52 protein-coding genes (2 of these 52 only partly in view) are annotated in these 56975 nt (G+C 64.5%); 31 read left to right on the top strand and 21 right to left on the bottom strand.

Features of this window, described 5'->3' with window-relative positions:
- On the bottom strand, positions 1-402 hold the 5' end (the start) of the coding sequence (locus BM190_RS01625) for an alpha-amylase family protein (protein WP_092251558.1). 1299 nt of this gene lie to the left of the window's left edge; the window shows 402 of its 1701 coding nt (coding positions 1-402); its start codon is at positions 400-402; the stop codon falls past the left edge of the window.
- A 173-nt stretch (positions 403-575) separates the two neighbouring features.
- Between BM190_RS01625 and BM190_RS01630 the strand changes: the two genes are divergently transcribed.
- Complete coding sequence (locus BM190_RS01630) at positions 576-1067, top strand: MmcB family DNA repair protein (RefSeq protein ID WP_092251559.1); 492 nt, start codon at positions 576-578, stop codon at positions 1065-1067.
- A gap of 221 nt (positions 1068-1288) precedes the next feature.
- Here BM190_RS01630 and BM190_RS01635 read toward each other — a convergent pair whose 3' ends face one another.
- Both BM190_RS01635 and BM190_RS01640 read right to left on the bottom strand, forming a co-directional pair.
- Positions 1289-1843 (bottom strand): ActR/PrrA/RegA family redox response regulator transcription factor, encoded by a 555-nt coding sequence (locus BM190_RS01635; RefSeq protein WP_008141807.1) that lies wholly within the window; start codon positions 1841-1843, stop codon positions 1289-1291.
- Between the two features lie 103 nt (positions 1844-1946).
- Entirely contained in the window at positions 1947-3269 is a 1323-nt protein-coding gene (locus BM190_RS01640) for an ActS/PrrB/RegB family redox-sensitive histidine kinase (protein ID WP_092251936.1), read from the bottom strand.
- A gap of 104 nt (positions 3270-3373) precedes the next feature.
- Between BM190_RS01640 and BM190_RS01645 the strand changes: the two genes are divergently transcribed.
- The 4 genes from BM190_RS01645 to BM190_RS01660 all read left to right on the top strand — a co-directional run bounded on the left by BM190_RS01645 (position 3374) and on the right by BM190_RS01660 (position 7616).
- On the top strand, positions 3374-4177 hold the full coding sequence (locus tag BM190_RS01645; protein WP_092251560.1) for an ABC transporter ATP-binding protein: 804 nt from the start codon (positions 3374-3376) through the stop codon (positions 4175-4177).
- A 112-nt stretch (positions 4178-4289) separates the two neighbouring features.
- Positions 4290-5108, top strand: coding sequence for an ABC transporter permease (locus BM190_RS01650; RefSeq protein WP_092251561.1), 819 nt, complete (start codon positions 4290-4292; stop codon positions 5106-5108).
- A gap of 121 nt (positions 5109-5229) precedes the next feature.
- Entirely contained in the window at positions 5230-6558 is a 1329-nt protein-coding gene (locus BM190_RS01655; protein WP_092251562.1) for a polyhydroxyalkanoate depolymerase, read from the top strand.
- Between the two features lie 218 nt (positions 6559-6776).
- Positions 6777-7616: a M48 family metallopeptidase gene (locus tag BM190_RS01660; protein ID WP_092251563.1), complete on the top strand. Its 840-nt coding sequence runs from the start codon at positions 6777-6779 to the stop codon at positions 7614-7616.
- A gap of 352 nt (positions 7617-7968) precedes the next feature.
- Here the strand turns inward: BM190_RS01660 and BM190_RS01665 are convergent, their stop codons facing one another.
- Positions 7969-10182: a transglycosylase domain-containing protein gene (locus BM190_RS01665; RefSeq protein ID WP_092251564.1), complete on the bottom strand. Its 2214-nt coding sequence runs from the start codon at positions 10180-10182 to the stop codon at positions 7969-7971.
- Positions 10183-10349: 167 nt separating this feature from the next.
- Here BM190_RS01665 and BM190_RS01670 point away from each other — a divergent pair, with 167 nt between their 5' ends.
- Positions 10350-10775 (top strand): DUF1330 domain-containing protein, encoded by a 426-nt coding sequence (locus BM190_RS01670; protein ID WP_092251565.1) that lies wholly within the window; start codon positions 10350-10352, stop codon positions 10773-10775.
- Positions 10776-10910: 135 nt separating this feature from the next.
- On the opposite strand, the gene BM190_RS01675 is transcribed toward BM190_RS01670, so the two are convergent.
- The 3 genes from BM190_RS01675 to BM190_RS01685 form a co-directional block, all read right to left on the bottom strand.
- Positions 10911-12137 (bottom strand): ABC transporter substrate-binding protein, encoded by a 1227-nt coding sequence (locus BM190_RS01675; RefSeq protein ID WP_092251566.1) that lies wholly within the window; start codon positions 12135-12137, stop codon positions 10911-10913.
- 187 nt (positions 12138-12324) lie between these two features.
- Positions 12325-13566 (bottom strand): ABC transporter substrate-binding protein, encoded by a 1242-nt coding sequence (locus tag BM190_RS01680; protein ID WP_038970676.1) that lies wholly within the window; start codon positions 13564-13566, stop codon positions 12325-12327.
- 155 nt (positions 13567-13721) lie between these two features.
- Positions 13722-14135 carry a DUF1304 domain-containing protein gene (locus tag BM190_RS01685; protein WP_018319526.1) on the bottom strand — a complete coding sequence of 138 codons (414 nt, stop codon included), beginning with the start codon at positions 14133-14135 and terminating at the stop codon, positions 13722-13724.
- Between the two features lie 39 nt (positions 14136-14174).
- On the opposite strand from BM190_RS01685, the gene BM190_RS01690 reads away from it, so the two are divergent.
- Positions 14175-14705 carry a methylated-DNA--[protein]-cysteine S-methyltransferase gene (locus BM190_RS01690; RefSeq protein WP_092251938.1) on the top strand — a complete coding sequence of 177 codons (531 nt, stop codon included), beginning with the start codon at positions 14175-14177 and terminating at the stop codon, positions 14703-14705.
- A 146-nt stretch (positions 14706-14851) separates the two neighbouring features.
- On the opposite strand, the gene BM190_RS01695 is transcribed toward BM190_RS01690, so the two are convergent.
- Positions 14852-17641, bottom strand: coding sequence for a [protein-PII] uridylyltransferase (locus BM190_RS01695; protein ID WP_018319530.1), 2790 nt, complete (start codon positions 17639-17641; stop codon positions 14852-14854).
- A 188-nt stretch (positions 17642-17829) separates the two neighbouring features.
- Between BM190_RS01695 and BM190_RS01700 the strand changes: the two genes are divergently transcribed.
- The 6 genes from BM190_RS01700 (at position 17830) to BM190_RS01725 (ending at position 24232) form a co-directional block, all read left to right on the top strand.
- On the top strand, positions 17830-18801 hold the full coding sequence (locus tag BM190_RS01700; RefSeq protein ID WP_177236850.1) for an aliphatic sulfonate ABC transporter substrate-binding protein: 972 nt from the start codon (positions 17830-17832) through the stop codon (positions 18799-18801).
- A gap of 208 nt (positions 18802-19009) precedes the next feature.
- Positions 19010-19855: an ABC transporter permease gene (locus tag BM190_RS01705; protein WP_092251940.1), complete on the top strand. Its 846-nt coding sequence runs from the start codon at positions 19010-19012 to the stop codon at positions 19853-19855.
- Positions 19856-19859: 4 nt separating this feature from the next.
- Positions 19860-20645 carry an ABC transporter ATP-binding protein gene (locus BM190_RS01710; protein ID WP_018319533.1) on the top strand — a complete coding sequence of 262 codons (786 nt, stop codon included), beginning with the start codon at positions 19860-19862 and terminating at the stop codon, positions 20643-20645.
- Positions 20646-20699: 54 nt separating this feature from the next.
- A complete protein-coding gene (locus BM190_RS01715) occupies positions 20700-21209 on the top strand; it encodes an OsmC family protein (protein WP_028139616.1) in 510 nt (169 codons plus the stop codon).
- Between the two features lie 157 nt (positions 21210-21366).
- On the top strand, positions 21367-22176 hold the full coding sequence (locus BM190_RS01720; protein ID WP_092251568.1) for a hypothetical protein: 810 nt from the start codon (positions 21367-21369) through the stop codon (positions 22174-22176).
- Between the two features lie 379 nt (positions 22177-22555).
- Entirely contained in the window at positions 22556-24232 is a 1677-nt protein-coding gene (locus BM190_RS01725) for a methyl-accepting chemotaxis protein (protein ID WP_092251569.1), read from the top strand.
- 157 nt (positions 24233-24389) lie between these two features.
- Here the strand turns inward: BM190_RS01725 and mutS are convergent, their stop codons facing one another.
- Positions 24390-27128, bottom strand: a complete 2739-nt coding sequence (gene mutS, locus BM190_RS01730; protein WP_092251570.1) for a DNA mismatch repair protein MutS — start codon at positions 27126-27128, stop codon at positions 24390-24392.
- Positions 27129-27344: 216 nt separating this feature from the next.
- Between mutS and pcaF the strand changes: the two genes are divergently transcribed.
- The 6 genes from pcaF to BM190_RS01760 all read left to right on the top strand — a co-directional run bounded on the left by pcaF (position 27345) and on the right by BM190_RS01760 (position 34138).
- Positions 27345-28553 (top strand): 3-oxoadipyl-CoA thiolase, encoded by a 1209-nt coding sequence (gene pcaF / locus BM190_RS01735; RefSeq protein ID WP_092251571.1) that lies wholly within the window; start codon positions 27345-27347, stop codon positions 28551-28553.
- Between the two features lie 207 nt (positions 28554-28760).
- Positions 28761-29654 carry a dioxygenase family protein gene (locus BM190_RS01740; protein ID WP_092251572.1) on the top strand — a complete coding sequence of 298 codons (894 nt, stop codon included), beginning with the start codon at positions 28761-28763 and terminating at the stop codon, positions 29652-29654.
- A 93-nt stretch (positions 29655-29747) separates the two neighbouring features.
- Positions 29748-30449, top strand: a complete 702-nt coding sequence (pcaH, locus tag BM190_RS01745; RefSeq protein ID WP_092251573.1) for a protocatechuate 3,4-dioxygenase subunit beta — start codon at positions 29748-29750, stop codon at positions 30447-30449.
- Entirely contained in the window at positions 30450-31052 is a 603-nt protein-coding gene (gene pcaG, locus BM190_RS01750) for a protocatechuate 3,4-dioxygenase subunit alpha (RefSeq protein WP_092251574.1), read from the top strand.
- A 257-nt stretch (positions 31053-31309) separates the two neighbouring features.
- Positions 31310-32998, top strand: coding sequence for a methyl-accepting chemotaxis protein (locus BM190_RS01755; RefSeq protein WP_092251575.1), 1689 nt, complete (start codon positions 31310-31312; stop codon positions 32996-32998).
- 48 nt (positions 32999-33046) lie between these two features.
- The gene (locus tag BM190_RS01760) at positions 33047-34138 is read left to right on the top strand and encodes a phosphotransferase (RefSeq protein WP_092251576.1); all 1092 of its coding nucleotides are present in this window, start codon (positions 33047-33049) and stop codon (positions 34136-34138) included.
- Positions 34139-34352: 214 nt separating this feature from the next.
- Here the strand turns inward: BM190_RS01760 and BM190_RS01765 are convergent, their stop codons facing one another.
- The 3 genes from BM190_RS01765 to BM190_RS01775 are packed head-to-tail and all read right to left on the bottom strand — an operon-like array spanning position 34353 to position 37565.
- Complete coding sequence (locus BM190_RS01765) at positions 34353-35909, bottom strand: MDR family MFS transporter (RefSeq protein ID WP_092251577.1); 1557 nt, start codon at positions 35907-35909, stop codon at positions 34353-34355.
- Positions 35910-35926: 17 nt separating this feature from the next.
- Complete coding sequence (locus BM190_RS01770; protein WP_092251578.1) at positions 35927-37090, bottom strand: HlyD family secretion protein; 1164 nt, start codon at positions 37088-37090, stop codon at positions 35927-35929.
- On the bottom strand, positions 37083-37565 hold the full coding sequence (locus BM190_RS01775) for a MarR family winged helix-turn-helix transcriptional regulator (RefSeq protein WP_092251942.1): 483 nt from the start codon (positions 37563-37565) through the stop codon (positions 37083-37085). Before BM190_RS01775 ends, BM190_RS01770 begins: the two co-directional genes overlap by 8 nt.
- Before the next feature lie 155 nt (positions 37566-37720).
- Here BM190_RS01775 and BM190_RS01780 point away from each other — a divergent pair, with 155 nt between their 5' ends.
- Genes BM190_RS01780 through ispG form a run of 3 tightly spaced genes read left to right on the top strand, consistent with a single transcriptional unit; the run spans position 37721 to position 40500 of the window.
- The gene (locus tag BM190_RS01780) at positions 37721-38215 is read left to right on the top strand and encodes a Fur family transcriptional regulator (RefSeq protein WP_092251579.1); all 495 of its coding nucleotides are present in this window, start codon (positions 37721-37723) and stop codon (positions 38213-38215) included.
- 35 nt (positions 38216-38250) lie between these two features.
- The gene (locus BM190_RS01785; RefSeq protein ID WP_092251580.1) at positions 38251-39204 is read left to right on the top strand and encodes a DMT family transporter; all 954 of its coding nucleotides are present in this window, start codon (positions 38251-38253) and stop codon (positions 39202-39204) included.
- Positions 39205-39216: 12 nt separating this feature from the next.
- Positions 39217-40500: a flavodoxin-dependent (E)-4-hydroxy-3-methylbut-2-enyl-diphosphate synthase gene (ispG, locus tag BM190_RS01790; RefSeq protein WP_092251581.1), complete on the top strand. Its 1284-nt coding sequence runs from the start codon at positions 39217-39219 to the stop codon at positions 40498-40500.
- A gap of 9 nt (positions 40501-40509) precedes the next feature.
- On the opposite strand, the gene BM190_RS01795 is transcribed toward ispG, so the two are convergent.
- Both BM190_RS01795 and BM190_RS01800 read right to left on the bottom strand, forming a co-directional pair.
- The gene (locus tag BM190_RS01795) at positions 40510-40932 is read right to left on the bottom strand and encodes a type II toxin-antitoxin system VapC family toxin (RefSeq protein ID WP_018316742.1); all 423 of its coding nucleotides are present in this window, start codon (positions 40930-40932) and stop codon (positions 40510-40512) included.
- Positions 40925-41314 (bottom strand): DUF7662 domain-containing protein, encoded by a 390-nt coding sequence (locus tag BM190_RS01800; protein ID WP_092251582.1) that lies wholly within the window; start codon positions 41312-41314, stop codon positions 40925-40927. The genes BM190_RS01795 and BM190_RS01800 overlap by 8 nt, the downstream gene beginning before the upstream one ends.
- A gap of 134 nt (positions 41315-41448) precedes the next feature.
- On the opposite strand from BM190_RS01800, the gene BM190_RS01805 reads away from it, so the two are divergent.
- From BM190_RS01805 to BM190_RS01815, 3 genes are all read left to right on the top strand, one after another.
- Entirely contained in the window at positions 41449-42345 is an 897-nt protein-coding gene (locus tag BM190_RS01805) for a TauD/TfdA dioxygenase family protein (RefSeq protein WP_092251583.1), read from the top strand.
- Between the two features lie 172 nt (positions 42346-42517).
- Positions 42518-43855, top strand: coding sequence for a Rieske 2Fe-2S domain-containing protein (locus BM190_RS01810; protein ID WP_092251584.1), 1338 nt, complete (start codon positions 42518-42520; stop codon positions 43853-43855).
- A 3-nt stretch (positions 43856-43858) separates the two neighbouring features.
- The gene (locus tag BM190_RS01815; protein WP_177236851.1) at positions 43859-44674 is read left to right on the top strand and encodes an N-acetylmuramoyl-L-alanine amidase; all 816 of its coding nucleotides are present in this window, start codon (positions 43859-43861) and stop codon (positions 44672-44674) included.
- 138 nt (positions 44675-44812) lie between these two features.
- Here BM190_RS01815 and BM190_RS01820 read toward each other — a convergent pair whose 3' ends face one another.
- The 3 genes from BM190_RS01820 to BM190_RS01830 form a co-directional block, all read right to left on the bottom strand.
- Complete coding sequence (locus BM190_RS01820) at positions 44813-46420, bottom strand: Na+/H+ antiporter (RefSeq protein WP_018316747.1); 1608 nt, start codon at positions 46418-46420, stop codon at positions 44813-44815.
- A 48-nt stretch (positions 46421-46468) separates the two neighbouring features.
- The gene (bla, locus tag BM190_RS01825) at positions 46469-47326 is read right to left on the bottom strand and encodes a class A beta-lactamase (RefSeq protein WP_092251585.1); all 858 of its coding nucleotides are present in this window, start codon (positions 47324-47326) and stop codon (positions 46469-46471) included.
- A gap of 164 nt (positions 47327-47490) precedes the next feature.
- The gene (locus BM190_RS01830) at positions 47491-47865 is read right to left on the bottom strand and encodes a nuclear transport factor 2 family protein (protein WP_018316749.1); all 375 of its coding nucleotides are present in this window, start codon (positions 47863-47865) and stop codon (positions 47491-47493) included.
- Positions 47866-47960: 95 nt separating this feature from the next.
- Here BM190_RS01830 and BM190_RS01835 point away from each other — a divergent pair, with 95 nt between their 5' ends.
- Positions 47961-48389 carry a GFA family protein gene (locus BM190_RS01835; protein ID WP_092251586.1) on the top strand — a complete coding sequence of 143 codons (429 nt, stop codon included), beginning with the start codon at positions 47961-47963 and terminating at the stop codon, positions 48387-48389.
- Positions 48390-48572: 183 nt separating this feature from the next.
- Entirely contained in the window at positions 48573-50387 is a 1815-nt protein-coding gene (locus BM190_RS01840; RefSeq protein ID WP_092251587.1) for a caspase family protein, read from the top strand.
- Between the two features lie 44 nt (positions 50388-50431).
- Here BM190_RS01840 and BM190_RS01845 read toward each other — a convergent pair whose 3' ends face one another.
- Complete coding sequence (locus BM190_RS01845) at positions 50432-51124, bottom strand: DUF1345 domain-containing protein (protein WP_092251588.1); 693 nt, start codon at positions 51122-51124, stop codon at positions 50432-50434.
- A 9-nt stretch (positions 51125-51133) separates the two neighbouring features.
- Positions 51134-52057: a polyprenyl synthetase family protein gene (locus BM190_RS01850; protein ID WP_092251589.1), complete on the bottom strand. Its 924-nt coding sequence runs from the start codon at positions 52055-52057 to the stop codon at positions 51134-51136.
- Positions 52058-52217: 160 nt separating this feature from the next.
- On the opposite strand from BM190_RS01850, the gene mtgA reads away from it, so the two are divergent.
- The 3 genes from mtgA to BM190_RS01865 all read left to right on the top strand — a co-directional run bounded on the left by mtgA (position 52218) and on the right by BM190_RS01865 (position 54034).
- A complete protein-coding gene (mtgA, locus tag BM190_RS01855) occupies positions 52218-52892 on the top strand; it encodes a monofunctional biosynthetic peptidoglycan transglycosylase (RefSeq protein WP_092251590.1) in 675 nt (224 codons plus the stop codon).
- A 168-nt stretch (positions 52893-53060) separates the two neighbouring features.
- Positions 53061-53243: a 50S ribosomal protein L32 gene (rpmF, locus tag BM190_RS01860; RefSeq protein WP_007598106.1), complete on the top strand. Its 183-nt coding sequence runs from the start codon at positions 53061-53063 to the stop codon at positions 53241-53243.
- A 143-nt stretch (positions 53244-53386) separates the two neighbouring features.
- Positions 53387-54034 carry a hypothetical protein gene (locus BM190_RS01865; RefSeq protein ID WP_177236852.1) on the top strand — a complete coding sequence of 216 codons (648 nt, stop codon included), beginning with the start codon at positions 53387-53389 and terminating at the stop codon, positions 54032-54034.
- Between the two features lie 6 nt (positions 54035-54040).
- Here the strand turns inward: BM190_RS01865 and BM190_RS01870 are convergent, their stop codons facing one another.
- Positions 54041-54301 carry a hypothetical protein gene (locus BM190_RS01870; protein WP_018316756.1) on the bottom strand — a complete coding sequence of 87 codons (261 nt, stop codon included), beginning with the start codon at positions 54299-54301 and terminating at the stop codon, positions 54041-54043.
- A 223-nt stretch (positions 54302-54524) separates the two neighbouring features.
- On the opposite strand from BM190_RS01870, the gene BM190_RS01875 reads away from it, so the two are divergent.
- Positions 54525-56219: a bifunctional diguanylate cyclase/phosphodiesterase gene (locus tag BM190_RS01875; RefSeq protein WP_092251592.1), complete on the top strand. Its 1695-nt coding sequence runs from the start codon at positions 54525-54527 to the stop codon at positions 56217-56219.
- Positions 56220-56354: 135 nt separating this feature from the next.
- On the opposite strand, the gene BM190_RS01880 is transcribed toward BM190_RS01875, so the two are convergent.
- On the bottom strand, positions 56355-56975 hold the final stretch of the coding sequence (locus BM190_RS01880) for a tripartite tricarboxylate transporter permease (RefSeq protein WP_092251593.1). It continues 888 nt past the right edge of the window; 621 of the gene's 1509 nt are visible here — the last part of the coding sequence; the start codon falls outside the window, past its right edge; its stop codon occupies positions 56355-56357.

Raw genomic sequence — 56975 nt, forward strand, 5'->3', positions numbered from 1 at the left:
CGGCTTCTTGTCGGACCACACATACCAGTCGCGATACGGCGAGTTCTTGTCGCGCCGCGCCTCCTTGAACCAGTGATGCTGATCCGAGGTGTGGTTGACGACGAGATCGATGATGATGCGGATGCCGCGCTGCTTGCAGCCATGGGCGAACTCGACGAAATCGCCGAGCGTGCCGTAACGGGCATCGACGCTGTAATAGTCGGCGATGTCGTAGCCGTCGTCGCGGCCGGGCGAGGTCTGGAACGGCATCAGCCAGATCGTGGTGATGCCGAGGCCGTGCAGATAATCGAGCCGGCGGAGCAGGCCCTTGAAGTCGCCGACGCCGTCGCCGTTGGCGTCCATATAGGAGCCGACGGAAAGGCAGTAGATTACCCCGTTCTTGTACCAGAGATCGTCGATCATCCGCGCAGCCTCGGTGGTTCCGCCGAGGTGCGGCGGCTGCGTGATAAGTTCGTGGGGGAGGGGAGGTTCCGCGTCCCACACACTGTCGTCCCGGGGCCGCCACTTGGCGCGAGCCCGGGACCCGACGGGCGGAGAGAGTGTCCGCCCCAAACGGAATCGGCTATCCTCCCTCCATGGACAATCCCGCCCGTAACATCGCCCTGGTGCCGCCACCCGATCGCCGCCAGTCGGAAACGGCGCTCGCGGTCGCGCGCGGCACCGCGCGGCTCTTACGTTCGCTCGGCTTTACCTGCATCAGCGAATTGCCGCTGCCCTCGGGCCGGCGCGCCGACCTGGTGGCGCTGAACGAGCGCGGCGAGATCTGGATCGTCGAGATCAAATCGTCGGTGGAGGATCTGCGCGCCGATCAGAAATGGCATGAATACCGTGCCCATTGCGACCGGCTGTTCTTCGCCTTCACGCAGGACCTGCCGTGCGAGATCTTTCCGGAAGGCACCGGCCTGATCATCGCCGACGCCTATGGCGCGCACCTGCAATGCGAAGCGCCCGAGCACAAGCTGGCTGCCGCGACGAGGAAGCAGATGACGGTGCGGTTTGGAATGGCGGCAGCCTTACGCATCAACCGCCTGGTCGATCCGCAGGGGCATGCGGAGTTTTGGGAGTAGCGGCGCCGCAAACATCGGTGCCGTAGGGTGGGCAAAGCGAAGCGTGCCCACGATCTCTATCCAGCTCTTACAGATCGTGGGCACGGCGCTTCGCGCCTTTGCCCACCCTACGAGACCTGTCGTTCCGTCATCCCGCGATGTGGCCTGGCCGTTGCCCTTCGAGGGCCGTTGAAGGAGCGGCCACCTCAGGGTGACGGGGATAGGTTGCTGATTGCCGTAAATTACCGCGGCGCGCGTTTGGCCAAAATGCGCTGCAACGTCCTGCGGTGCATGTTGAGCCGCCGCGCCGTTTCCGAAACGTTGCGGTTGCACATCTCGTAGATGCGCTGGATGTGCTCCCAGCGCACGCGGTCGGCGGACATCGGGTTGGTCGGCAGCTCGGATTTCTCCGCGCTGGTCGACAGCAGCGCCGCGACGACGTCGTCGGCATCCGCTGGCTTGGAGAGATAATCGATCGCGCCCATCTTCACCGCGGTGACGGCGGTGGCGATGTTGCCGTAGCCGGTCAGCACGATCGCGCGCGCATCCGGGCGCTTCTTCTTCAGCGCCGAGACCACGTCGAGGCCGTTGCCGTCGCCGAGCCGCAAATCTACTACGGCGAATGCCGGCGCTGCCTTGCCGATCTGCGCAAGACCATCCGAGACGGTGTCGCATGACGTCACCGCAAAGCCGCGCGTTTCCATGGCGCGCGACAACCGCTCCAGGAACGGCTTGTCGTCCTCCACGATGAGCAGCGAGCGGTCGGTCTGTTCGTTCAGTTCGGCGATGGCGTTCAAGGTTTTGTCCTCTCTCCAACGCGACTACATATGGCCTCGCAATCGAGCGGTGCCAAGGCCGCCGATAGTCGATCGGCCCTGTTGTGCGACGCAAGGTCGCGGCCTATCCTATTGTTTCTTCGAGGCTCTCGATAGCCTCAAAACGCTGTCGCGGCCAAGTGATCTGCACCACCGCGCCGTGTTCCGGAAAGATCCGGTTGGTAAACAAGACCTTGGCGCCGGTGCGTTCCAGCAAGGTGCGCGCGATGAACACGCCCAATCCGAGACCGCGTCGCTCACCGCCGCCGTCATCCGTGGTTCGCCGCCGCGACAGATAGGGCTCGCCGATCCGGTTCAGGATATCGGGCGGAATGCCGGGGCCGTCGTCGGAGATCAGAAGCTCGATCGTGTCCTTGTTCCACCACGCGTTCACCTCGACGGTGGTATGGGCGAAATCGACCGCGTTCTCGACGATGTTGCCGACGCCGTACAGGATTGCCGGATTGCGCGAGCCGACCGGCTCGGACACGGCGGCGACCGCGATCCGCACCTTGATCTCGACGCCGAAATCGCGGTGCGGGGCCACCACCTCCTCGATCAGCTCCGACAGCTTCATGCGGTCGAACGGCGCGCCGGTGGAGGAGAGCTGGGTGATCTTGCTCAATATGTCGCGGCAACGCTGGGTCTGCTCGCGCAACGTCTTCAGGTCGGCGGCAAAGCTGGCGTCCTTCACCGTCTTCTCCAGCTCGCGCGAGATCAGGAAGATCGTCGCGAGCGGCGTGCCGAGCTCGTGCGCGGCCGCGGCTGCGAGCCCGTCGAGCTGGGTCAGGTGTTGCTCACGCGTCAGCACCAGCTCGGTCGCGGCCAGCGCGTCCGCAAGCTTGCGCGCCTCCTCGGTCACTTGGAAAGAGTAGAGGCTAGTGACGCCGATCGCGAGCACGATCGAGAGCCAGACGCCGACGAGATAGATCGGCGGCAGCACCAGGGGATCATCGGAATCCCAGGGCAGCGGCAAATGGAAGAAGAACAGCACCGAGGCGCAGGCCACCGCAAGCACGCCGAGGCCGAACGTGAAGCGCGCCGGCAGTGCCGTGGCCGAGATCAGCACCGGCGCCAAGAACAGGAACGAGAACGGGTTCTGCAGTCCGCCGGTGAAGTACAACAGACCGGCCAGTTCCACGATGTTCAGCGCGAGCAGTCCGGCCGCCTGCATCGGCTCCAGCCGCTGCATCGGATTGGCCGCGGTCTGGAGCGCCAGATTCAGTGCTGCCGACAAGGCGATGATGCTGACGCAGGGGACGATCTCGACGTTGAATTCCAACCCCTGCGCCACGATGAAGATCGCGGCGAGCTGGCCCAGCACCGCCAGCCAGCGCAGCCGTAGGATCGTGTCCAGGCGGATATGCCGCTGCGCGTGGCGAAAGTCGGAAGCAGCAATTTCAGTCAGATCGGCCAATGGGGGTGCCTTCCAGATCACAAACGCTGGGCTCGCGGAACCACCGGATTTACAAGCCTTGCGCTATCCGCTGCAATAGCAGAAGAACGACCAGCATGACCGAGAATGACAAGGCTTCAAGTCGGCCCACTGTCGCGGAGCGCAGCTCGTCCGCGGCGATCGCGGTCGAGCACCTCGTCAAGATCTACAAGCAGACCCGCGCGGTCGACGATATCTCCTTTTCGCTGACGCGCGGCAGCATCACCGGGCTTCTGGGCGGCAACGGCGCCGGCAAGACCACGACCATCGCGATGATCATGGGCCTGGTGCTGCCGACCTCCGGCCGCGTGCAGGTGCTCGGACATCGGATGCCGGAGGAGAGCGCTGCCGTGCTGGGGCGGATGAATTTCGAGAGCCCCTATGTCGATATGCCGATGCGGCTCACGGTGCGGCAGAATCTCACCGTGTTCGGCAAGCTCTATGCGGTGAAGAACCTCGCCGGCCGCATTGCCGAGCTCGCGGACGATCTCGATCTCACCGATTTCATCGACCGCGCCAACGGCAAGCTGTCCGCCGGGCAGAAGACCCGCGTCGCGCTCGCCAAGGCGCTGATCAACCGGCCCGAGCTGCTGCTGCTGGACGAGCCGACCGCCTCGCTCGATCCGGATACCGCCGACTGGGTGCGGGCGCATCTGGAGCGTTATCGCAAGGACAACAACGCCACCATCCTTCTGGCCTCGCACAACATGCTCGAGGTCGAGCGGCTGTGCGATCGCGTCATCATCATGAAGCGCGGTCGCATCGAGGACGACGACACGCCGGAGGCGATCATGGCGCGCTACAACCGCACCACGCTGGAGGAGGTGTTTCTGGACGTTGCGCGCGGCCGGGTGAACGGCGCGAAGGAGGCAGCAAGGTGAGCGGGAGCCGTCTTCGTAGCCCGGATAAAGCGAAGCGTAATCCGGGACCCCTGTCGCATGTGGCACGATTCCCGGATTGCGCTGCGCTCCATCCGGGCTACGGGAGCGTGCCATGACCGGCCTCGCCGTCCACCGCGGCATCTCCGTCCATCGCATCGGCGCGATGATCCTGCGCTACTGGTACCTCCTGCTGTCGTCCTGGCCGCGGCTGCTCGAATTGCTGTACTGGCCGGCGCTGCAGGTCATCACCTGGGGCTTCATCCAGTATTACATCGCCGAGAATTCCAATTTCTTCGCGCGCGCCGGCGGCACGCTGATCGGCGCCGTCATCCTCTGGGACATCCTGTTTCGCGGGCAGCTCGGCTTCTCCATCTCGTTCCTGGAGGAGATGTGGGCGCGCAACATCGGCAACCTCATGATGAGCCCCTTGCGGCCGATCGAGTTTCTGCTGTCGCTGATGGTCATGAGCCTGATCCGGCTTGCGATCGGGATCATTCCGATGACCTTGCTCGCGCTGTTCATGTTTCAATTCAATGTCTATGCCCTGGGCCTGCCGCTGATCGCATTCTTCTGCAATCTGATCTTCACGAGCTGGTCGGTCGGCATCTTCGTGTCGGGTCTCGTGCTGCGAAACGGCCTCGGCGCCGAGAGCATCGTCTGGACCCTGATGTTCGCGATCCTGCCGCTCGCCTGCGTCTACTATCCCGTCAGCGTGTTGCCGGTCTGGCTGCAATACGTCGCTTGGGCGTTGCCGCCGACCTATGCCTTCGAGGGGATGCGCGCGCTGCTGATCGAAAACACCTTCCGCGCCGATCTGATGCTGGAGGCGCTGGCCATCAACGCCGTCTTTCTGGTTGCATCTTTTGCATCATTCCTTGCCCTTTTGCGCAGCGCCAAACGGCACGGCTCGCTGCTGTCGGGCGGTGAATAACGTCACTTTCCCGTGGATTCAGGCCGATTTACCCGTCTCCGCCACGTAGATGTACGGAACCATGCATTGACGCAATATTGCGCATTCGGCAGTATGCTGCGATGCGAAGAGGGATATAGCGATGCCTATTGGTGAGTTCGGCGGCGCACCGCCCCTGGCTGCAGAAGGCAGTCCGGTCCTGACGACGCCGATGTACTGGATGTACGAGATGGCGCACGCCTCTCTCAATCCGGCACGTGCGGTCACTGACGCGACCAAGCTGCTGTTTCAGAATCCTCTCAACCCCTGGGCGCGCACCGAGGTCGGCAAGTCGGTTGCCGCGGCCTGCGAATTGTTCGAGCGCACCACGCGCCGCTACGGCAAGCCGGAATGGGGCCTCAACGACACCGAGGTCAATGGCATCCGCGTCCCCGTCGAGATCCGCTCGGTCTGGGAAAAGCCGTTCTGCCGGCTGCTCTACTTCGATCGCAAGTTCGCTCGTCCCCTGCGCAGCCCGCAGCCGCGCGTGCTGATCGTGGCGCCGATGTCCGGGCATTATGCGACGCTGCTCCGCGGGACGGTCGAAGCCTTCCTGCCCGCACATGAGGTCTACATTACCGATTGGGCCGATGCCCGCATGGTGCCGCTCAGCGATGGCCGCTTCGATCTCGACGATTACATCGACTACGTCATCGAGATGCTGCACGTCCTCGGCGGCAACACCCACGTCATGGCGGTGTGCCAGCCCTCCGTGCCGGTGGTCGCCGCCGTTTCGATCATGGAAGCGCGGCGCGATCCCTTCGTGCCGACCTCGATGACGCTGATGGGCGGCCCGATCGACACCCGTCGCAATCCGACGTCGGTGAACAATCTCGCCCAGGAGCGCGGTATCGACTGGTTCCGCAACCACGTCATCACCAAGGTGCCGTTCCCGCATCCCGGCATGATGCGCGACGTCTATCCGGGATTCCTGCAGCTCAACGGCTTCATCAGCATGAATCTCGACCGGCACATGGACGCCCACAAGCAGCTCTTTGCCCATCTGGTGAAGGGCGACGGCGACCTCGTCGACAAGCATCGCGAGTTCTATGACGAATATCTCGCGGTGATGGACCTCTCCGCCGAGTATTACCTGCAGACGGTCGACACCGTTTTCGTGAAACATTCGCTGCCGAAGGGCGAGATGACGCATCGCGGAACACGCGTCGACCCCTCCAAGGTCACGCGCGTGGCGTTGATGACGGTCGAAGGCGAGAACGACGACATCTCGGGTCTCGGTCAGACCGAAGCGACGCACACATTGTGCAGCTCGATCCCCGATCATCGCCGCGTCCATTACGTCCAGAAGGGCGTCGGACATTACGGCGTGTTCAACGGTTCGCGCTTCAAGTCGGAAATCGTTCCGCGGATCCATGACTTCATGGTCTCAGCTGCGAATCCGAGCTCATTGCAGGCTCTCGCGGCCGAATAACCTTCGTTTTCGGCTTTCCCGTCGAAAATTCAGGCCCCGCCGGAGGCTCCGGCCGGGCCTGGTTCTCTTCAGATTCGCGGTATTTAGGTAGCTTTATAGGAGTGAGTCTTCCCTCACCCCTTGGGGGTGCCGCATGCGTCCAGCGGGGGGCGAAAAAAGCCGGTTCCAACCCCAGTCTGTAGGGTCTCCCGGACGTCAGACCGCTGTATATTGGGCAAATGATTTGTTTTTGCGCCGAGTGCTTTCCCTGGCGGCGGTTATGGCAGAATCCGGGCGCCCTCCTGCCCCCCGGACTGACAGACATGGCCACTCGCGCTCTCCTCTATCGGCGGCCCCACGAACCCAAGACCGTCCTGATCACCCATGGATCGCAATTTTTTGCCATCCGATTGCGCCGGCACCGCCGTGCGCGCCGCTACACGCTGAGAATTCACCCCAGCGATCGCGAAGCCATCCTCACCATGCCGCCGCGCGGCACGCTGGCCGAGGCGAAAGACTTCGCGCAGCGCCACGGTGCGTGGATCGCGGCGCGCCTCGGTCGCTTGCCGAAGGCTGCGCCGTTCCAGCCGGGCACGGTGATACCGCTCCGTGGCACCCCGCATCGCATCGTTCATCGCGCCGGCACGCGCGGCACCGTGTGGACCGAGATGCGCGACAGCGGTGAGCGCATTCTCTGCGTCGCCGGCGGGCTCGAGCATGTCGATCGCCGCGTCAGTGACTTCCTCAAGCGCGAGGCGCGCCGCGACCTTCAGCGATCGGCGGAGGCTTACGCCGCCGAGCTCGGTGTCAGGGTCAAGCGCCTCTCGATCCGCGATCAGTCCAGCCGCTGGGGTTCCTGCACCTCGGCCGGATCGCTGTCGTTCTCCTGGCGCCTGATCCTGGCGCCGCCCTTCGTGCTCGACTACCTCGCCGCGCACGAGGTCGCTCATCTCGTCGAGATGAACCACTCGGCGCGGTTCTGGCGCGTGTGCGGAAAAGTCTGCCCGTCGATGGAGCGCGCCAAGAAGTGGCTCGATACCTACGGCAACGATCTGCACCGGTATGGGGTCGAGGATTAGGGACGCGCTGCAAACGTCTTGAAAGGTGTCATCGCCCGGCTTTGACCGGGCGATCCATTAGGCCGAGACGGCGCTGATTGAATCGAGAAGCCGCGGCGTGCTGGATTCCCCGCTTTCGCGGGGAATGACAGCGGAGAGTGGAGCGGCTGGTGTTTTTGCTTTTGGGGAGTAGCTCACCTCGGTTGATCCTGCCGTGATTGGCAGGATTTGTCGAAGTGGTGGAGCTGACTCGAGGCGCAGTTCAGGCGTCTGTGCGGCCCGCGCAAGCCGTTGATATCGTTAGCGCGGGCTACTGTGCATGGGGTTGTTTTCGCAGTTTTTGTCTTGAGGCCACGCGGACCTCAGGCCGCGCCTAACGGTTTCCGCCAAACAGCCGGTCCATCAGCCAGCCATCGAGCCCTGCCGCAGCCTCCGGCCGCGCATTGGCGCGCGTCGGCGGTGGGCGATAGCCGCCATTGCTTGCGGGTGCCGGCCCGGGCGCTGCCACTGTCGGCGGCGACACCTGCGAAGCCGCCTGCGCGAGGTTCGACAGGCCCCAGCCACCTTGTGTGCTCGGCAATGCCGCCACCGGCACACCCTCGTGCGCGGTGCGCATGAAGCGCGACCAGACTTCCACCGGCAGGCCGCCGCCGGTCGCCTTCTTGGTCGGCGAATTGTCGTCATTGCCGAGCCAGACGCCGGTGACGAGGCTTGCGGTGTAGCCGATGAACCAGGCGTCGCGGTAATCCTGGCTGGTGCCGGTCTTGCCGGCCGCGGGCCAGCCCGGGATCTCGGCCTTCTTGGCGGTGCCTGATATCAGCGTCTCGCGCATCATCGCGTTCATCATGCCGACATAGCGGGGGTCGATGACCTGATTGCGCTCCTCAGGCTGGCGCATGTAGAGCAGCTTGCCGCCCAGCGTCTTGATCCGCGTGACGACGTGCGGCGTCACCGCGAGACCGCCATTGGCGAAAGGCGCATAGGCGCCGACCAGCTCGACCACCGAGACTTCCGACGTGCCGAGCGCGATCGAGGCGTTGGGCTCGAGCTTGGAGGAGATGCCGAGCCGGTGAGCGGTGCGCACCACATTCTTCGGTCCGACCTCGAGGCCGAGGCGAATGGCGACGGTGTTGAGCGACATCGCCAGCGCCTGCGTCAGCGTCACCGCGCCGAAATATTCATGAGTGTAGTTCTCGGGTCGCCAGCCCTTGACCTCGATTGGCGCGTCCTGGCGCATCGTATCAGGCGTCAGGCCCTGCTCGAGCGCGGTCAGATAGACGAACGGCTTGAACGAGGAGCCCGGCTGGCGCTTTGCCGTCACAGCGCGGTTGTACTGGCTCTCGGAATAGTTCCGCCCGCCCACCATGGCGCGCACCGCACCATCCGGCGTCATCGCCACCAGCGCTCCCTGGCTGACATTGAACTTCACGCTCTTGGCCGCGAGCTCGTCGATGATGGCGGCTTCCGCCACGCTCTGCAGTTTCGGATCGATCGTGGTCTCGACCTTGATGCTCTCGTCGATCTGGCCGACCAGATCGTCCAGCACCTCGCCGATCCAGTCGGCGACGTAATTGACCGTCCCGGCGCCGACCGGTTTCACATTGTAGGAGGGATGGCCGATCGAGGCCTGCGCTTGTGCATCGGTGATGAACTTCGCGTCCGCCATCGCCGCGAGCACGATTTGCGCGCGGGCTTCGGCGCCTTCGGGGTTGCGGTTCGGCGCGAGGCGCGAGGGCGATTTGACAAGACCGGCTAGCATCGCGGCCTCGGCAACCGTGACGTTCTTCGCCGACTTGCCGAAATATTTCTGCGCGGCGGCTTCGACGCCATAGGCGCCGGAGCCAAAATAGACGCGGTTGAGATAGAGCTCCAGGATCTCGTTCTTGGAATGCTTGCGTTCGAGCCAGATCGCGAGCTCCACCTCCTGCAGCTTGCGCTGCATGGTGCGCTCCTGGGTCAGGAACAGGTTCTTGGCGAGCTGCTGCGTCAGCGTCGAGCCGCCTTGCGAGACGCCGCGATGCATGACGTTGGTGACGAGGGCGCGCAGGATGCCGATCGGGTCGATGCCGAAATGCGAATAGAAGCGGCGGTCCTCGATGGCGATGAATGCCTTGGGCAGGTAAGGCGGCAGGTCCTTCAGCGAGACATTGGCGCCGGCCATCTCGCCGCGTTGCGCCAGCATGCTGCCGTCGATGCCGACGATCTGGATCGTCGGCGGCCGCTTGGGGATCTCCAGCGACTGGATCGGCGGCAGATGGGCGCCGACATAGATGACGACGCCGATCACGGCGATCGCGCCCCACAGACCGAGCACCGCGCCCCAATAGACCAGGCGGCCGATGCTGGCGCCGATGCGCGATTTGGTGCGCCGCTTGGCACCGCTGCGGCTGGCCGGCGCCTTCCGTTCGCGCGGCGGCTCGTCGCCGGAATCCTCGTTTTTGCGCTTGGCGGATGATTTCGTTGATTTCTTCGGCTTGTCGTCGCCGCCGGGAATGCGGTCCGCAGGGGTCAGGCGCAGATCGGCGAGCGCCGCGGGCAAGCCGAACAGCGGCTCCTTCCGCCCACCCTTTTTCTTTCCCCACGCCATACGCAAAAACGCCCGGTCAGCCCGCCCCGCCGCACGCTAGCGGTCGCTGTTTAAGGCCCGGTTACCCCGGCGTTAACGCGTGATTAGGAGGTGAGGCATTCGCACCCCGCAGTTCCGCTGTTTTGGCGCCGGAGCTAGGATCAGCGGCACAAAAAGAGGGAGTGCTCATGGGCCATATCGATCCGACCAAGGAGATTTTCGCGCAATTCCGGGAGAACGACCGTCCCGGGCCGATCCACATGCTCAACCTGGTGCGTCTGCGCAAGGAGGCGGCCTATCCGGATGGCCGCAAGGCAAGCGGCGCCGAAGCCTACGCGGCCTATGGCCGCGAGAGCGGCCCGGTGTTCGAACGCCTCGGCGGCCGCATCATCTGGCAGGGCAGATTCGAGCTGATGCTGATCGGCCCGCAGGACGAGCGCTGGGACCATTGCTTCATCGCCGAATATCCTGATGTCGGAGCCTTCGTCGAGATGATCCGCGATCCCGTCTACCGCGAGGCGGTCAAGCATCGCCAGGCCGCAGTGGAGGACTCGCGGCTGATTCGGCACGCCGTGCTGCCGATCGGGAAGAATTTTGGAGAGATACCGGAGTAGCTCGTAGGGTGGGTAAAGCCCCGGGGTGCGCGAATGCGCATCCCGGGGCGTGCCCACGACTTTCGTCGCGATTGTGGAGAGATGGTGGGCACGGCGCTTGCGCGCCTTTGCCCACCCTACGAAGTGCGTGCGAAGCTAACCCGCCGGACCCGCATCCTCCAGGATCGGGCCGAACAGCTCCCAGCGCTCGCCGTTGAACTTCATCATCTGAAGCTGCTTGTTGACGCGGTAGTCGGTCGCCGAGGTGTTGGCCTTGATGCCGGGCAGCGCGGTGTCGCCGATGAAGTCCTTCAGCGAGGCGGCCTGCTTCATGACATTCTCGCGCGTCAGGTTGTCGCCGCACTGCTTCAGCACGTGCACCAGCAGCTGGGCGGTGCCGTAGCCATAGGTGTTGAAGCTCGAATCCTTGTCGCCGTCAGGATAGTACTTCGCCATGAAGTCGAAATATTTCTTCATGCCGGCATCGTCCTTCCAGGCCGGATCGAGCGGATCCTTGCCGTAGTTGACGCTGATCACGCCCTTGGATGCCTCCAGGCCCGCCGGCTTCATCACCGCACCGACCGAAGTGGCGTTGATGTCGACGATCTGCACCGGATGCCAGCCCATCTCCGCGATCTTCTTGATCGCCTGCGCGGCCTGCTTCGGCGTGGTCGCGCTGAAGAACAGGTCGGCGCCGGCATCCTTGATCTTGAGAATCTGCGAGTCGACGGTCGGATCGGAGACCTCGTAGGACGCTTCCGTCACGATCATCTTGCCAGCCTTGTCGCCGAGGCCGGCCTTGATGCCGTTCAGATAGTCCTTGCCGAGATCGTCGTTCTGATAAAGCACGCCGATCTTGGCGTTCGGATGCTCCTTCAGGACGTACTGGCCGTAGATGCGGCCCTCGACGAAATAGTTCGGGTTGTAGCCCATGGTCCAAGGGAAGTTCTTGGGATCGGTGAACTTCGAGGCGCCGGTGGCGGCGAACAGCTGCGGCACCTTCTTGGAGTTGAGATATTTCTGCACGGCTGCGTTCGACGGCGTGCCGACGATCTGGAAGGTCAGCAGCACCTCGTCGCTCTCGACGAGCTTGCGCACCTGCTCCACCGCCTTCGGCGGCGAATAGGCGTCGTCATACTGGATCAGGTTGATCTTGCGACCGTTGACGCCGCCCTGGTCGTTGATCATCTTGAAATAGGCGGCCTGCGTCTTGCCGATCGTGGCATAGGCTGATGCCGGCCCCGAGAACGGCACAGTCTGTCCGACCTTGATCTCGGTGTCGCTGGCGCCCGGATCATATTTCTTCTGGGCATTGGCCGCTGAAATTGACAGCGCCAGAGCAAGCGCCGTGGCCGCGGCCAGATGCAGCATTCCATTCCTCATTCGCAATTCCCTCAGTTGTTATTGCCGATGATCTCTCGGCGCGCGCTTGCGCATCCGATGCCATCGCTGAGGGCGAGTGTGGAGGAACGATTGTTGCGACGCAAGGTGGGCGTTCGTAGGGTGGGTTAGCCTTGCGGGCTGCGCGAAGTGCAGTCCGCTGGGCGCAACCCGCCCTACGAGATCGGGACTAGCCCGACGGTCCCGTGTCCTCGATGATCGGTCCGAACAGCTCCCAGCGTTCGCCGTTGAACTTCATCATCTGCATCTGCTTGTTGACGCGGAAGTCGTTCGGCCCGGTATTGATCTTGATGCCGGGCAGCGCGAAGCTCGGCGTGAAGTCCTTGATGTTGGCGACCTGCTTCATGATGTTCTCACGGGTCAGATCGTCGCCGCATTGCTTCAGGACCTGCACCAGCAGCTCCGCCACGGAATAGGCGTAGGTGTTGACGGTGTTGAGCTTGTCGCCTTCCGGGAAATACTTGTCCATGAAAGCGAAGAAGGCCTTCACGCCGGGATCGTCCTTCCACTGGGGATCGCTGGGCTCCTTGCCATATTGGGTCGAGATGATGCCCTTGGAGATGTCGAGGCCGGCCGGCTTCAGCGTTGCCGAGATCGGGCTCGCATTGATGTCGAGGATGTGCACCGGCGTCCAGCCGAGGTCGGCGAGCTTCTTGATCGCCTGTGCCGCGAATTTCGGCGTCGAGGCATCGAAGAACACGTCGACGCCCATCGACTTCAGCTTGACCACCTGGGAATCGACCGTCGGGTCGGTGACCTCGTAGGAGACCTCGCCGACGATCATGCTTGCGGCCTTGTCGCCGAGGCCGCTCTTGAGGCCCGCGAGATAGTCGCGGCCCATGTCGTCGTTCTGGTAGAGCACGCCGATCTTGGCGTTCGGATGCTCCTTGAGAATGTATTTGGCGTAGATGCGTCCCTCGGACACGTAGTTGGGATTGTAGGCGATGGTCCAGGGATAGTTCTGCGGATCGTTGAAGCGGGCCGCGCCGGTCGAGGCCAGCAACTGCGGCACCTTCTTGCCGTTGAGATATTTTTGCACGGCGGCGTTGGCCGCGGTGCCGATCAGCTGGAAGGTGAACAGCACCTCGTCGCCCTCGACGAGCTTGCGCACCTGCTCTACCGTCTTCGGCGGCGAATAGGCGTCATCATACTGGATCAGATTGATCTTGCGGCCGTTGATGCCGCCCTGATCGTTGATCATCTTGAAGTAGGCGGCCTGGGTCTTGCCGATATTGGCGTAGACGGAGTAGGCGCCGGAGAACGGCACGGTCTGGCCGATCTTGATCTCGGTGTCGGTCGCCCCGGTGTCGTATTTCTTCTGGGCGAAGGCTTGGCTTACGAAGGCTTGGTTCGCGGAGAACGCGAAGGCGAGCGCTGTCGTGGCAGCTAAGAAGGCTCTGCGATTGGTCATGTTGGTTGTTCCTCCTGACGGAATTTTCGGCCGATGGTCTTTTCCCGTCGATTGCAACGGTCGCCATCGCTGCCGAAGATTGTGGAGGAAGGTTCGCCGCCGCGCAAGGATCGCGGCGCTGCGCCGTAGCGTCTCAGGCCGAGGGGGCAGGCGTCTCAGGCCAGGAACAACGCGACCAGCGCGACCGCCGCCGGCAGCGCCTGCACCATCAGGATGCGGCTGCTGACGGTCGCGGCGCCATAGGCGCCGGCCACGATCACGCAAAGCAGGAAGAACGCCTTGATCTGGAATGCGAAGGCCGGGTTGCCGTGGACCAGACCCCAGATCAGGCCGGCGGCGAGGAAGCCGTTATAGAGGCCCTGATTGGCGGCCAGCACCTTCGTGATCTCGGCCTTCTCCGGCGTATTGCGAAACACCTTCAGGCCCTGCGGCTTGTCCCAGAGGAACATCTCCAGGATCAGGAAAAAGACGTGCAGCGCGGCGACCAGCGCCACCAGGATATTGGCGATCAGGATCAAGTTGAGCTCCCCCAGCGTCAGCTTTCGGGTGGACGATAGCACGGCCGGCATGGCAAGTGCGATGGCATGTTTCGATGCTATGGTGCCACCATGCCCGGGCGATCAACCAAACCGTCTGCAAGCTTCGGCCTCGATCGCCTGACGACGCCGATCGGGATTGCTCTGCTCGTCACCGATGCCGAGGGTGCGCTACGCGCACTGGACTGGGAAGACTATGAGCATCGCATGCGCGAGCTCTTGCGCTTGCACTACGGTGCGGTCGATCTCAGCGACCGGCCTGCGCCTGCATCCATGCGAACGGCGTTATCGGGTTACTTCGAAGGCGATCTCGGTCAGCTCTCGGCCATCGCATGGCGTATCGCCGGCACGCCGTTTCAGCAGAAGGTCTGGAACGCGCTGGCTCACATCCCCGCCGGCACCACGATGAGCTACAGCGCGCTGGCCGCAAAGATCGATGTGCCAAAAGCCATTCGTGCCGTCGGTCATGCCAACGGCTCCAATCCGATCAGCGTGGTGCTGCCCTGCCACCGCTTGATCGGCGCCGACGGTTCGCTGGTGAAATACGGCGGCGGGCTCGAGCGCAAGCGCTGGCTGCTGCGGCATGAGGGAGTGCAGGTTTAGGTCTCTCTCCTCGTCATTCCGGGGGCGCCGCGCAAGCGGCGAGCTATGGTGCGCAATTGCGCACCTGAGAATCCATCCTGCCACCGACTCCGCGGATGAATGGATTCCGGGTTCGCACTACGCGCTCCCCGGAATGACAGACTATATCACGCCGCCGGCTGGACCGCCTTGTCGCCGGCCATCACATGGGTCAGCGCGCTCTTGATCGCGGCCTGGCGGGTCGGCGCGCTGATCTGCGCACCCAGGAGGTCGGTGACGTAGAACACGTCGCGGGCGCGCTCGCCGAAGGTCGCGACATGGGCGGAGGCGATGTTGAGGTTGAGCTTCGAGATCGCGGTGGTCAGCTCGTAGAGCAGGCCGGGCCGGTCGAGGCCGGAGACCTCGATCACGGTGTAGCGGTCGGACCATTGGTTGTTGATGGTCACCTCAGGCTCGATCACGAAGGGCCGTGCCTTGCTGCGCACCGTGCGCCGCGCCACCACTTCAGGCAGGCGCAGCTTGCCTTCCAGCACGTCCTCGATCATCTCGCCGATGCGTGTGGCGCGCCGTCCCTCGTCCTCGTCGCGGTCGTATTCGCGCGAGATCGAGATGGTGTCGAGCGCGCGGCCGTCGGTCGTGGTGTAGATCTGGGCGTCGACGATGTTGGCGCCGGCCGAGGCGCAGGCGCCGGCGATGATCGACAGCAGCCAGGGATGGTCGGCCGCGAAGATCGTCAGCTCGGTGACGCCGCGCACCTCGTCGAAGCCGACATTGATCGCGAGCTTGTGGCCGGCCTGTTCGCTGGAGCGGACGAAGCGGGCGTGGCGGATTTTTCGCGGCAGCTCGACCTTGAGCCAGTAGGCCGGATAGTGCCGGCCGATATAGGCATCGAGCTCCTCCGCCGGCCATTCGGCGAAGGCATTTCGGAATTCAGCGTAGGCGGCGGTGAGGCGCTTGCCGCGGTCGACCTCCGAGAAGCCGCCGGTCAGCACCGGTTCGGTCTCGTAGTACAGCGAGCGCAAGAGCTGCGCCTTCCAGCCGTTCCACACCCCGGGACCGACGCCACGGATGTCGGCGGTGGTCAGGATCGTCAGCAACTTCATCTGCTCGACCGACTGCACCACGGCGGCGAAATTCTCGATGGTCTTGCGATCCGAGAGGTCGCGCGACTGCGCGACCGTGGACATCGTCAGATGCTCCTCGATCAGCCAGGCGATGAGCTCGGTGTCGGCCGGGCTGAACCCAAGCCGCGGGCACAGCCGCCGCGCCACCTTGGCGCCGGCGATCGAGTGGTCCTCCGGCCGGCCCTTGGCGACGTCGTGCAGCAGGGTTGCGATGTAGATCACCGACCGGTGCTCGGGCCGGGACTTGCGCATCAGGTCGCTGGCCAAAGCGAATTCCTCGATGCCGCCGCGCTCGATGTCCTGGAGGAAGCCGATGCAGCGGATCAGGTGCTCGTCGACGGTGTAGTGATGATACATGTTGAACTGCATCATCGAGACGATCTTGCCGAAGGCACGGATGAATTGGCCGAGCACGCCGGTCTCGTTCATCCGCCGCAGCACGATCTCGGCGTTGTCGGAGGTCAGGATCTCCATGAACAGCCGGTTGGCCTCGGGATTCTCGCGCATCTGCGCGTTGATCAGGCCGAGCGACCGCGTCACGTCGCGCATCGCATCCGGATGGAAGGCGAGGTTGTTCTTCTGCGCGAGGCGGAAGATCCGGATCAGATTGACCGGGTCGTGCTTGAACACGTCGGGCGCGGCGACATTGATGCGGTTGTTGTCGACGATGAAGTCGTCGCTGTCGGGGACGCGCCGCTTCGCCGCGGTCGGCCGCAGCCGCGCCATCATCCGGCTCAGGACCGGCGCGGGCTTGGCCTGCTGGTCCTCGAGCTTGGCGCAGAGGATGGCGGTGAGGTTGCCGACTTCCTTGGCGACCAGGAAGTAGTGCTTCATGAAGCGCTCGACGTCCTGCATGCCGGGATGCGAGGTGTAGCCGAGCCGCACAGCGATCTCGCGCTGGAGGTCGAAGGAGAGACGCTCTTCGGCGCGGCCGGAGTAGAAATGCAGATTGCAGCGCACCGACCAGAGGAAATCGGCGCAGCGGCGGAAGCTGCGGTATTCCTGCGCATCGAACACGCCGCGCTCGACCAGCTCGCCGGTGTCGCGGACGCGGTAGACGTATTTGGCGATCCAGAACAGCGTGTGCAGGTCGCGCAAGGCGCCCTTGCCGTCCTTGACGTTGGGCTCGACCAGATAGCGCGACTGGCCGCCGCGGCGGTGCCGCTCTTCGCGCTCGGCGAGCTTGGCTGTGACGAATTCCGATGCGGTGCCCTGCACGACCTCCTTGTCGAAGCGCGCGACCAGCTCCTCATAGAGCGGCTTGTCGCCGGTGAGGAAGCGCGTCTCCAGGATCGCGGTGCGGATGGTCATGTCGCCGCGCGCCTGCCGGATCGACTCGTCCACTGATCGCGTGGCGTGGCCGACCTTCAGCCCCATGTCCCAGAGGCAATAGAGGATAGCTTCGGCGACCTGCTCGCCCCAGGCGGTCTGCTTGTAGGGCAGGATGAACAACAGGTCGATGTCGGATTCGGGCGCCATCAGGCCGCGGCCGTAGCCGCCGGTCGCGACCACCGCCATGCGCTCCGCGCCACTCGGGATCGGCGAGCGATAGAGATGGCGGGTCGCCGCCGAATACAGGATGCGGATGATCTCGTCCTGCACATGACAGAGCCGCTCGGCGCAGCGACGGCCGTGGCGGTCCTTCAGAAGGATTTCCTGTGCCGCGGCGCGTGCCGCGATCAGCTCGGCCTTGAGCAATTGCGCCATGGCCGTGCGGAACGCGTCCTCGCGTCCCTGGTGCTTTTCGGCAAGCGCATCGACCGCGGCGGTGATCCGCGCAGTGTCGAAACGATCATCCACCTCGGCCTTGTGCTCAGTCGCGACGCTGTCCATGTCCCACCGGATATAAGAGGTGACAGGCGCTGTCACCCGCCATTCTCTGGCAATAGTCGTTCCATGCTGGAAAGGCGCGGCTTTGGGCAAATCTGTTCTCGGCCGGCGCGCTTTCGAGGGGCGGATTTTCTCGTTGACCTCTAGATATAACTCATTGAAAAACAATGAAGTTTTGGAGGAGGCTGGGCATGACCGGAATTACACGACGCATTCTGTTGGCGGGAGCGGTTGCGCTCGCCGTGACCCCCGCGGCCAAGGCGGCCGATCCGCTCAAGGAAATCCGCATCGACTGGGCAACTTACAATCCGGTGTCGATGGTTCTGAAGCAGAAGGGGCTCCTTGAGAAGGAGTTCGCCAAGGACGGCATCACCGTCACCTGGGTGCAGTCGGCCGGCTCCAACAAGGCGCTCGAATTCCTCAATGCCGGCTCGATCGATTTCGGCTCGACCGCGGGTTCGGCGGCGCTGGTCGCCCGCATCAACGGCAACCCGATCAAGTCGATCTATGTCTATTCGCGCCCTGAGTGGACGGCGCTGGTGACATCGAAGGATTCCAAGATTGCCGGCGTCGCAGACCTCAAGGGCAAGCGCGTCGCGGTGACGCGCGGCACCGATCCGCACATCTTCCTGGTGCGCGCGCTGTTGGGAGCGGGGCTCACCGAAAAGGACATCACCCCGGTGCTGCTCCAGCACGCCGACGGCAAGACCGCGCTGATCCGCGGCGACGTCGATGCCTGGGCCGGCCTCGATCCGATGATGGCGCAGGCCGAGGTCGAAGAGAGCGCAAAGCTGTTCTACCGCAAGGCCGAAGCCAACACCTGGGGCATCCTCAATGTGCGCGAGCAGTTTTTGAAGGACTATCCCGACGCTGCCCGCCGCGTCCTCGCCGTGTACGAAGAGGCGCGCAAATATTCGCTGGCCAATTACGACGAGCTGAAGAAGACCTTCATCGCGGTCACAAAACTCCCCGAGGCCGTCGTCGACAAGCAGCTCAAGGAGCGCACCGAGCTCACCCACAGCCGCATCGGCGCGCCCCAGCGCGAATCGATCCTCGCCGCCGGCCTCGCCCTCCAGCAAGCCGGTGTCGTCGATGCCAAGGTCGACGTGAAGGCGACGCTGGATGCGTTGATCGACGATCAGGTCCCGCTGCCGACGAATTGATCTTCTCTTACCCTCCCCTGGAGGGGGAGGGTCGATCGCGCGTAGCGCGAGCGGGGCGGGATGATCTCTCCTCTCGGGCAGTCCCGTGAGGAGAGGTCACCCCGCCCCGCTGTGCATTTCGCTTCGCTGCATGCCCACGACCCTCCCCCTCCAGGGGAGGGTAAGAGGCACCCTTGCATTCCCTGACCGGACGCGCTTGCTAATGGCCATGATCTCCGACGCGCCAGCCTTGCAACAACCCTCGGAACCCGCCGAAAGCGCCGCCGCGCCCTCGCGCATGGCGCGCTATGCGCGGCCGATACTGGGGCTGCTGCTGCCGCTCGCGCTCGCGCTTGGCTGGGAGCTCGTGGTGTGGCTCGGCTGGTCCAACGGCCGGCTGGTGCCGCCGCCTTCGCGCGTCTTTGCCACCATCGCCGAGCTTGCCCGCTCCGGCGAACTGGTTCGCCACGTCATAGCGACGCTGTGGCGCGTCGGGCTCGGCTTCGCCTTCGGCGTGATCGCAGGCACGATGTTGGGGGCCGTCTCCGGCTACTGGTCGCTGGCGCGCCGGCTGCTCGATCCGACCGTGCAGGCGCTGCGCGCGATTCCCTCGCTCGCCTGGGTGCCCCTGTTCATCCTCTGGCTCGGCATCTTCGAGACCTCGAAGGTCGCGCTGATCGCGGTCGGCGTGTTCTTTCCGGTCTATCTCGGCGTGATGGGCGCGATACTCTCAGTCGATCGCAAGATCGTGGAGGTCGGCCGCACCTTCCGCCTGTCCGGCCCGGCGATGATCCGCCGCATCCTCTTGCCGGCGGTGCTGCCGGCCTATGTCGTGTCCTTGCGCGTCGGTCTCGGCCTCGGCTGGATGTTCGTGGTCGCGGCCGAGCTGATCGGCGCCTCCGAAGGCCTCGGCTATCTCCTGCTCGACGGCCAGCAGCTCGGCAAGCCCGCGCAGATCCTCGCAGCCATCGTGATCTTCGCCATCCTCGGCAAGCTCACGGACTGGTTGATCGAGGTCGCGGCCGCGCCTTTCCTGCGCTGGCAGGACGCCTTCGGGCGCGCGAAGGGAGCTTGAGGCGATGCTGGCGCTCGACCGGGTCAGCAAGACCTATCCCAACGGCGTGCAGGCGCTTTCACGCTTCTCCGCTGAAATCAGGCTGGGCGAGATCATCGCCATCATCGGCGGCTCCGGCTGTGGCAAGTCCACGCTGCTGCGTGCCATCGCCGGCCTCGATCGCGCCAGCGCTGGCACGGTGACGCTCGACAACGAGGCGATCGTCTCGCCGCATGCCAAGATCGGCATCATCTTCCAGGAGCCGCGGCTGCTACCCTGGCTCAGCGTCGCCGACAATATCGGTTTTGGACTCGCCGATCTGCCCGCGGCCGAGCGCCGCGAGAAGGTCGCGCGTGCGCTCGAACGCGTCGGGCTGGCGGAAAAGGCGCAGGCCTGGCCGCGCGAGCTCTCCGGCGGACAGGCGCAGCGGGTTGCGATCGCACGCGCGCTGGTGCCGCAGCCGGAGGTGCTGCTGCTCGACGAGCCGTTCTCCGCGCTCGATGCCTTCACCCGCAGGGATCTCCAGGATCATCTGCTCGACCTCTGGGCGGACACGCGGCCGACCCTCATCCTCGTCACACACGACGTCGACGAGGCCGTGGTGCTGGCCGACCGCGTGCTGGTGATGCGGCCGCGGCCGGGCCGGTTGTTCGACCAGATCGAGATCAATCTCGGCCGGCCGCGCGACCGCAATTCGCCGCTGTTCGAGAATTTCAAGCGAAGTGTGCTGACGTCACTCGACCGTTCGCTTGACCGCAACGTGCCCGACCGTGACGCAACCCAGGGTCCCGGTCAGGCCATGTGGTGGTGACAATTTCGCTCTGAACCGGTACATCGAGGGTCAATTTTCCGGGAGAGAACGAAAATGGACGCTGCAGAGCTGCGCCAGATGCAGGCTCCGATCAAGGAGCGCTACAAGACCGATCCCAAGACCGCACTGATCACGCTGAAGGCCAAGGGCTCCACCGACAGCGAAGGCATCGCCTGCAAGGTCGAGACCGGCCGCGCCATCGCGCTTGCCGGCCTGCATCCGGCGACCGGCGGTTCCGGCCTCGAGCTTTGCTCCGGGGACATGTTGCTCGAGGCGCTCGTCGCCTGTGCCGGGGTCACGTTGAAGTCGGTCGCGACTGCGATCGAGGTGCCGCTCAAGACCGGCAACGTCTATGCCGAGGGCGATCTCGATTTCCGTGGCACGCTCGGCGTCGACAAGGAGACCCCGGTCGGCTTCGCCGAGATCCGTCTGCGCTTCGAGGTCGATACATCGGCGCCGCAGGACAAGCTCGATCTCCTGCTCAAGCTGACCGAGCGATATTGCGTGGTCTATCAGACCATCAAGAACGGCCCGAAGGTGTCGGTGTCGATGCAGCGGATGTGAGTCTCTTACCCTCCGATCGCGCATAGCGCGAGCGGGGTGGGGTGATCTCTCCACTCGGGCACCGTCGCCGTTGAGAGACTGTCACCCCACCCCGTTTCATATTTCGCTGCGCCCAATATGAGCCGACCCTCCCCCAGGGGAGGGTAAGAAGCCAAAAATGTCCCCCGATCTCCACTTCTTCCTCTTCCTTCTCCTGCGCATGGCGATCGCGGCGGCGTTCGTCGTGACGGCCTCGATCATCACTGAGCGCGCGGGTCCGGTGATCGGCGCGCTGGTCGCGACCCTGCCGATCTCGGCCGGTCCCTCCTACGTCTTCCTCGCGCTCGACCACGATGCCGCGTTCATCGCGCAGGGTTCGCTGGCGAGCCTTCCGATCAATGCGGCGACGATCTTCATGTGCCTCGCTTATGTCGTGCTGGCGCAGCGGCATGGTTTCGCGGTGAGTTGTGGAATCGCGGTTGCCGTCTGGATCGTGCTGGCCTCGATCATCCGCCAGTTCGACTGGTCGCTCACCGCCGGGCTCGCCGCTAATCTGATCGCCTTCGGCATCTGCATTCCGCTTCTGGCGGGCTATCGCCATGTGAAGATGCCGCTGGTCACGCGTCGCTGGTACGACGTGCCGATGCGGGCTGCGCTGGTCGCGACCCTGGTCGCCATCGTGGTCTCGACTTCGGGCTGGGTCGGCCCCCGCATCAGCGGCATCATCGCGCTGTATCCCGTGGTGTTCTCCAGCATCATGGTGATCCTGCATCCGCGCATCGGCGGCCCGCCGACCGCGGCCGTGCTCGCCAACTCCGCCTGGGGCCTGCTCGGATTCGGCACGGCGATTGCCGTCTTGCACGTTGCGGTCGTGTCGTTCGGCTCGGCCGTCGGTCTGTGTCTCGCGCTCGGCACCTGCATCGCCTGGAATCTGACGCTGTGGGGAATCGGCCGGCGAACGATGCACAAGGCGCGGCAAGGACCGTGAGACTACGGACACGCGCGACACCGCGTCGCGAAAGACATGTCGGAGATGGCAACTCATGCCGACGGGCAACGCGGCATCTTCCCAAGCTATTGAATGAGAAATGTCATTTCAAGTCGCAGGGGCGCGGGTGGCGGCTCTCGACGCCCGCCGGATCGTTCCCTGTTCTGCTGGTTTCCGACAATTCTATTAGAACTTTGTTCGAGCTTTTTCCGTACGAATAATTTCACGTACCCGCTTCCGCCGTCGTCGGCGTGAACTCGTCCGAGCTGCATCCGAGTGCAGGGACTCGCGGGAATTGTCGATTTGAATACGGCTGTGTTGCCGCAGCGGTCACTTCCCCTACGGGCTGTCCACGTTACTTCGAGATGGAGATTGTTTGATGTTCGGTCGCAAGTCCCACAGCGATGCACAAGGGCGGCTCGACGCCATAGGCCGTTCGCAGGCCATGATCGAATTCAATCTCGATGGCTCGATCGTCACGGCCAACCAGAATTTTCTCGACGCCCTCGGCTATCGGCTTGACGAGATTCAGGGCAAGCATCACTCCATGTTCGTGCCGGCCGACCAGCGCGATACCGCCGAGTACAAGGCGTTCTGGGCTGCATTGAACCGTGGCGAGTATCAGGCGCGCGAGTTCAAGCGGATCGCGAAGGGTGGCCGCGAGGTCTGGATCGAAGCATCCTACAATCCGGTGCTCGACGGCAACGGCAAGACGGTGATGGTCGCCAAGATCGCGACCGACATCACGGCGAAGAAGATCCGGAGCATGACGGATGCGTCGAAGATCGCCGCGATCAGCCGCGCCCAGGCCGTCATCGAATTCAAGCTCGACGGCACCATCGTCAGCGCCAACGAGAAATTCTGCAAGACGCTCGGCTATTCGCTGGCCGAGATCGAGGGCAAGCATCACAGCCTGTTCATGCCGCAGGCCGACCGCGACGGCGCGGCCTATCGCGAGTTCTGGGCTGCACTCAACCGCGGTGAATACCAGGCCGGCGAGTTCAAGCGCATCGGCAAGGGCGGCCGCGAAGTGTGGATCCTCGCCTCCTACAACCCGCTGCTTGACGAGAACGGCAAACCTTACGGCGTCGTCAAATTCGCAACGGACGTCACCGCGGAGAAGCTGAAGAACGCCGATCTCGCCGGCCAGATCGCGGCGATCGACAAGGCCCAGGCCGTGATCGAATTCAACATGGACGGCACGATCATCGCCGCCAACGCCAACTTCCTCGGCGCGCTCGGCTACTCGCTGGCCGAGATCAAGGGCAAGCACCACAGCATGTTTGTCGAGCCCACGGAGCGCGACGGCGCGGCCTATCGCGAGTTCTGGGCCGCCCTCAACCGCGGTCAGTACCAGGCGGCCGAATACAAGCGCATTGGCAAGGGCGGCAAGGAGGTCTACATCCAGGCCTCCTACAACCCGATCCTCGATCTCAACGGCAAGCCGTTCAAGGTCGTGAAATATGCCACCGACACCACGCGTCAGGTGCTGGTCCGCATGGGCAACGAGCGCGTGCGCGGCATGATGGAATCGGTCGCCGCCGGTTCGGAAGAGCTGAACGCTTCGGTGCGGGAGATCTCCGAGGCGATGACCAAGTCCCGCGAGACGGCGATGAGCGCGGTGGAGCAGGTCGCCTCCGCCGATGCTCAGGCCCAGCGCCTCACCGAGGCGGCGCAGTCGATGAGCGGCATCGTCGAGATGATCAACAGCATCACCGGACAGATCAACCTGCTCGCGCTCAACGCCACGATCGAATCCGCACGGGCCGGCGAAGCCGGCCGCGGCTTTGCGGTGGTCGCCTCCGAAGTGAAGAGCCTCGCCAATCAGGCCAAGCAGGCCACCGACAAGATCGGCCAGGAGATCGGCAGCCTCAACGGCATCTCCGGCGACGTCGTCAGCGCGCTCGGCTCGATCAAGCAGGCGATCAACAATGTCAGCGAATATGTCACCTCGACCGCCGCTGCCGTCGAGGAGCAGAGCACGGTGACGAACGAGATGTCGACCAGCATGCAGCGCGCGGCTGCGGAGGCGGCTGCGATCGCGGCAAGGGCGTAGCGCTCAGCGCACGGAATCGTAGGGTGGGCAAAGGCGCGCACTTCGCGCGCCATGCCCACCATCTCTTCCCGATCTCGTCCAAAACGCGGTGGGCACGCTTCCGCCGTCGCTCTTCGAGCTATGGCGGACAAGTCGCTTTGCCCACCCTACGGCACCGCTACTGCTTCGGCAGCTTCGCCTTCAACGCATACAACGCATCCAGCGCCTCGCGTGGTGACATCTCGTCCGGATGCAGCGCCTTCACGGCCTCCATCAGCAGTTCGGCCTCGCTCGGCGGCGCGGCTTCGGCCGCCGCGCGTGAGGGCACGGCGAACAGAGGCAGATCGTCCACCAGCGCGCGCGCGGTCTGGCCGCGGTCCTGCGCCTCCAGCTTGGACAGCACGGATTTTGCGCGCGTGATCACGGCCGGCGGCAGGCCGGCGAGCTTGGCCACCTGGATGCCGTAGGAACGATCGGCCGAGCCCGGCAGCACCTCGTGCAGGAACACGACGTTGCCCTGCCACTCCTTCACCCGCACCGTGGCGTTGAACATCCGCGGCAGTTTTGCGGAGAGCGCGGTCAGCTCGTGATAATGCGTGGCGAATAGCGTGCGGCAGCGATTGCTTTCGTGCAGATGCTCGATCGCGGCCCATGCGATCGAGAGACCATCGAAGGTCGCGGTGCCGCGGCCGATCTCGTCGAGGATCACGAGCGAGCGTTCGCCGGCCTGGTTCAGGATCGCAGCCGTCTCGACCATTTCGACCATGAAGGTGGAGCGGCCGCGGGCGAGATCGTCGGCGGCGCCGACGCGCGAGAACAGCCGGTCGATGATGCCGATCCGCGCGCGCGTGGCCGGCACGAAGCTGCCGATCTGGGCAAGAAGGGCAATCAGCGCGTTCTGACGCAGGAAGGTCGATTTGCCGGCCATGTTGGGACCGGTGAGCAGCCAGAGCTGGCCGGACTTTTGCGCCGGGCTTGGCGACAGGTCGCAGGCATTGGCGATGAACGGCTCGCCATTGCGCTTCAGCGCCTGCTCCACCACGGGATGGCGGCCGGCCTCGATCGCAAAGCCGAGGGAGCCGTCCACGTCCGGCCGCACATAATTGTCGTCGACCGCGAGCTTTGCCAGTGATGTCGCAACGTCGAGCAAGGCGAAGGCGTGCGCGGCGGCGCGCAGATCGTCGCTGATCGCCATGGCCTTGGCTGACAGCCGCTCGAAAATCTCGAGCTCGAGGCCGAGCGCGCGATCGCCGGCATTGGCGATCTTGGCTTCGATCTCGCCCAACTCGGAGGTGGTGAAGCGCACCTGCCCCGCCAGCGTCTGGCGATGGATGAAAGTCGCGTTCAGCGGCGCCGACATCAGCTTGTCGCCGTGCTGCGCGGTGACCTCGACGAAATAGCCGAGCACGTTGTTGTGCCGGATCTTCAGGCCTTTCACGGATGTCGTGTCGGCATAGCGCGCCTGCATCGAGGCGACGACGAGACGCGAGGCATCGCGCAGGTTTCGGGCTTCGTCGAGCGCGGGCTCATAGCCCTGTCGAACGAAGCCGCCGTCGCGCTTGATCAGCGGCAGCTGCTCGTCGAGCGCGCTGGCGAACTCCGCCGCGATCTCGCGCGAGGGACGCTGCAAGGCCGCCCTCACCGCGGCGATTTCCTGTGGCGGCTGATCGAGCTCGCCAAGCCGCGCCAGCACCTGGTCGGCGGCGATGATGCCGTCGCGCAGACCTGCGAGGTCGCGCGGGCCGCCGCGGCCGACTGACAGGCGCGCCAGCGCGCGCGACATGTCGGGCGCGCCGCGCAGCATGCTGCGGATGTCCTCGCGCGCGGCAGAATCGGCGACGAAGACGCTCACCGCATCGAGCCGGCGCGCGATCGCCGGCGCATCCGTCAGCGGCGCGGCCAGGCGTTGGGCAAGCAGGCGCGAGCCCGCCGAGGTCACCGTGCAGTCGATCGCATCGAGCAGCGAGCCGCGACGTTCGCCTGCAAGCGTCCGCGTCAGCTCGAGATTGGCGCGTGTGGCCGGATCGATCGCCATGGTCGCGCCCGAGGCTTCGCGCGCGGGCGGCGACAACGGCGGATGCTTGCCGACCTGGGTGCGGTCGACATAGGTGACGGCGGCTGCTGCTGCCGTGGCCTCCAGCCGCGTCAGCTGCGCCAGCCCGTCCATGGTCGCGACGGCGAAATAATCGCAAAGGCGCTTCTCGGCAGTGGCACCGTCGAAGACGTCGCGCGTCAGCGGCGTCACGGCCGGCAGCTCGCGCAAGGTCTGTCCGAGCTCGCTGTCGTTATAGAGCGCGTCGGTGACGATGGCCTCGTTCGGGTTGATGCGCGCCAGCGTCGCGGCGAGCTCGCCGCCCGAGCATTCCATCACGGTGAACTCGGCGGTCGAGATGTCGATCCAGGCGAGGCCGAAGCGGTCGCCACCGCCGGAGGCGCGGGCGCGCGCGATCGCGAGCAGATAATTGTTGGCACGCGCATCGAGCAGCGTGTCCTCGGTCAGCGTGCCCGGCGTGACCAGCCGCACCACGCCGCGGCGAACCACGCTCTTGTTGCCGCGTGCCTTGGCGGCAGCAGGATCTTCGGTCTGCTCGCACACCGCGACGCGGTGGCCGGCCGAGATCAGGCGGTGCAGATAGTCCTCGGAACGCTCGACCGGCACGCCGCACATCGGGATGTCGGCGCCCTGGTGCTTGCCGCGCTTGGTCAAGACGATGCCGAGCGTCCTGGAGGCGATCTCGGCATCCTCGAAGAACAATTCGTAGAAATCGCCCATCCGGTAGAACAGCAGCAGGCCCTGATGCGCCGCCTTGATCTCCAGGTACTGTTCCATCATCGGCGTGACGCGCGCGACGGCTTCCGTTGGCGAAGCGGGCGCTTCGTCGGGGGGCGGTACTTGTATCGGCTGTTGCATGGTCATGGGCGGCGCAACCTACAAAATTTCGCCCCCTGCTCCTATCGCTTTGGCCGGAAGGAGCGGGTTTTCCACGTTGTCCGCATTGCGGCATGCGTGGCCGGCGTGCGGCCCCCTCGGAACACGCGTGTATCAGTCAATTGACCTGCTGCGGGCGCCCTCCTAAAACTCCGGCGTCATTGAAGAATTTGGGCCGAACCGCGGCATTCAGGGAGAACAACGATGCGTGACGTCTTTATCTGCGATGCCGTGCGGACCCCGATCGGCCGCTTCGGCGGCTCGCTCGCCAAGGTGCGTGCCGACGATCTCGCCGCAGCCCCGATCAAGGCACTGATGGCCAAGCACCCCAATCTCGACTGGGCGCAGGTGGACGAAGTCTTCTTCGGCTGTGCCAACCAGGCCGGCGAGGACAACCGCAACGTCGCCCGCATGGCGCTGCTGCTCGCAGGTCTGCCGGACTCGGTTCCCGGCCAGACGCTCAACCGGCTCTGCGCCTCGGGCCTCGATGCGGTCGGTGCCGCCGGCCGCGCCATCCGCTCCGGTGAGATCGAGCTTGCCATTGCCGGCGGCGTCGAATCCATGACCCGTGCGCCGTTCGTGATGGGCAAGGCGCAGGAGGCCTTCTCGCGTTCGGCCGAAATCTTCGACACCACGATCGGCTGGCGTTTCATCAATCCGCTGCTCAAGGCGCAGTACGGCGTCGACGCCATGCCGGAGACCGGCGAGAACGTCGCCGAGGAATTCCAGGTCTCGCGCGCCGACCAGGACGCCTTCGCCATCCGCTCGCAGCAGCGCGCCGGCAAGGCGATCGCGGCGGGCTATTTCGCCGAGGAAATCGTCCCGATCACCATTCCTGGCGGCAAGGCGGGTCCCATCACCGTCGACAAGGACGAGCATCCGCGTCCCGAAACCACGCTCGAAGGTCTGGCAAAACTGAAGCCGATCGTGCGCAATCCCGGCACGGTGACCGCCGGCAATGCTTCCGGCGTCAATGACGGCGCCGCCGCGATGATCCTGGCCTCGGAAGCTGCGGTGAAGAAGCATCGTCTCACGCCCCGCGCGCGCATCCTCGGCCTTGCCTCGGCCGGCGTGCCGCCGCGCATCATGGGCATTGGTCCCGTGCCGGCGACCCGCAAGCTGATGGAACGGCTCGGCAAGAAGATCAGCGATTTCGACCTGATCGAGCTGAACGAAGCCTTCGCCTCGCAAGGCATCGCCTGCATGCGCCAGCTCGGCGTCGCCGACGATGCGGATTTCGTCAATCCGCATGGCGGCGCAATCGCGCTCGGCCATCCCCTCGGCATGAGCGGCGCGCGCCTCGCGCTCACCGCCGTCCACGGCATGGAGAAGCGCGGCGGCAAGCTGGCGCTCGCCACCATGTGCGTCGGCGTCGGCCAGGGCGTCGCGGTCGCGATCGAGAAGCTGAACTGAACTCTCTCCTCCCCCTCTCCCCGCTTGCGGGGAGAGGGTTGAGGTGAGGGGGAGTCTCCGCAAGGACGGTGATAGTTGGACTCGCGGAGAGTCCCCCTCACCCGCCGCGCTTCGCGCGCCGGCCTCTCCCCGCAAGCGGGAAGAGGCGAAGAGTCCGGGTTCGCTCGTTTCTCTCGCGTCCCGGAATGACAGGGAGAAAAAGCCAGCATGATCATCGAGCGCGAGCAGGACGTCACGGCCGCGGCACTGGCGGTGATGGAGCGGACTTCCGATCCGCGCATGCGCCAGATCATGATCTCCCTGGTCAAGCATTTGCACGGCTTCGTGCGCGACGTCCGCCTGACCGAGAAGGAGTTTCGCGATGCCACCGCTGTCATCGCCGAGCTCGGCAAGCTGACCACCGACACGCACAACGAAGTGGTGCTGATGGCGGGCTCGCTCGGCGTCTCGCCGCTGGTCTGCCTGCTCAACAACGGCGACCAGGGCAATACCGAAACCGATCAGTCACTGCTCGGGCCGTTCTGGCGGTTGAACTCGCCGCGGGTCGAGAATGGCGGATCGATCGTCCGCTCCGAGACCCCGGGCGCGCCACTGTTCGTGAACGGCCGCGTCGTGGACAAGGACGGTCGTCCGGTCGTCGGCGCCGAGGTCGATGTCTGGCACGCCTCTCCGGTCGGCCTCTACGAGAACCAGGATCCTGACCAGGCCGACATGAACCTGCGTGGCAAGTTCACGACCGACCAGGATGGGCGCTTCTCCTTCCGTTCGGTGATGATGGTCGGCTATCCCATTCCGACGGACGGCGTGGTCGGCCGCCTGCTGGAGGCGCAGAGCCGCCATCCCTATCGCCCCGCGCATCTGCATGCCCTGATCTTCAAGCCGGGCTTCAAGGTCCTGATCTCGCAGGTCTACGATCCCAACGATCCCCATATCGACAGCGACGTGCAGTTCGGCGTGACGCAGGCGCTGATCGGCAAGTTCCTGCGCCATGACGCGCCACATCCGACCGAACGCGAGGTCGCGACGCCCTGGTATTCGCTCGACCATGTCTACCGGCTCGAAGTCGGGGAAGCCTTACTGCCGCGTCCGCCGATCAAATAGGGCTCAAACCCGCTTCCCCCAATTAGTTATATCCTATAATGATTGGCTGAAGCGTTGTCCGGCCGGACCACATGGCCGGGGAGGAGTCCGCCCATGACATTCATCTATCCCACTGACAGCAACAAGGCGCATCCGCTGCCGCTGTCGCCCGACTACAAGAGCTCGATCAAGCGTGCGCCGAACAAGCCCTTGATCCCGATGCGCCATACGTTGTCGGAGCTCACCGGCCCGGTCTACGGCCACGAGACCGTGCGCGAGGGCGACAACGACCTCACCACCCAGCACAAGGGCGAGCCGATCGGCGAGCGCATCATCGTGCACGGCCATGTGCGCGACGAGGACGGCCGCGGCGTGCCGAACTCGCTGGTCGAGATCTGGCAGGCCAATGCCTGCGGCCGCTACGTCCATGTCCGCGACCAGCATCCGGCGCCGCTCGATCCGAATTTCACGGGGGCCGGCCGCGCCCAAAGCGATGCCTCCGGCTATTATCGCTTCGTCACCGTCAAGCCGGGTGCTTATCCCTGGGGCAATCACCACAATGCCTGGCGTCCCGCGCACATCCATCTGTCGGTGTTCGGCCATTCCTTCGTCACGCGCCTCGTGACGCAGATGTATTTTCCGAACGATCCGCTGTTCCCGTTCGATCCGATCTTCAACTCGGTGCCGGACAAGAAGGCGCGGGCGCGGATGGTCTCCTCGTTCGATCTCGAGAACACCCAGCCCGAATGGGCGCTGTGCTACCGCTTTGACATCGTGTTGCGCGGCAAGAACGCCACCCCCATGGAGAATCACTAAGTGCAGGATTCTGTGACGCCCGACGGGATCACCCCATCGCAGACGGTCGGCCCGTTCTTCAAATACGGCCTGACGCCGAGCGGCGAGTACGCCTGGAACGACGCGTTCACCAACTCGACGCTGACGCCAGATGTCACCGGCGAGCGCATCCGCATCGAGGGTCGCGTATTCGACGGTGACGGCGTTGCCGTGCCGGATTGCATGCTGGAGATCTGGCAGGCGGACGCGCAAGGCCGCTTCGCCGACCCGCAGGACAAGCGTGCGCTGCCAAATGCAAGCTTCCGCGGCTTCGCCCGTTGCGGCACCGACAAGGACGGCAATTACGCGTTCGAGACCATCAAGCCGGGCACGGTGCCGGATCCCGATGGCAAGCCGCAGGCGCCGCACATCCTCCTTGCGGTGTTTGGCCGCGGCATGCTCAGGCATCTCTACACCCGGATCTATTTCGGCGACGAGGCCGGCAACGCCGCCGACCCCGTGCTGGCGCTGGTGCCCACCGAGCGCCGCGCCACGCTGACCGCGGCGCGCGAGGCCGGCAAGCCGGTCTACCGGCTCGACCTGCGGCTGCAGGGCGACAACGAGACGGTGTTCTTCGACGTGTGAGGCAACGCGTGCCGGGGGAGGCTTGCTCTTCGGCGCGCATGTCTCATCTGGCGCATCGAGGCCGAGGCTGCCTCCGGCCGAAACGATTCTCCCGCACGTGTGTGCGTCAGCCTCGCTGACTCAAATACCGATGGCTTGACGTCGAATTCCCGTAGTTAGACGGGGTTCGCGCGATACAATTTCGGCGCGAAGCAATCCCGTATTTACCGTATTCGTCTAGGGTGGCTGCAGTTTTGACACCGCCCTGGATTGTTTTCATGAAATTTCGTCTGTCGTTGTCATCTGCGATCATTGCGTTCGGCATCGTTCTCGCCATCGGTTTTGCCGCCGTGGTTTCGACCAGCCTGTACGCCTTGAAAGAGCTCAAGGTCGGCGGTCCGCTCTATTCCGACATCAAGCTCGGCAACGACCTCATCGCGGACATTCTGCCGCCGCCGGAATATGTCATCGAGGCCTATCTCGAGGCGACCCTGGCCATGCGCGAGCCGGACCAGCTGGCGGCCCACGGCGAACGCCTGGTCCAGCTCCGCAAGGATTACGACGAGCGCAAGGCGTTCTGGGTCACCTCCAGCCTCTCGGCCGACCTGAAGACGGTGCTGGTGTCGAAATCCGATGCTGAGGTGCAGAAGTTCTGGAAGGCGTCCGACCAGCTCCTGCCGGCCCTCAAGGCCAAGGACGCCGCTGCGTCCGAGCGCATCTATGCGCAGGTGAAGGACGCCTACACCGCGCATCGCGCCGTGATCGACAGCATCGTCGAGAACGCCAACAAGCAGAATGCAGCCATGGAAAAGCTGGCCGCGGACCGCGACAGCTCGATGCTTTATATCCTCCTCGGCGTCTCCGCCGCGGTCCTGGCTTTCGTTGCTGCGGGCCTGCTCGGCGTCGCACTCGGCGTGGTGCGGCCGATCGTGCGCATGACGGGCACGATGCAGAAGCTCGCGACCGGCGATCTCGCCGCCGACATTCCTTTCGCTGACCGAAAGGACGAGGTCGGCTCGATGGCGGGGGCGCTTGTGGTGTTCAAGCAGGCGGCGGTCGAGAATTCCCGCCTGCGCGAGGAGCAGTTGCGGCAGGAGCAGGAGGCGGCGCTCGCCAAGCGCTCCGCCCTGCACCAGATGGCCGAGACCGTCGAGCGCGAGACCGGCCGATCGGTCGACACCGCCGGCGCAGCGACGCAAGGCGTCGAGCGGGCGGCGTCCAGCCTGTCCGATATCGCGAGGTCGCTCTCCGCACAGTCGCAGGCGGTCGCGGCGGCCTCCACCCAGGCCCTCGGCAGTTCGCAGACCGTCTCGGCCGCGGCCGAACAGCTGAGCGCCTCGATCCGCGAGATCGCAAGCCAGGTCGTGCGGACCAGCACTGTCACAAAATCGGCGGTCGCCGGCCGCGAGCAGGCGCGTTCGACCATCCAGGCACTGGCCGGATCGGTGAAGAAGATCGCCGAGGTCTCCGACCTCATCGGCGGCATCGCCGGCCAGACCAACCTCCTGGCGCTCAACGCCACGATCGAGGCCGCCCGTGCCGGCGAGGCCGGCCGCGGCTTCGCCGTGGTCGCCGCCGAAGTGAAGTCCCTGTCAGACCAGACCGCCAAATCCACCGAGGAGATCACGCGGCTGATCACCGAGATTCAGGCCTCGACGCAGGCCGCGGTCGATGCCGTCGAGACGATGGGAGGGCGCATCGTCGAAATCGACGGCGTGGCAACCTCGGTTGCCGCCGCGATGGAAGAGCAGGACGCCGCGACGCGGGAGATCACGCGGTCGATTTCCGAATCGGCTTCCGCGGCCAAGGAGGTCTCGGCCAAGATCGGCAATGTCAGCCGCGACGCCGCTTCCGTGAACGAGCGCGCCGCCGAGGTCAGGCAGGCGATCGCCGGCATGGCCGCCAATCTCGAACAGCTCCGGTCGGTCGTGGTGCGGACCGTGCGCGCCTCGACCGAGGCGGCTTGAGCGCGGCATCGGTTCGGCCGCTGGTGCGTGGGGTCATGATCGTGCAATATGGCGCGGGACAGGGGCATCGTGAATTTCATGACACCTCCACAACTGCCTGATGTCGTTGAGCCCGCCCGACTGACGGCGGCACTGCGCAGAGGCGGCGTGCTCGACGCAGGCGCGGTCCGCGAGGTGAAGGTACTGCATCAGCGCGACACCGTCGTGTCGCACATCGTCCGTCTCGGTCTGCGCTATGTGGGTGAATCCGGCGGCGCGCCGCAGACACTGATCCTGAAGACGCCGCATGCCGATTTTGCCAAGACGCTTGCGCATGGTGGCCGGCACGAAGTGGCCTTCTATGCGAAACTTGCACCGAATATGCCGCCGGGGCTGGTGCCGCGTTGCTTTGACGGACAGTTCGATGAGGAAAATGTCAGTTGGCATCTGCTGCTCGAGGACCTCACCGACAGCCATGAGGTCGCGGCCCCGTGGCCCTTGCCGCCGTCTCGCGAACAGGCGATGGCGATCGTCACGACGCTCGCGGGCTGGCACGCGGCATGGTGGGACCACCCAAGTCTCGGCGACACCATTGGCAGTTGGATGAGCGCCGATGATACGTCAAGGTTGATGGAGACCTTTGCTGGCCATTATGATCGTTTTGCCGATCTTCTCGGCGACCGTCTGAGCGAAGAACGACGCATCCTCTATCGTCGGTTCATTGAGCAGTCGGATCGTTTGCTTGAGCGCTATCATTCCCATCGACATCTCTCTATTGCCCACGGCGATGCCCATACCTGGAATTTCCTGCTGCCGCGCGCGGACATCGCCGACACCGTGCGGATTTTCGACTTCGACCAGTGGCGCATCAACGTGCCGACCCACGATCTCGCCTACATGATGGCGACGCAATGGTATCCGGAGCGCCGCCAGACGCTCGAGCGCCTGCTGCTCAACCGCTATCATGAGACCCTGATCTCGCACGGCGTCAGCGGCTACACGCGCGGCGCACTTGACCAGGATTATCGCCGGTCGGTGCTCTGGCACATCACCAAGCCGGTCTGGCAATGGAGTGTCAATCTCCCGCCGCTGATCTGGTGGAATAATCTGGAGCGGGTGTTTGCGGCGGTGGATGATTTGGGCTGCGAGGAGTTGTTGTAGGGCGCGCCGCAATTTCGGTGTCGTCCCTGCGAACGCAGGGACCCATAATCACAGGGAGTAGTTTGGCGCGAGACTGGTAATTCACAGTCTTCGCCAAACTACTCCCTGTGATTATCGCGACGAGCGCAAGCGCTCGCGCTGAGATCCCGGATCTGCGCTCCGCTTCGCCGCGCTTGTCCGGGATGACAGTGGAGATTGGGAGATCGAGCGTGCGTTACTCCATCACCGCATGCTCCGGTCCCGCCGCCTGCTTGCGCAGCGTGGCCTTGGTCGAGCCGATCAGCAAGGCGAGCGGGATAGTGCAGAGGATGAAGAACATCACCAGCTGATAGTCGTAGGCGAAGGCGATGATCTGCGCCTGGACGCTGACCATCCTGTCGGCCATGGCGCGGCCGGCGTCGGTGGACAGGTTGATCAGGCCCCTGACGTCGGGCATCTGCAGTGCATGGTTGAACGGGTTGATGTGCTCGGACAGGATCGCATAGGTCCGCCGCGTCCCCTGCGTCAATTGGGCGATGACGACGGAAATGCCGACCGAGCTCGCGACGTTGCGCATCAGGGTCAGCATCGCGGTGCCGTCGGTACGGAGGTCGTTCGACAGTGTCAGGAAGGCCACGGTCGATAGCGGCACGAAGACAAGGCCGAAGCCGAAGCCTTGAATGACGCTGACGGTGACGATCTCCGGCACCTGGGTCAGATCGGTCCAGCCGGTCATCTGGAACAGCGAGCCTGCGGTCAGTGTCAGGCCGGCGATGATCAGCGTGCGCGCCTCGAAATAGCGCATCATCCGGCCGACCAGCATCATCGCGAAGAAGGTGCCGAAGCCGCGGCTCGCCAGCAGCAGGCCGGCGGTGATGATGGGATAGCCGATCACGTTCTGCATATAGGGCGAGGCCAGCGCCATGGTCGAGAACAGCACGAGCCCCATCACGATCATGAACACGCAGCCGGTGACGAAGTTGCGATCCCGAAACAGCGCGAACCGAATGAACGGGGTCGAGGTCGTGAAGGAGTGCGCGAGGAAGAAGTAGAAGGCGACCGCCGAGACGATGAACTCCGCGAGGATCTCATTGGATTCCAGCCAGCCCAGCTGCTCGCCGCGGTCGAGGGCGAGCTGAAGCGAGCCGATCGCAACCGCCAGCGCGGCGAAGCCGAACCAGTCGAATTTGAGGCTGAGATTCTTGTCGGTCTCGTCCATGAAGACGATCAGCCCGAGCACGGTGATGAAGCCGAATGGCAGGTTGACGAAGAACACCCAGTGCCAGGAATAGGTCTCGGTCAGCCAGGCGCCCAGCGAGGGCCCCATGATCGGACCCATCATCACGCCCATGCCCCAGATCGACATCGCCTTGGCACGTTCCTGGAGCGTGTAATAATCGAGCATCACCGATTGCGACAGGGGCACCAGGGCGGCGCCGAACACGCCTTGCAGCAGGCGGAACAGCACCATCTGGTTGATGTCCTGGGCGAGGCCGCACAGCACCGAGGCCATGGTGAAGCCGGCCGAGCAGATGATGAAGATGCGCTTGCGGCCGAAGCGGTTGGCGATCCAGCCCACCGGCGCCGTCATGATCGCGGCGGCTACGATGTAGGAGGTCAGCACCCAGTTGATCTGGTCCTGCGAGGCCGACAGCGTGCCCTGCATGTAGGGCAGGGCGACGTTGGCGATGGTGGTGTCCAGCGCCTGCATGATGGTCGCGGTCATGGCGCAGATCGTCACCATGTTCCGGCGCAGGCCGGGGACCATCAGGCTGGCATTGGGACCGGACATCGGATCAGTCCTTGCGTTCAGTCTTTATCCTGGCTCGCGGTCGCCGACAGGCCTAGCAGGCCGGCGAGCGAGCGCTGATGGCCGGTGTCGATGGTGGCGTAGACGCTCATGCCAGCCTTCAGCTTCCGGACATATTTGTCGGTCTCGTCGAAATAGATGCGGATCGGCACGCGCTGCACCACCTTGACGAAATTGCCGGTGGCATTCTGCGGCGGCAGGATCGCGAATTGCGCGCCGGTGCCGGGCGAGAGCGAGCCGATCTTGCCCTTGAAGACGTGGTTCGGGAACGCGTCGACCTCGAGCGTGACGGGCTGTCCTTCGGTGACGTGGGTGAGGTCGCTCTCCTTCGGATTGGCGTCGACCCAGGGGTGGGCGACGTCGATGATGGAAAACACCGGCGTGCCGGCGGCGACATAGCGGCCGAGCTGGATCTGCTCGACCTGCGTCGCCACGCCGTCCATCGGCGCGCGCAGCACGGTGTGGTCGAGGTTGCGCTGGGCATCGTCCAGCTTGGCCTTGGCCTGTGCGTAAGGCGGGAATTGCTCCAGTGGCAATTCGGGGTCGCCGAGCAGCTGCGTCCTGGCGTTGGAGAGCTGTTGCTTGATGTATTGCGCCTGCGCGCCGGCGGTGACCAGCGCATTCGAGGCATTGTCGAGATCGAGCTGCGAGCCGTAATTGTTCTTCACCAGCGCCTGCTTGCGCTCGACGTCGCGCTGCTTCAAATCGATGCCTTGCTGGGCGAGGCCCAGCATGTCGCCATAGATCTTGATGTTGGCGACGAGGTTGTCGTAGGTCGTGCGGGCCTGCGCGAGCTGCGCCTTGGCTTCGACCACCGCGTGGCGAAACGGAGCGGGGTCGATCTCGAACAGCTCGTCGTCCTGCTTGACGGACTGGCCTTCCTTCACGACGACCTTCTGGATCTTGCCGGAGATGTCGGGCGTCACCAGCACCTTCTGCGCGCCGACATAGGCGTCGTCGGTGCCGACATAGCGGCCGCCATGCAGGTAGAAAGTGATGCCGCCGATGGCGGCGATCACGGGCAGCACGACCAGGAGCAGGAAGCGGCGGTAACGCCGCAGGCCCGCGACCAGGCGGCGGCGCGGGTCGGTGCCGGCTTTCTTGGTGGGCTTGCCGCTGTCGGTCTTCTGCTCGGGCTGGAACTTGAGGACTTGGTCAGCCATAGCGCTGCTCCTTACGCGCCTGTTCCGCGCCGCTGGTCTGGATCGCGGTACGCACGTTTTCCTTGATGGTTTCGAGCTGGGTCAGGAGGCGATGGGCGTCCGCCGGCGTGATGCCGTCGAGCGCGTTGGCCGTGAGCTCGGACTTCAGCCCGCTCATCCGGCCCAGCAATTGCCGGCCGGCCTTCCTCAGATACAGGCGCTTGACGCGGCGGTCCGAAGCGTCGCTGCGGCGCTCGATCCAGTCATTATCGCAGAGCTTGTCGATCAGGCGGGTCAGCGTGATCGGCTGCATCTCGAGCAGCTCGGCGAGTTCCGACTGCTTCATGCCCTCGCTGCGCTCAACCTTGGCCAGCACCGCCCATTGCGCCCGGGTGATGCCGAACCGCAAGGCCTCCTTGTCGGCATAGACGCGCAACAGGCGGTAGAGCTCACCGAGCGTGAACAGGAAGTTCTGGTCGACAGACCCGCGGGTCATGAGCTTGGTCTCCAATAAGCTTGGGATATAATAAGCAAGCTTATGATTATTCCACGGCGGATATCACGATGCTGTCCCGCAGCGCGAGCATGGCTGGCAGCCGGTCGCAGGGTCGTGCTTTGGGTTCCCGGGCCCAAATGCTAGAACGTGCCCGCATGACCCTCGCAAAACCGGCATTTCCCGCGCCCGACCACGATCACGGCCGCTGCACCGCGGATGCGCTGGCGCATGCCGAAGAGGTCTGCAAGCAGCGCGCACAGAAATTCACGCCCATACGCCGTCAGGTGCTGGGGGCCTTGCTCTCCAGCCATCGCCCGCTCGGAGCCTATGAGGTGATCGACGAGCTCGCCAAGTCCATGTCGCGGCCGGCGCCGATCACGGTCTATCGCGCGCTTGATTTCCTGATGGCCAATGGCCTTGTGCATCGCATCGAGAGCCGCAATGCCTATCTCGCCTGCGCCGCCCACGACCACGACGCGACCTCGGCGGTGGCGTTCCTGATCTGCGAGCGCTGCGGCCTGGTCGGCGAGATCCCGTCGGCGTCCTTTGCCCGGGACCTCAATGCCGCCGCGCGCAGCTCGGGCTTTGCGCCTAAATTGTCCGTGGTGGAGATCACGGGCGTCTGCACCCATTGTCAGAAAGCTGCATAGAGCAACAACGGCGCAAAGCCGGTAATCGGGAAGAGATGTCCTCACCACAAGCCTTACATTCCGCCGCACGTCCCCTCAGTGCCGGCGCCATCGCCCTGATGCTCATGCTGTGCCTGACCTGGGGGTTCAACCAGATCGCGGTGAAGCTGGTGCTGCCGGACATTCCGCCGATGCTGCAGGCCACGATCCGGTCGGCGGGCGCGCTGCCGGTGCTGCTCCTCATCGGCACGCTTCGCGGCGTCAAATTCTTCGAGAATGACGGCACGTGGAAGCCGGGCCTGATTGCCGGGCTGATGTTCGGCATCGAATTCGTGCTGATCTTCCAGGGGCTGCGCCTCACGTCGGCCTCGCGCGCGGTGGTGTTCCTCTACACCGCGCCGTTCTTCGTTGCGCTCGGCTCCTACCAAGTGCTCGGCGAACGGCTTGGCGCCTCGCAATGGCTGGGTCTTGCCATCAGCTTTGCCGGCGTCGCGCTCGCCATCGGCGTGCCGCAGCCCAATGTCGATTCGCATGTCCTGCTCGGCGACCTCATGATCGTCGGCGGCGCCGCGCTTTGGGCGGCGACCACGCTGGTTGCCAAGGGCACGCGGCTGCGGTTTGCCGCGCCGGAGAAGGCGCTGGGCTATCAGGTTGCGATCTCGATCCCGATCCTGGGACTGGCGGCCGGGCTGTTCGGCGAGACCATCACGCATACCCCGGCGCCGCTGTCGCTCGGCCTGATGGCCTTCCAGGCGATCTGGGTGGTTGGAACCACGTTCACGCTTTGGTTCGCGCTGGTGAAGGCCTATTCGGCCAGCAAATTGTCGGCTTTTACCTTCATCACCCCTTTGTTTGGCGTCGTCGGTAGCTATTTCATCATGCACGACACCCTAAGCTTGGCGTTCGGGGCGGCAGCTGTCCTTGTAATTGCTGGGCTTTTTCTCGTTAACCGTCCGAGCCAAGTCGCTGCGGCGCCGCGCGATGCATTGCTGAACGTCACCAAAACCTGATATTTGGACCCCATGAACAAGCCCGAAACCACCATCGATTCCGACATCGCGGGGCCAGCGCCGCGTTACCATACCACCCAGGTCAAGGTCGGCGACGTCGCCGTCGGCGGCGGTGCGCCGATCGTCGTGCAGTCGATGACCAACACCGATACCGCCGACATCGACGGTACCATCGCCCAGGTCGCAGCGCTCGCGCGCGCCGGCTCCGAAATGGTCCGCATCACTGTGGACCGCGAGGAAGCCGCGGCCGCCGTGCCGCACATTCGCGACGGCCTCGCCAAGCGCGGTATCACCACGCCGCTGATCGGCGACTTCCACTATATCGGCCACAAGCTGCTCGCGGCCTATCCGGCCTGCGCCGAGGCGCTCGCCAAGTACCGCATCAATCCCGGCAATGTCGGCTTCAAGGACAAGCGCGACACCCAGTTCGCCGACATCATCGAGATCGCCAACAAGAACAACAAGCCGGTGCGCATCGGCGCCAATTGGGGCTCGCTCGACCAGGAGCTGCTGACCAAGCTGATGGACGAGAACGCCGCTTCCGCCAATCCGCGCGACGTGCGCGCGGTGACGCGCGAGGCCATGGTGCAGTCCGCGCTGCTCTCGGCCGCGCGCGCCGAAGAGCTCGGCATGCCCAAGAACCGCATCATCCTCTCCGCAAAGGTCTCGGCGGTGCAGGATCTGATCGCGGTCTATCAGGATCTCGCTTCTCGTTCCGACTACGCCATCCATCTCGGCCTGACCGAGGCCGGCATGGGCACCAAGGGCATCGTGGCGTCGTCCGCCGCGCTCGGCATCCTGCTGCAGCAGGGCATCGGCGACACCATCCGCATCTCGCTGACGCCGGAGCCTGGCGGTGACCGCACCCGTGAGGTGCAGGTCGGTCAGGAGTTGCTGCAGACCATGGGCTTCCGCACCTTCGTGCCGCTGGTCGCTGCATGCCCCGGCTGCGGCCGCACCACCTCGACCACGTTCCAGGAACTGGCGCGCTCGATCCAGGATTTCATCCGCGACGAGATGCCGACCTGGAAGACGAAATATCCTGGTGTCGAGGAACTCAACGTCGCGGTGATGGGCTGCATCGTCAACGGCCCCGGCGAATCCAAGCACGCCAATATCGGCATCTCGCTGCCCGGCACCGGTGAAGCGCCGGCCGCACCCGTGTTCGTCGACGGCAAGAAGTTCCGCACGCTGCGCGGCCCGACCATCTCCGCCGACTTCAAGGCGCTGGTGATCGACTACATCGAGCAGCGTTACGGCCAGGGCGCCAAGGTGCCGGTGACCGCGGCGGAGTAGGCGTTCAGGTCAGCATGTAATCGTGCTGACCTGGCCTGTCTCGCCATATCTCAGCATCAATCCGTCCCGGGTAATCACGCTCGCGCCAAGGTCGCGAGCAGTTGCAATGATGATTCGATCCGCAGGGTCACGCGGCGGGGCGCCGGGCAAGAATGAAGACGCGATCAAAATATTGGGCGTGAGTTCGGCGAGCCGCACTCCTTCGACGGCAAGCAGCCGTTGAAACCAGAGTTCTGGTCTCGTGGAGAGGCCCAGCCTGTTGCGTGCAACGAGCAAGCCGATTTCCCATGCGGTGATTGCAGAGACGAAGATGGCAGATCCTGCGCGATAGGCGGCTTCAATCGCCTCGCTCGCCTCGGTGGCAATAGGTTTGTCTTCTGCAATCCAGATCGCGGCATGCGTATCGAGCAAAAGAGGCGCAGGATCACTCATACACTTGGCCCCAATCGGGATCGGCCGGCTGTGTCAAATCAACGCCGGGTGGGATGTGTGCCAATCCTTTGAGGGCGCCGAACAGCGGAGGGCGGCCGAGCTTCTTGACGCGCGACGGCGCCGGTTCTGCGGAACTCAATTCGACCCGGCGAAACACGACCTTGCGAGCCTTCGTGTCGACCTGCTCGGTACGAAAGCCGGCGGCCAGCCAGACCTTGGTCATCACATTGTTGGTCGGATTATTGCTCCACCAGGCCGGGTATTGAGGAGAGTTAGGAGGGAGCTTGCTTCCAATGACTCGCTCGATTTCGGCAAAGGTCATAGGGACCTCTTTGGCCCGTTGGGACTTCAGGAACGCGCCAAGTCGCTCATATTTACCCATCGTGGAAGCCTCTTTTCCTTCTACACACTATTAAAGCTTTATAAGTGTGTCAAGATTCGCGGGTTGCTATCTTTGCGTCTGCGCTCCCGAGGCCTAGGATAGCAAGCAACGAACAACAGATCGGGAGACACGCCATGAGCTCACTCGCCGGCAAGCAGGGCCCGCGCTATCGCCACACGGCTGACGACGGCGCGCTCTACGAGACCATCGCGGTCGAAAAGCTCACCCCCATCATCGGCGCGGAAATATCGGGCGTGGACATCGGCGGGCTCGTCTCCGACGACGCGCGTTCAAATCAGCAGATGGACGAGATCCACCGCGCGCTCGCCGAAAACCTCGTCATCTTCTTCCGCGACCAGCAGATCACGCCGCAGCAGCATCTCGCCTTCGGCCGCAAGTTCGGCGAGCTGCATTTCCATCCCGCCGCGCCGCATGAGGACGAAGACCCGGCGCTGATGAAGATCTACGCCGACAAGAACTCGCCGCGTGCCAACGGTGAGGGCTGGCACTCCGACGTGTCCTGCGATCTCGAACCGCCGATGGGCTCGATCCTCTACATCAAGCAGTGCCCGCCGCGCGGCGGCGACACGTTGTTCGCCAACATGTACGCCGCCTATGAGGCGCTGTCCGATCGCATGAAGACCTATCTCGATGGCCTCACCGCGCTGCATGATGGCGAGCCCATCTATCGCGGGCTCTATGCGAACTACGGCGTTGCCGACCGTCCGTCCTATCCGAGCGCCGAGCATCCCGTTGTGCGCACGCATCCGGTCACCGGCAGAAAGGCGCTCTACGTCAACCGCGGCTTCACCCGCCACATCAACGGCATCCCGCGCGACGAGAGCGATGCGATGCTCGCCTATCTCTACCAGCACGCCGAAAACCCACTGTTCCAGTGCCGCTTCCGCTGGACCGAGAACGCCATCGCGTTCTGGGACAACCGCTGCACCCAGCACCGCGCGATGTGGGACTACTGGCCCCACACGCGCTCGGGCACGCGGGTGACGGTGAAAGGCGAGCGGCCGGTTTAGGAGACAGTGCGGTAGGGTGGGCAAAGGCGCGTCAGCGCCGTGCCCACGTCTTCTCATCAAATAGGCAGGACGTGGGCACGCTTCGCTTTGCCCACCCTACGAGAGCCGTTCTTGCGTTGACGTCTTCCCGCGTCCGCGCCAATCTTCCCGAAAATATTCGGGAGGATCAGCCATGCTCCGCGCCGAGGACAACAAATTCCTGACCGAGGCCGGCCCTGGAACAGGCATGGGCGAATTGCTGCGCCGCTTCTGGATTCCCGTCCTGCTGTCCGAAGAACTCCCCGAACCAGACGGCGAGCCGAAGAAGATCACCGTGCTCGGCGAGGAACTGCTTGCCTTCCGCGACACGCGCGGCGTCGTCGGCGTCATCGACCAATATTGCCCGCATCGCGGCGCCAATCTCTGGCTGGGGCGAAACGAGGAATGCGGCATCCGCTGCGTCTATCACGGCTGGAAGTTCAACACCGACGGCCGCTGCCTGGACATGCCGACCTCCTATCCCGATCTCAACGCCAAGGACCTGATCCGCATCAAGTCCTATCCGGTGCGCGAATGGGGCGAGATGATCTGGGCCTATATGGGTCCGATCGAGGCCATGCCCGAGCTGCCCGATCTCGAAATGGCGCTGCTGCCGGCCTCGCACCGCTACGTCAGCAAGAAATGGCAGGACTGCAACTGGGTGCAGGCGCTGGAAGGCTCGATCGACACCGCGCATTTCACCTTTGCCCATCTCTCCTTCGACAAGGAGGAGAACGAGATCCTGGACATCAAGAAGCACTTTGTGAATCCGATCGCGCGGATGTCGAGCGATCACATGCGCTGGATCGCGGAAGACCCGCGGCCGGTGATCAAGATCAGCCCGCACGAGGCCGGACTGACCATTGCCGGTGGCCGGCTCACCGGCAGCGACAGCATCTACTGGCGCATCGCGCAATTCCTGATGCCATTCCACGCCTACGCGCCGAGCGCGATGCCGGGCGAGAGCATTTTTGGCCAGACCTTCGTGCCTGTGACCGACACCAATTGCTGGATCTACACCTATGCCTGGAATCCGGAGCGGCCGTTGTCGCAAGCGGAGCGCGACGCCTACGACCGCGGCAACGGCGTGATCGCGGAGGTCGACGACAATTACGTGCCGCTGCGCCATAAGGGCAACGACTATCTGATCGATCGCAAGCTGCAGAAGACCAGGAGCTACACCGGCATCAAGGGTGTCTCCGAGCAGGACGCCGCCGTGCAGGACAGCCAGGGGCCGATCGCCGACCGCACCCGCGAGCATCTCGGGCCGACCGATCTCGGCATCATGCATTTTCGTAAATTGGTGATGGATCTGGCGCGGGCGCTGCAGCAGGGCGAGGCCCCGCCGCAGGCGACGCATCAGGATCGCTATGCGGTGCGCTCCGGCGCCTGCGTCACCAGCAAGTCGAAGGATCTGTCCGCGGTCATGCTCGAACGATTCGGCGATGTCGCGGGCTTCGTCGGCCGGCCACGCATCGCGGCAGCGGAGTAGGATTTGTCGTCAGGGCGGGACATCGTCGCAATTCTCCTGGTGTCGCTGGTCGCGTTATTGCTTCCGTCCATCGATGCGGGGCAGGCTGCCCCGGCCCGAAAGGTCGCGAAAGCAAGGCCCAAGCCTTCGCCCGCGCCGGCCAAATGTGAGATGCCGAAATTCCGGGTCGTCGTGGATGTCGGGCATACGCCGGACTCCTACGGCGCATTGAGCGCGCGCAACGATCCGGAGTTCGGCTTCAACTTCCGTCTCGCAAGACTCATCACGGCGAAACTCAAGTCCGAAGGCTTTGCCGCAACACGCCTGCTCGTCACGGACGGCAAGGCGCGGCCCAGCCTGTTTAAACGTGTCGGCAACGCCAATGGGTCGCACGCCGATCTCTTCCTGTCGATCCATCATGATTCGGTGCCGGACAGGCTGCTCGAGACCTGGGAATTCGATGGCGCGAAGAGCTTTTTCAGCGATCGCTTTTCGGGCCACTCGCTGTTCGTGTCGCAGCGGAATTCGCACTTCGCCACCAGCCTGATGCTGGCACGGATGATCGGCAGGCAGTTGAAGGAGCAAGGCCTGCACTATGCCAGCCAATACACTTTGCCGCTGATGGGCCGTTACCGGCGCCAGTTGCTCGACAAGGACGTCGGCGTCTACCGCTATGACGGGCTCGTCGTCCTGTCGCGGACCAGCAGTGCCGCAGTGCTGCTCGAGGCCGGCTCCATCATCAACCGCGACGAGGAAATGGCGATGAACGCACCCGAGCGGCATGAAACGATTGCGGCGGCCGTGGCGTCCGCCATAGCGGAGTTTTGCGCAAGGCGGTAATTGCTCCCGCCGTCATTGCGAGCCAACGGGTCCGCGCCTAGCGCGACCCGAGGACAGGCTCCGCGAAGCAATCCAGAGTCTTTCCGTGGAGGCGGTCTGGATTGCTTCGTCGCAACGGCTCCTCGCAATGACGGGAGGCTACAGCGGCGTCCGCCGATACTCCCGGTTCGCCAGGCTCGCTTCCTCCAGATCCAGGTCGCGCTCGATTCGCCGCCGCGTCTCGTCGGTGATCTGGCCGTCGCGCAGCAGGTTGTGAATGAATTTGCGTTCGGCGGCGATCAGGTCGCGGGTCAGCGCGGTACCGGCGGCAGAGACGTCGTGGTGGGTGGGATCGAGTGAATCAGGCAGTTGGTTGACGCGGATGTCATGGCGGGCACGCAGGAGCCGCATCACTTCGTCGGACACCTCCTTCTCCTCGGTCAGCGCGTCGAGCGATTTCAGCGCTGCATCCAGCGCCTGACGGCGCGCGGCGATCTCGGCTTCGTGCTCGGCGGCATGCTCGTTACGGCCGGCCTCGGCGACGCCGAGCCATCTCACCACCGGCGGCAGCGTCAGCCCGACGCCGATCAGCGTGACGAAGATGACGCCGAAGGCCACGAACAGGATCAGGTCGCGATACGGAAATGCATCGCCATCCGGCAGCGTGAACGGCAGTGCCAGCGCGGCCGCCAGCGACACCGCGCCGCGCACGCCGGTGAAGGCGAGCACGAACGGCCATTGCCAGGGTGGCGACGGATCGCGCTGGCGCAGCGATTTGCTGAGCATGCGCGGCAGGTAGGTTGCAGGATAGAGCCAGGCGAAGCGCGCGACCACGACGATCACCAGGACCACGGCAGTTGCGATCAGGATGTCGTCGAGCGGGAACGCCTTCGATTTCTCGTAGAGCGCGCGCATCTGGAATCCGGTGAGCAGGAACAGCACGCCCTCGATCAGGTAGATCACGAGGTCCCAGAAGAAGATGCCCTGCAGGCGCGTTGCCGACGAGATCAGCAGCGGGCCGTTCCAGCTCACATAGAGGCCGCAGGCCACCGTCGCGATCACCCCGGAGCCACCGATATGCTCGGGCAGCCAGTAGGAGACGTAGGGGGTGATCAGCGACAGCGTCAGTTCGACCTGCGGATCTCCGGACCATTTGCGGAAGCGAAGGGAGAGCCAACCGACGCCGATGCCGAAGGCGATCTCGCTGGCGACAATGAGGAGGAATTCGCCGGCGGCGAGCGGCAGCGAGAAATGTCCGACCATGATGGCGGCCAGCGCGAAGCGGTAGAGGATCAGCGCGGTGGCATCATTGGCGAGCCCTTCACCCTCGAGGATGACGAGGAGCCGCCGCGGCATGTTGAGCCGGCGCGCGATCGCGAGCGGTGCCACCACGTCGGGCGGCGCGACGATGGCGCCGAGCAGGAAGCCGATGGTCCAGGGCAGGCCGATCATGTAGTGCGTGGCGGCCGCCACCATCGCTGCGGTGAAGATCACCGCGCCAACCGCGAGCAGCACGATCGGGCGCAAATTGTTCTTGAACTCACGCCAGCTCATGGCGACGCTCGCCGAGTAGATCAGCGGCGGCAGTACCATCAGCAGCACCAGCTCGGGAGGCAATTCCACCGGAGGCATGCCAGGCACGAAGGCGAGGCCGACGCCGGCCAGCATCAGCAGGATGGCGGGGGCGACGTTGAAGCGGCGTGCGGCCAGCGCCACGCCTGCCAGCACGGCGAGCAGGATGAGAAAGGTCTGAAACTTCGCTTCCATGATGGTCTGTCTTGACCCGGAAGCGACGGCTACGTCAATGTGCGCGGCTTACGCCAGCCGCTCGGCCGCCATCCGTCCGATGCGTGCAAAGGCGGCTTCGATCTGCGCCGGATTCGGCGTGCCGCCCTGGGTATAGACCGCGATCAGGATCGGCGTCCCGGGCTTGGGCCAGGCGACCGCGATATCACCCGAAGCGTCCTTGCCGTTGTTGCCGGTCTTGTCGCCGATGGTCCAGCTTGCAGGCAGGCCGCCGCGCAGCCGGTTCGCGCCAGTCTTGCAGTTCACCATCCAGTCGGTGAGCAGGGCCCGCGAGGCCGGCGACAGCGCTTCGCCCACCACCAGGCGCTGCAAATTTCCCGCCATTGCTGCCGGCGTCGTGGTGTCGTGGGGATTGCCCGGCGGCGAGCGGTTGAGTTCTGGCTCGTTGTGGTCGAGCCGGGAGGTGGTGTCGCCGAGCGATCGCCAGAAGGCGGTGAGGGCGGCGGGTCCGCCGATCCGCGCCAGCAGCAGATTGGCGCAGGTATTGTCGCTGAGCTCGACGATCGCCTTGCACATGTCGCTGACCGACATCGCGCCGGCCGCAAGATTCTGTTTGGCGACCGGCGCGTAGTCCAAGAGGTCGGGCTTGCCGTAAGCGATCATGGCCGCAAGCTGGTCCTCGCCGCGGTCGACCCGGGCCAGCATGCAAGCCGCAAGCGAGGCCTTGAAGGTCGAGCACATGACGAAGCGCTCGTCGGCGCGCCAGGCGAGCTTTTTGCCGGTCGCAAGGTTCTCTGCATAGACCCCGATCCGTCCTCCGCTCTCACGTTCATAGGTTTCGAGCTCAGGCGGTGCCTCAGCGGCCAACGCAGGAGAGGCGGCGATCCAGCAGAGAGAGGCGAGCAGGGAACGGCGATCGAGCGGCATGGGGAGCTTTCATGAGAAGAGATGGAAGAGATTACGCACGCGTCATCCGCGCCGTCATTGCTTCGCTGCGCTCGAGCTCCTCGCGCGGCGAGAGTTGTGCTTGCAATGGTGCAGAATGGAGGGCGAGCGCGTCCGAATTCAGGAAGCGGGACGTCAGGCCGTCCTCACTCCCTCAGGTCATACCGATACGATTTCGACACGATCTGCCAGCCGTCGGCGAGCTTCATCGCCACCAGATAATCGGTGAAGAAACGCGGCGGCAGCTGGCAACGGACCTTGATGAAGGCGGTCTTGTCGTCCGAACGGTCGATGGTGACGATGAAATCCTCGCGCGGCTTGCCCTCGGCCTTGGCGGAGGCGCGCTTGCGGACGCGGTCGAGCCAGTCGGGCACGGTCAGGACCTGAAGCTCGCCCTTCTCGACCCAGCGCAAGTCAGCGGAGGGATGGAAGATGGTGCCGAGCTTCTCGGCGTCGCCCTCGTAAAGCCCGTCGAAATAGGATTGCACGACGGCTTCGACACTCGAACGGTTCTGGTTCATAGGTCATCCTTTTGCATGATGGCTTGGGCGGAACTTAGTCGTACACATCGAAATGCGCTATGGGTGTCTCTTGCCAATCGCGCAAGGACGCTGGAATGACCGGATCAGAAACTTCGAACGCTCGTATCCTGATCGGCGAATGCTACTGCCGCGCCGTGCGGTTTGAGGTGACCGACGCGTTCTCCTATGCGATGAACTGCCACTGTTCGAACTGCCGTCGCACCACTGGCTCCGCCTTCAAGCCCTTCGCCGGCATCGCGCAGGATAAGCTCCGCATTGTCCGGGGAGGGGACCAGCGGATGATTTTCGGCGACGACACCACCCATGACGCCCATTGCTCCCGGTGCGGCTCGCTGCTTTATTCCCGGGTACGTGAAGGACAATGGGTCCATGTCGCCATGGGAACCCTGGTTGATGCCCCCTCGATCCGGCCGAGCGCCCACATCTTCGTGGCCTCGAAGGCGCCCTGGCACGAAATTACGGACAATCTGCCGCAATATCGGGGGCATATCGGCGATGCCTAGGGGAATTCGGTCTGCTTGCCTGTTTGGCAGCGAACCGCGACCGCGCTGGCGCGACAAACATAGGGGGTCCTTCGGGCTGTCGCCGGCGCGGCCTTGGTGACCTCCATCACAAGCGCCGGCACCGGATCCTGCTAAAGCGGTCCCAAGGGGGACCGAAACGTCCCGAACTTCGGAAGTCGTGTCATGCGCAATCTGCTCAGACTCTGCCCGCTTCTCCTCGCCGCCGTGCTGTTGTTCGGCATGGATCCCGCTCTTGCCGGCAACCGCGTCGCGCTGGTGATCGCCAACTCGGCCTATCAGCACGCGCCGTCGCTCGCCAATCCCGTCAATGACGGTGCGGTGATGGCGAAGACGCTGAAAGAGGCCGGTTTCAACAGCGTCGATTTCCGGCACGACCTGTCGGCCCTGGATACCCGGCGCGTGCTGCGCGATTTTGCCGATGCGACCCGCAATGCCGACATCGCCGTGGTCTACTATGCCGGCCACGGCATCGAGGTCGAGGGGTCGAATTATCTGATCCCCGTCGACGCCAAGCTCGAGCGCGACACCGACGTCTATGACGAGGCGCTCTCGCTCGACCGCGTTCTGGTCGCCGTCGAACCGGCAAAACAGCTTCGGCTGGTGATCCTGGATGCCTGCCGCGACAATCCGTTCGGCAAGACCATGAAGCGCACGGTGGCCGCGCGCAGTATCGGCCGGGGCCTCGCCCAGGTCGAGCCGACCAGCCCCAATACGCTGATCGCCTATTCGGCGAAGGCCGGCTTCACCGCTCAGGACGGCGACGGCGCCAACAGCCCCTTTACGGTCGCGCTGTCGAAGCATCTGACGACGCCGGGCCTCGACGTCCGCCGTGCCTTCGGCTTCGTGCGCGACGACGTGCTCAAGTCGACCGGCAACAAGCAGGAGCCGTTCGTCTACGGCTCGCTCGGTGGCGAGGACGTGCCGCTGGTTCCGGTCAAGGTGACGGCCGCAGCAACGGTTGCGCCCGCGCCGAACCCGCAGGCCGATATCCGCCGCGACTACGAGCTCGCGCTCCAGGTCGGCAACAAGGCGGCGTGGGCCGCTTTCCTCGCCCAGCATCCCGATGGCTTCTATGCGAGCCTCGCCAAGCTTCAGGTCGAGAAAATTGGTGCCGAGCAAGCCCATGCGGCTGCCACCGAGAAGGCGAAACAGGCCGAGGCAGAACGCGATCGTCTCGCCGCGCTCGGCGCGCAGAAGGATGCGCAGGCCAAAGCCGCGGCCGATGCGAAGGCCGCCGAGCAGGCGCAGCTCGCTGCGCAGAAGGCCAAGGAGCAGGCGCAACAGCAGGCAGCTGCCGCCGAGCAGCAGCGCGTCAATCTCGCCGCTGCGGCGCCGAGCGCTGCGCCGGCCAGCACCGCGAGCCCCGCCGGCACCAACGTTGCCTCTCTGACGCCGGCGACCGCGCCGGCCGATCTCAGCCGTTCGGTGCAGACCGAGCTCGGCCGCGTCGGCTGCTTCTCGGGCACTGCCGACGGCAATTGGAGCACATCCTCGCAGCGCTCGCTGTCGCAGTTCAACCGCTATGCCGGCACCAAGCTCGACGTGAAGGTGGCGAGCACGGACGCGCTGGATGCGGTCAAGGCCAAGCCGTCACGCGTCTGCCCGCTGGTCTGCGAGCACGGCTTCAAGGCCGATGGCGACAAGTGCACCAAGATCGTCTGCCGTGAGGGCTATGCGGTCAACGACGACAATGAGTGCGAGAAGAAGCGCGCCGCCAAGCCGGCCAAGCCTGCAACGGCGAAGCGCGATGACGGTGATGAACGTCCCGCCCGGCAGCGTCCTCAGGCCGGCGGCGCGGCGGGCGGCTATGGTGCCGCGGCCGGCATTGCGGCCGCTGCCGGCGCCGGTCGCGCCGCAGGTGGCGGGCAAGTCATCTGCAATAGCACTGGCTGCCGTCCGGTCAGCCGCGGTTGCCACCTCGAATATCGCGGCGGCGGCGGCCCCGGCAACGATGCCAATGCCGAGGTGTGTCGTTAGGGCATGCATGATCCAGGTCGTCGTCCCGAAAGCCCGGGACGACGTCAGGTCGCAATCGCGCTCGCCGCGATGTTGACCGTCAGTGCCAGCAAGGCCGTGTTGTAGATGAACGATACGATCCCGTGCGCCGTGGCCGTGCGGCGGATCGTCTTGTCGGTGATGCCGACGTCGGAGACCTGCGCGGTCATGCCGATCACGAACGAGAAATAGACGAAGTCCCAGTAGTCGGCGTGGTCTTCTTTGTCGCCGCTCGGGAACTGAAGGCCGCCCGGCTTGGCATTCCGATAATAATCATGCGCGTAGTGCAGCGCGAAGGTCGTGTGCACGGCGGCCCATGACAGGGCGATGGTGCTGATTGCGATGGTCAGCTCCAACACGCCCCGATGCGGTGTGCCGAGTTCTGAGACGATCGCGGCGATGCTGGCGAAGGCGCCGGTCGCCGTCACCAGCAGGATCACGAAACGGCCGTCGTCCTGCATCGCGGCGGCGCGCCGGATATGGTGATGGTCGTTGCAAAGCATCATTGCGTAGACCAGCACGAGATAGACCGCGATCAGCGCATCCCAGCCGAACAGGAGCCGTGTCACCAGCCGGTGCGAGCCCGGCAGCAGCAGACAGACCAGGACGCCAGCCGCGAGCGCGATGAAGGTCCGCGGCCGCGCGTAAAGCAGCCGCATCGGCCGCGACATCTGGCGGAAGCGGACGAGGACGGGATCTTCTTTGCCCTCGGCCGCCATCGATGCGTGTCAGCTCTTCCGCTCGGCGACAAACCGCGCGGCTGCCTGCAGCACGGCGGCGCGCTCACCGAAGATCGAGACCGCGCTGTCGGCCCGGGCGAGCAGGTCGCGCACGCGCTGCTTGGCGCCTTCGATGCCGAGCTGGGTGACGAAGGTGGTCTTGCCGAGCGCGGCATCGGCGCCGGCCGGCTTGCCGAGGGCCGCCGCATCGCCCTCGACATCGAGCAGATCGTCGGCGATCTGGAAGGCTTCGCCGAGCGCGCGGCCGTAATCGTCGAGTGCCTGATATTCTTTCTGCGAGGCCTGGCCGAGGATCGCGCCGGCGATGCAGCCGTAACGCAAGAGCGCGCCGGTCTTCATCTGCTGAATGCGGGCGACATCGATCGGCTCGTTGCCGCCAAAGCGGCCTTCGCCGGCGAGGTCGAGGATCTGGCCGCCGACCATGCCGCCGATGCCGGCGCAGCGCGCCAGCGCGCGCGTCAGCAGCAGCCGCACATTGGCGTCGCGATGGATTTCGTCACGGGTGACGATGTCGAAGGCCAGCGTCAGCAGACCGTCGCCGGCGAGGATCGCGGTCGCGTCATCGGTCTGCTTGTGCAGGGTGGGGCGGCCGCGGCGCAGGTCCGAATTGTCCATGGCGGGCAGATCGTCGTGGATCAGCGAATAGCAGTGGATGCATTCGAGCGCGGCGCCGACCAGCAACGCGGCTTCACGGGGAACACCGAACACGGCCGCGCTCTCGACCACCAGGAACGGGCGCAGACGCTTGCCGCCGTTCAGGCTCGAGTAGCGCATTGCGTCCATCAGTCGCTTGGGCCGGGCGATCTCATCGTGCAGGATGTCGTCCGACAACAGGCGCCCGAGCAGGGCCTCGGTGTCATCAGCGGTCTTGTCCAGACGCTTGGCGAAATCGGACGGGGACGTGCCGGTCATCAAGAAGGGCTCCAGAACTAAAATTCGGCGGACAATCCTTTATGCGCCCGCCCCAGTCAATCGTTTGGAAGGCCTAAAAAGTGCTGGAAAAGGCCCGAATTATCACAGACTTAATGGGGAGAGCCGTGGCCGCGTTTCGTTCCATGCCGGAAAGGTCGATTTGCGCATCGTCAAAATCCTGCTGGTAGCGCTCGCGGTCGTCATTCTCGCGCCCTATGTGATCGCGCCGTTCTACCGAACCGGCCATCCGGTTTCGACACTGATGGCGTGGCGTTCGCTTCGCGGCGCGCCAATGCAGCGGGAATGGATCGATCTGGCGGCGATGTCGCCCTATCTGCCGCGCGCGGTGGTGGCGGCTGAGGACGCACATTTCTGCAAGCATCACGGCATCGATTGGGGGGCGCTGCGCGAGGCGATCGATGACGCGCAAGAGGACGGCACGCCGTTCCGGGGCGCCTCCACCATTACCCAGCAGGTCGCAAAAAACCTGTTCCTCTGGCAGGGGCGGGATTTCGTCCGCAAGGCGCTCGAATTCCCGCTGGCGCTCTGGATCGATCTTGTCCTGCCCAAGCCGCGGATCCTGGAGATTTACCTCAACATCGCCGAGCTCGGCCCGCAGGGCCAGTTCGGGGTAGGGGCGGCCAGCGCCTATGCCTTCGGCAAATCGGCCGCCGCCCTCTCTCCGCGTGAGGCGGCCCTTCTAGCCTCGATCCTGCCGAATCCGGTCAAACGCAGCGCCAAAACCCCCGGTCCGGGCGTCCGGCGGCTGGCAGGGACCTATGTGGCAAGGGCGCAGGCCTCTTCGCTTGCGACCTGCTGGCGGGAAAATCGCTGATTTTGGGCCCTTTTCGGGCGCATTTTCCGGCCCAAGAGCCTAGCTTTGCAGCCAGCCTTCCTCTATAAGCGCGACCTTGATCGGCATTCAGCTCGCCTCGGATTGCGGGTGCTGAGCCGTCCCTCGCGGACGATGCCCTGATAACACCAATCCCTAGAGGATATTGAAATGGCCGTTCCGAGAAGAAAAACCTCGCCGTCGCGCCGTGGCATGCGCCGCTCGGCAGACGCCATCAAGAAGCCGACCTATGTGGAAGACAAGGACTCCGGCGAGCTGCGTCGTCCGCACCATCTCGACCTCAAGACCGGCATGTACAAGGGCCGCCAGGTCCTGAAGAAGAAAGAGTCCTGAGTTAAGGACCTTTCTCCAGGCGGGATGATTGCGCCTGCCTGATTTCGGCCAACCCATGAGATATGACAGTGGCGGCGGCGGAGCTAATGCTTCGCCGCCGCATTGTCCTGTCTGGATATCTTGATCGAGAAGGCATTTCGCCGATGGTCGGTTTCCCGCTGCTTCTGATTCCGCTCGCGGTCTACAACATCATCGCCTTCCTGATGCCGACCGTGTCCTTCACGGACGTGCTGTTCAAGGTGCCGATGGTCTCAGGCGAGACCTGGCCGGTCACGCTCGCCGATGTGATGCTGGCGCTCGGTATCGTGCTGCTGCTGCTCGAAGTGGTGAAGGGCGCGCGGCCGGGCTCGAAATTCCTGATGGATCATCTGCTGTCACTGATCCTGTTTGGTGCTGCCGCTGCCGAATTCGTGATGTGGCCCAAATTCGGCAACTCGACCTATTTCCTGCTGGTGCTGCTCGCGATGGCCGATTTCCTCGGCGGTATTGCCCAGCGCACGCGCCGCCGCGTCACTTATGTCGCCGAGACAACGGTGCCGGCGTCACGCAAGGCCAAGCGCCAGGTGGAAGCTCCGGATGCCGTGGCCGAGCCCAAGTTCGAACCGGTTTCCGCGCCGATCGCAGCACCGGCGGCACCGCCCGCGCCCTCGGCACAGTCGGTCGCCGAATCCGTGCTGATGGATCCTCCCGCACCCAAGCCGGTGCAGAGCACGCCCTCGCCGGAAGTCCCCTCGCCGCATTTGCAGCCGGGCGACGGCACGTCTCCGTCCCCCGACACGCCGCCGCGCTGACCGATCTCAAGCCACCTGCCGCGTGCGCGCGCTGACGCTTTGCAGCGGGCGCTTGTCGCCATAGGCCGTCTGCGCATCTTCGGAAGAGGCGCGGCGCAGCCGGCTCGCCTGGGGCAGATGTTCGGCATTGGCGATCAGCTGGGCGACGAAGCTCGGATCGGGGCGCGGCAACGGCGTCTTGTGGACCCATTGCAAAATCGGCAGTACCGGCACCAGGGCCGTGCCTGTGCCGCTATCCGCCGCGTCCGATCGATCGGTACTCAACATCGCTATCACCGTTGATCCGGCAGAGCCTGTCGCGTTTCGGGACGCTGGTGCCGGGTGCGTGTCAGTACTCGCAAGGCCTATGCCGGACGGGCCGGTTTGGTTCCCCCGGCTTGTAGAAACGTGGTTTCCAAATTGTTTATCAACTTTGCCTAGGTTTGGGGGCGAATCTAGCTCTATCCTGTGTCAGCTCAGGACTTTCCCGCTGTCCCGAAACGAGGCGATTTTGATCCCCGCATTACCGCAAGCCTCCGATATCCTGGCCGCCCTCGGCCAGGCCGTGTTTGCCTGGGACATTGGCAGTGATGCGATCGTCTGGGGTGACCAGGTCGGCAGCGTCTTTCCCGGCATTCCCGCCGAGCGGCTGGCGACGGGGGCCGAATTCGCCAAGCTGATCGAGCCCTCGCCAACGCTGCGGACCGCCGCGCTGGCGCAAGCCTATGCCGTGCATGGTGCCGACGGCACGCCCTACCGGGTCGAGTACGGCGTGCGCATGAGCGCTGCCGATCCCGTGATCTGGATCGAGGAGACCGGCCGCTGGTTCGCCGGCCCCGACGGCCGCCCGGTGCGCGCGATCGGCTCGGTCCGAATCAACAATGAACGCCACGCCCGCGACGAGGAGCTGACCAAGCTGGCCCGGCTCGATCCGCTGACCGGCGAGCTCAACCGCTCTCATCTGATTGCCGCGCTGGCCGAGGCGATCGAGGAGACGACCCGCTTCCGCTCGACCGCGGCCTTCATGCTGGTCGGTATCGACCATCTTGCCCGCGTCAACGACGCCTTCGGCTTCGACGTTGCCGACGCCGTGATCCTCGACATCGCCAAGCGCATCCGCTCGCGCCTGCGTGGCGGCGACGTGCTCGGCCGCTTTTCCGGCAACAAGTTCGGCCTGATCCTGAAGAACTGCACCGTCGACGACATGAATGTCGCCGCCGAGCGCTTCCTCGCCGGCATTCGCGACGAGGTAGTGCCGACCAAATCCGGTCCGGTCTCGGTCACCGCCTCGATCGGCGCGGTCAGCGTACCGCGCTATGCCCGCAACACCGACGAGGCCGTCAACCGCGCTCATGAGACGCTGGATGCCGCCAAGCGCCGCCGCGTCGGCTCGTTCGCGGCATGGCGTCCGGACGCCACACGCGACGCGCAGCGCCGCGTCAACATCCGCGTTACCGACGAGATCGTCACCGCGCTGAACGAGCGCCGCATCAAGCTCGCCTATGAGCCGGTGGTCTCGGCCGTCTCCCGCGAGCGCGCATTCCATGAATGCCTGGTGCGGATGGACCAGGGCGACGGCCAGGTGCTGCTCGCGCCCGACATCGTGCCGGTCGCCGAACGGCTCGGCCTGATCCGCCTGGTCGATCACCGCGTGCTCGAGCTCGTGGTCGCCGAGCTCGCCGCCGCGCCCGACATCTGCCTCAGCCTCAACATCTCGCCTGATACGACGATGGATCCGGACTGGTGGGCGGGCATCGAATCGCTGATGCAGGCCCATCCCGGCGTTGCCGAGCGGCTGATCGTCGAGATCACCGAGACGGTCGCGATCCAGGACATCGATGATGTCCGCGCCTTCGTTGGCCGCCTCAAGCATTTCGGCAGCCGCATCGCCATCGACGATTTCGGCGCCGGCTACACCTCGTTCCGAAACTTGCGCAAGCTCGGCGTGGATATCGTGAAGATCGATGGCGCGTTCGTGCAGAACATCACTCATTCCGCCGACGACCGCGCCTTCGTGCAGACCCTGATCGATCTCGCCCGCCGCCTCGACATCAAGACCGTCGCCGAATGGGTGCAGGACGAGGAAGCCGCAAGCATGCTGCGCGATTGGGGCTGCGACTACATCCAGGGCCGCCTGATCGGGCTTGCGTCTGGCGAGCGTCCGTGGGGGACTTCAACGGATAGTGCGCTTCCTGCTGCATGCTGAGGTCTCGTAGGGCGGGCAAAGGCGCACTTGCGCCGTGCCCACCATTCCTCCGTGATGGATACAGATCGTGGGTACGCTTCCGCCTTCGCTCTTCGAGCTACGGCGGACAAGTCGCTTTGCCCACCCTGCGAAACTTCACGCCCCCTCATCCAGCGCCACCAGCTCGCGCTTCTTGCGCAGCGACGGCAATAGCGGCGCGATCAGCAGCACCAGGGCAAACACGAGACAGACCCCCGAGATCGGCCGCTGTACGAAGGTCCAGAGATCGCCCTGCGACAGGATCAGTGACTTGCGCAGATTGTTCTCCATCATCGGTCCCAGCACGAAAGCCAGCACAAGCGGCGCTGGCTCGTAGCCGAGCTTGCGCATGAAATAGCCGATGATCCCGAACGCGATCATCACATAGACGTCGAACACGTTGTTGCTGGAGCAGTAGACGCCCAGGATCGTGAACAGGATGATCAGGGGGAACAGGATGTTGTACGGCAGCTTGAGCAGCTGCACCCACATGCCGATCATCGGCAGGTTCAGGATCAGCAGCATGACGTTGCCGATATACATGCTGGCGACGATGCCCCAGAACAGGCCGGGGTTCTGCGTGATCAGCAGCGGTCCCGGCTGCAGGCCGTGGATGACGAAGGCGCCGAGCAGCAGCGCCATCACCACGTTCGGCGGAATGCCGAGCGTCATCAGCGGAATGAAGGCGCCGCCCGCCGCGGCGTTGTTCGCCGATTCCGGTCCGGCAACGCCTTCGAT

This window comes from Bradyrhizobium sp. Rc3b (genome assembly GCF_900114915.1).
GTDB lineage: Bacteria > Pseudomonadota > Alphaproteobacteria > Rhizobiales > Xanthobacteraceae > Bradyrhizobium.

Bases quoted from the DNA above. Each gene is read 5' to 3' on its own strand.
- BM190_RS01705 (WP_092251940.1), top strand. From the start codon at position 19,010: ATGATCTCCGACGCGCCAGCCTTGCAACAACCCTCGGAACCCGCCGAA.
- BM190_RS01725 (WP_092251569.1), top strand. From the start codon at position 22,556: ATGTTCGGTCGCAAGTCCCACAGCGATGCACAAGGGCGGCTCGACGCC.
- BM190_RS01720 (WP_092251568.1), top strand. From the start codon at position 21,367: ATGTCCCCCGATCTCCACTTCTTCCTCTTCCTTCTCCTGCGCATGGCG.
- pcaH (WP_092251573.1), top strand. From the start codon at position 29,748: ATGACATTCATCTATCCCACTGACAGCAACAAGGCGCATCCGCTGCCG.
- BM190_RS01845 (WP_092251588.1), bottom strand. From the start codon at position 51,124: ATGGCGGCCGAGGGCAAAGAAGATCCCGTCCTCGTCCGCTTCCGCCAG.
- BM190_RS01685 (WP_018319526.1), bottom strand. From the start codon at position 14,135: ATGCCGGCCGTGCTATCGTCCACCCGAAAGCTGACGCTGGGGGAGCTC.
- BM190_RS01835 (WP_092251586.1), top strand. From the start codon at position 47,961: ATGACCGGATCAGAAACTTCGAACGCTCGTATCCTGATCGGCGAATGC.
- BM190_RS01850 (WP_092251589.1), bottom strand. From the start codon at position 52,057: ATGACCGGCACGTCCCCGTCCGATTTCGCCAAGCGTCTGGACAAGACC.
- BM190_RS01865 (WP_177236852.1), top strand. From the start codon at position 53,387: ATGGTCGGTTTCCCGCTGCTTCTGATTCCGCTCGCGGTCTACAACATC.
- BM190_RS01795 (WP_018316742.1), bottom strand. From the start codon at position 40,932: ATGAGTGATCCTGCGCCTCTTTTGCTCGATACGCATGCCGCGATCTGG.
- BM190_RS01765 (WP_092251577.1), bottom strand. From the start codon at position 35,909: ATGTCCGGTCCCAATGCCAGCCTGATGGTCCCCGGCCTGCGCCGGAAC.
- BM190_RS01710 (WP_018319533.1), top strand. From the start codon at position 19,860: ATGCTGGCGCTCGACCGGGTCAGCAAGACCTATCCCAACGGCGTGCAG.
- BM190_RS01700 (WP_177236850.1), top strand. From the start codon at position 17,830: ATGACCGGAATTACACGACGCATTCTGTTGGCGGGAGCGGTTGCGCTC.
- BM190_RS01820 (WP_018316747.1), bottom strand. From the start codon at position 46,420: ATGGAAGCGAAGTTTCAGACCTTTCTCATCCTGCTCGCCGTGCTGGCA.
- BM190_RS01660 (WP_092251563.1), top strand. From the start codon at position 6,777: ATGATTTGTTTTTGCGCCGAGTGCTTTCCCTGGCGGCGGTTATGGCAG.
- BM190_RS01645 (WP_092251560.1), top strand. From the start codon at position 3,374: ATGACCGAGAATGACAAGGCTTCAAGTCGGCCCACTGTCGCGGAGCGC.
- BM190_RS01650 (WP_092251561.1), top strand. From the start codon at position 4,290: ATGACCGGCCTCGCCGTCCACCGCGGCATCTCCGTCCATCGCATCGGC.
- mutS (WP_092251570.1), bottom strand. From the start codon at position 27,128: ATGACCATGCAACAGCCGATACAAGTACCGCCCCCCGACGAAGCGCCC.
- BM190_RS01770 (WP_092251578.1), bottom strand. From the start codon at position 37,090: ATGGCTGACCAAGTCCTCAAGTTCCAGCCCGAGCAGAAGACCGACAGC.
- BM190_RS01785 (WP_092251580.1), top strand. From the start codon at position 38,251: ATGTCCTCACCACAAGCCTTACATTCCGCCGCACGTCCCCTCAGTGCC.
- BM190_RS01655 (WP_092251562.1), top strand. From the start codon at position 5,230: ATGCCTATTGGTGAGTTCGGCGGCGCACCGCCCCTGGCTGCAGAAGGC.
- BM190_RS01690 (WP_092251938.1), top strand. From the start codon at position 14,175: ATGCCCGGGCGATCAACCAAACCGTCTGCAAGCTTCGGCCTCGATCGC.
- BM190_RS01695 (WP_018319530.1), bottom strand. From the start codon at position 17,641: ATGGACAGCGTCGCGACTGAGCACAAGGCCGAGGTGGATGATCGTTTC.
- BM190_RS01830 (WP_018316749.1), bottom strand. From the start codon at position 47,865: ATGAACCAGAACCGTTCGAGTGTCGAAGCCGTCGTGCAATCCTATTTC.
- BM190_RS01805 (WP_092251583.1), top strand. From the start codon at position 41,449: ATGAGCTCACTCGCCGGCAAGCAGGGCCCGCGCTATCGCCACACGGCT.
- bla (WP_092251585.1), bottom strand. From the start codon at position 47,326: ATGCCGCTCGATCGCCGTTCCCTGCTCGCCTCTCTCTGCTGGATCGCC.
- BM190_RS01715 (WP_028139616.1), top strand. From the start codon at position 20,700: ATGGACGCTGCAGAGCTGCGCCAGATGCAGGCTCCGATCAAGGAGCGC.
- BM190_RS01675 (WP_092251566.1), bottom strand. From the start codon at position 12,137: ATGAGGAATGGAATGCTGCATCTGGCCGCGGCCACGGCGCTTGCTCTG.
- rpmF (WP_007598106.1), top strand. From the start codon at position 53,061: ATGGCCGTTCCGAGAAGAAAAACCTCGCCGTCGCGCCGTGGCATGCGC.
- BM190_RS01780 (WP_092251579.1), top strand. From the start codon at position 37,721: ATGACCCTCGCAAAACCGGCATTTCCCGCGCCCGACCACGATCACGGC.
- BM190_RS01775 (WP_092251942.1), bottom strand. From the start codon at position 37,565: ATGACCCGCGGGTCTGTCGACCAGAACTTCCTGTTCACGCTCGGTGAG.
- BM190_RS01630 (WP_092251559.1), top strand. From the start codon at position 576: ATGGACAATCCCGCCCGTAACATCGCCCTGGTGCCGCCACCCGATCGC.
- BM190_RS01870 (WP_018316756.1), bottom strand. From the start codon at position 54,301: ATGTTGAGTACCGATCGATCGGACGCGGCGGATAGCGGCACAGGCACG.
- BM190_RS01760 (WP_092251576.1), top strand. From the start codon at position 33,047: ATGGCGCGGGACAGGGGCATCGTGAATTTCATGACACCTCCACAACTG.
- pcaF (WP_092251571.1), top strand. From the start codon at position 27,345: ATGCGTGACGTCTTTATCTGCGATGCCGTGCGGACCCCGATCGGCCGC.
- BM190_RS01670 (WP_092251565.1), top strand. From the start codon at position 10,350: ATGGGCCATATCGATCCGACCAAGGAGATTTTCGCGCAATTCCGGGAG.
- BM190_RS01680 (WP_038970676.1), bottom strand. From the start codon at position 13,566: ATGACCAATCGCAGAGCCTTCTTAGCTGCCACGACAGCGCTCGCCTTC.
- BM190_RS01740 (WP_092251572.1), top strand. From the start codon at position 28,761: ATGATCATCGAGCGCGAGCAGGACGTCACGGCCGCGGCACTGGCGGTG.
- BM190_RS01800 (WP_092251582.1), bottom strand. From the start codon at position 41,314: ATGGGTAAATATGAGCGACTTGGCGCGTTCCTGAAGTCCCAACGGGCC.
- BM190_RS01665 (WP_092251564.1), bottom strand. From the start codon at position 10,182: ATGGCGTGGGGAAAGAAAAAGGGTGGGCGGAAGGAGCCGCTGTTCGGC.
- BM190_RS01755 (WP_092251575.1), top strand. From the start codon at position 31,310: ATGAAATTTCGTCTGTCGTTGTCATCTGCGATCATTGCGTTCGGCATC.
- ispG (WP_092251581.1), top strand. From the start codon at position 39,217: ATGAACAAGCCCGAAACCACCATCGATTCCGACATCGCGGGGCCAGCG.
- BM190_RS01810 (WP_092251584.1), top strand. From the start codon at position 42,518: ATGCTCCGCGCCGAGGACAACAAATTCCTGACCGAGGCCGGCCCTGGA.
- BM190_RS01840 (WP_092251587.1), top strand. From the start codon at position 48,573: ATGCGCAATCTGCTCAGACTCTGCCCGCTTCTCCTCGCCGCCGTGCTG.